Annotated in this window: 65 protein-coding genes and 1 tRNA gene (1 of these 66 cut by a window edge); 62 read left to right on the top strand and 4 right to left on the bottom strand. The window is 48.0% G+C overall.

Going from position 1 to position 57097, the window contains the following annotated elements:
* From DWX68_RS02020 to DWX68_RS02005, 4 genes are all read left to right on the top strand, one after another.
* Positions 1–150, top strand: the 3' portion of a protein-coding gene (locus DWX68_RS02020) for a VanW family protein (protein ID WP_182432114.1). The gene continues 1653 nt to the left of window position 1, outside the view; 150 of the gene's 1803 nt are visible here — the last part of the coding sequence; the start codon falls outside the window, past its left edge; the stop codon is at positions 148–150.
* A gap of 346 nt (positions 151–496) precedes the next feature.
* Positions 497–4033, top strand: a complete 3537-nt coding sequence (nifJ, locus tag DWX68_RS02015; RefSeq protein WP_106999935.1) for a pyruvate:ferredoxin (flavodoxin) oxidoreductase — start codon at positions 497–499, stop codon at positions 4031–4033.
* Between the two features lie 287 nt (positions 4034–4320).
* On the top strand, positions 4321–5244 hold the full coding sequence (locus tag DWX68_RS02010) for an alpha/beta hydrolase (protein ID WP_106999934.1): 924 nt from the start codon (positions 4321–4323) through the stop codon (positions 5242–5244).
* Between the two features lie 145 nt (positions 5245–5389).
* Positions 5390–6787: a nucleobase:cation symporter-2 family protein gene (locus tag DWX68_RS02005; RefSeq protein WP_106999933.1), complete on the top strand. Its 1398-nt coding sequence runs from the start codon at positions 5390–5392 to the stop codon at positions 6785–6787.
* 146 nt (positions 6788–6933) lie between these two features.
* Here the strand turns inward: DWX68_RS02005 and DWX68_RS14590 are convergent, their stop codons facing one another.
* The gene (locus DWX68_RS14590; protein WP_182432113.1) at positions 6934–8058 is read right to left on the bottom strand and encodes an NTP transferase domain-containing protein; all 1125 of its coding nucleotides are present in this window, start codon (positions 8056–8058) and stop codon (positions 6934–6936) included.
* 148 nt (positions 8059–8206) lie between these two features.
* On the opposite strand from DWX68_RS14590, the gene DWX68_RS01995 reads away from it, so the two are divergent.
* The 7 genes from DWX68_RS01995 (at position 8207) to codY (ending at position 18516) form a co-directional block, all read left to right on the top strand.
* Positions 8207–9070: an FAD binding domain-containing protein gene (locus tag DWX68_RS01995; RefSeq protein ID WP_118628469.1), complete on the top strand. Its 864-nt coding sequence runs from the start codon at positions 8207–8209 to the stop codon at positions 9068–9070.
* 59 nt (positions 9071–9129) lie between these two features.
* Entirely contained in the window at positions 9130–9606 is a 477-nt protein-coding gene (locus DWX68_RS01990) for a 2Fe-2S iron-sulfur cluster-binding protein (protein ID WP_118491184.1), read from the top strand.
* A complete protein-coding gene (locus DWX68_RS01985; RefSeq protein WP_118468604.1) occupies positions 9603–11915 on the top strand; it encodes a molybdopterin cofactor-binding domain-containing protein in 2313 nt (770 codons plus the stop codon). Before DWX68_RS01990 ends, DWX68_RS01985 begins: the two co-directional genes overlap by 4 nt.
* Positions 11916–12341: 426 nt before the next feature.
* Positions 12342–13985, top strand: a complete 1644-nt coding sequence (locus tag DWX68_RS01980) for a YifB family Mg chelatase-like AAA ATPase (protein WP_118628468.1) — start codon at positions 12342–12344, stop codon at positions 13983–13985.
* A 278-nt stretch (positions 13986–14263) separates the two neighbouring features.
* The gene (dprA, locus tag DWX68_RS01975; RefSeq protein WP_243027471.1) at positions 14264–15496 is read left to right on the top strand and encodes a DNA-processing protein DprA; all 1233 of its coding nucleotides are present in this window, start codon (positions 14264–14266) and stop codon (positions 15494–15496) included.
* A 9-nt stretch (positions 15497–15505) separates the two neighbouring features.
* Complete coding sequence (topA, locus tag DWX68_RS01970) at positions 15506–17575, top strand: type I DNA topoisomerase (protein ID WP_117795467.1); 2070 nt, start codon at positions 15506–15508, stop codon at positions 17573–17575.
* A 143-nt stretch (positions 17576–17718) separates the two neighbouring features.
* Entirely contained in the window at positions 17719–18516 is a 798-nt protein-coding gene (codY, locus tag DWX68_RS01965) for a GTP-sensing pleiotropic transcriptional regulator CodY (protein WP_022360247.1), read from the top strand.
* Between the two features lie 244 nt (positions 18517–18760).
* Here the strand turns inward: codY and purF are convergent, their stop codons facing one another.
* Positions 18761–20185 (bottom strand): amidophosphoribosyltransferase, encoded by a 1425-nt coding sequence (purF, locus tag DWX68_RS01960; RefSeq protein WP_118628467.1) that lies wholly within the window; start codon positions 20183–20185, stop codon positions 18761–18763.
* A 174-nt stretch (positions 20186–20359) separates the two neighbouring features.
* A complete protein-coding gene (locus DWX68_RS01955; protein WP_118628466.1) occupies positions 20360–22459 on the bottom strand; it encodes a glutamine synthetase III in 2100 nt (699 codons plus the stop codon).
* 1017 nt (positions 22460–23476) lie between these two features.
* On the opposite strand from DWX68_RS01955, the gene aspS reads away from it, so the two are divergent.
* The 4 genes from aspS to gatB all read left to right on the top strand — a co-directional run bounded on the left by aspS (position 23477) and on the right by gatB (position 28132).
* Complete coding sequence (gene aspS / locus DWX68_RS01950; RefSeq protein WP_118628465.1) at positions 23477–24808, top strand: aspartate--tRNA(Asn) ligase; 1332 nt, start codon at positions 23477–23479, stop codon at positions 24806–24808.
* Positions 24809–24883: 75 nt separating this feature from the next.
* On the top strand, positions 24884–25177 hold the full coding sequence (gatC, locus tag DWX68_RS01945; protein WP_118628464.1) for an Asp-tRNA(Asn)/Glu-tRNA(Gln) amidotransferase subunit GatC: 294 nt from the start codon (positions 24884–24886) through the stop codon (positions 25175–25177).
* Positions 25178–25218: 41 nt separating this feature from the next.
* The gene (gene gatA / locus DWX68_RS01940) at positions 25219–26694 is read left to right on the top strand and encodes an Asp-tRNA(Asn)/Glu-tRNA(Gln) amidotransferase subunit GatA (RefSeq protein WP_118628463.1); all 1476 of its coding nucleotides are present in this window, start codon (positions 25219–25221) and stop codon (positions 26692–26694) included.
* Position 26695: 1 nt separating this feature from the next.
* The gene (gene gatB, locus DWX68_RS01935) at positions 26696–28132 is read left to right on the top strand and encodes an Asp-tRNA(Asn)/Glu-tRNA(Gln) amidotransferase subunit GatB (RefSeq protein ID WP_118628462.1); all 1437 of its coding nucleotides are present in this window, start codon (positions 26696–26698) and stop codon (positions 28130–28132) included.
* A 170-nt stretch (positions 28133–28302) separates the two neighbouring features.
* Here gatB and DWX68_RS01930 read toward each other — a convergent pair whose 3' ends face one another.
* Complete coding sequence (locus DWX68_RS01930) at positions 28303–29382, bottom strand: Xaa-Pro peptidase family protein (protein WP_118628461.1); 1080 nt, start codon at positions 29380–29382, stop codon at positions 28303–28305.
* A gap of 218 nt (positions 29383–29600) precedes the next feature.
* On the opposite strand from DWX68_RS01930, the gene DWX68_RS01925 reads away from it, so the two are divergent.
* From DWX68_RS01925 to DWX68_RS01710, 47 genes are all read left to right on the top strand, one after another.
* Positions 29601–30965 (top strand): MATE family efflux transporter, encoded by a 1365-nt coding sequence (locus DWX68_RS01925; protein ID WP_118628590.1) that lies wholly within the window; start codon positions 29601–29603, stop codon positions 30963–30965.
* A gap of 121 nt (positions 30966–31086) precedes the next feature.
* On the top strand, positions 31087–31428 hold the full coding sequence (ylxM, locus tag DWX68_RS01920) for a YlxM family DNA-binding protein (RefSeq protein ID WP_118482387.1): 342 nt from the start codon (positions 31087–31089) through the stop codon (positions 31426–31428).
* Positions 31429–31443: 15 nt separating this feature from the next.
* The gene (gene ffh, locus DWX68_RS01915) at positions 31444–32811 is read left to right on the top strand and encodes a signal recognition particle protein (protein WP_106999920.1); all 1368 of its coding nucleotides are present in this window, start codon (positions 31444–31446) and stop codon (positions 32809–32811) included.
* An 81-nt stretch (positions 32812–32892) separates the two neighbouring features.
* A complete protein-coding gene (rpsP, locus tag DWX68_RS01910; protein WP_106999919.1) occupies positions 32893–33132 on the top strand; it encodes a 30S ribosomal protein S16 in 240 nt (79 codons plus the stop codon).
* Between the two features lie 32 nt (positions 33133–33164).
* Positions 33165–33392 carry a KH domain-containing protein gene (locus DWX68_RS01905; RefSeq protein WP_022360235.1) on the top strand — a complete coding sequence of 76 codons (228 nt, stop codon included), beginning with the start codon at positions 33165–33167 and terminating at the stop codon, positions 33390–33392.
* A 203-nt stretch (positions 33393–33595) separates the two neighbouring features.
* Positions 33596–34108, top strand: a complete 513-nt coding sequence (rimM, locus tag DWX68_RS01900) for a ribosome maturation factor RimM (protein WP_106999918.1) — start codon at positions 33596–33598, stop codon at positions 34106–34108.
* 65 nt (positions 34109–34173) lie between these two features.
* A complete protein-coding gene (gene trmD / locus DWX68_RS01895; RefSeq protein ID WP_118491442.1) occupies positions 34174–34932 on the top strand; it encodes a tRNA (guanosine(37)-N1)-methyltransferase TrmD in 759 nt (252 codons plus the stop codon).
* 169 nt (positions 34933–35101) lie between these two features.
* The gene (locus tag DWX68_RS01890; RefSeq protein WP_118628460.1) at positions 35102–35296 is read left to right on the top strand and encodes a helix-turn-helix domain-containing protein; all 195 of its coding nucleotides are present in this window, start codon (positions 35102–35104) and stop codon (positions 35294–35296) included.
* A 28-nt stretch (positions 35297–35324) separates the two neighbouring features.
* Positions 35325–35714, top strand: a complete 390-nt coding sequence (locus DWX68_RS01885) for a hypothetical protein (protein WP_118628459.1) — start codon at positions 35325–35327, stop codon at positions 35712–35714.
* A 19-nt stretch (positions 35715–35733) separates the two neighbouring features.
* Positions 35734–35807: transfer RNA gene (locus tag DWX68_RS01880), tRNA-Ile, on the top strand.
* A 235-nt stretch (positions 35808–36042) separates the two neighbouring features.
* Positions 36043–36393, top strand: coding sequence for a hypothetical protein (locus DWX68_RS01875; protein WP_182432112.1), 351 nt, complete (start codon positions 36043–36045; stop codon positions 36391–36393).
* Entirely contained in the window at positions 36356–37336 is a 981-nt protein-coding gene (locus DWX68_RS01870) for a DNA cytosine methyltransferase (RefSeq protein ID WP_118628457.1), read from the top strand. Before DWX68_RS01875 ends, DWX68_RS01870 begins: the two co-directional genes overlap by 38 nt.
* A 2-nt stretch (positions 37337–37338) precedes the next feature.
* A complete protein-coding gene (locus tag DWX68_RS14585; protein ID WP_182432111.1) occupies positions 37339–37515 on the top strand; it encodes a hypothetical protein in 177 nt (58 codons plus the stop codon).
* A gap of 76 nt (positions 37516–37591) precedes the next feature.
* A complete protein-coding gene (locus DWX68_RS01865; RefSeq protein ID WP_118628456.1) occupies positions 37592–37933 on the top strand; it encodes a long-chain fatty acid--CoA ligase in 342 nt (113 codons plus the stop codon).
* Positions 37934–37945: 12 nt separating this feature from the next.
* Positions 37946–38269, top strand: coding sequence for a hypothetical protein (locus DWX68_RS01860; RefSeq protein WP_118628455.1), 324 nt, complete (start codon positions 37946–37948; stop codon positions 38267–38269).
* Entirely contained in the window at positions 38266–38994 is a 729-nt protein-coding gene (locus DWX68_RS01855; RefSeq protein WP_118628454.1) for a single-stranded DNA-binding protein, read from the top strand. The genes DWX68_RS01860 and DWX68_RS01855 overlap by 4 nt, the downstream gene beginning before the upstream one ends.
* Positions 38984–39238, top strand: a complete 255-nt coding sequence (locus DWX68_RS01850) for a toxin PIN (RefSeq protein WP_118628453.1) — start codon at positions 38984–38986, stop codon at positions 39236–39238. Before DWX68_RS01855 ends, DWX68_RS01850 begins: the two co-directional genes overlap by 11 nt.
* A complete protein-coding gene (locus tag DWX68_RS01845) occupies positions 39228–39542 on the top strand; it encodes a hypothetical protein (protein WP_118628452.1) in 315 nt (104 codons plus the stop codon). The genes DWX68_RS01850 and DWX68_RS01845 overlap by 11 nt, the downstream gene beginning before the upstream one ends.
* Before the next feature lie 2 nt (positions 39543–39544).
* Positions 39545–40072, top strand: coding sequence for a hypothetical protein (locus tag DWX68_RS01840; RefSeq protein WP_118628451.1), 528 nt, complete (start codon positions 39545–39547; stop codon positions 40070–40072).
* Between the two features lie 171 nt (positions 40073–40243).
* Positions 40244–41011, top strand: a complete 768-nt coding sequence (locus DWX68_RS01835) for a hypothetical protein (protein WP_118627670.1) — start codon at positions 40244–40246, stop codon at positions 41009–41011.
* A 1-nt stretch (position 41012) separates the two neighbouring features.
* The gene (locus tag DWX68_RS01830) at positions 41013–41186 is read left to right on the top strand and encodes a hypothetical protein (RefSeq protein WP_002591252.1); all 174 of its coding nucleotides are present in this window, start codon (positions 41013–41015) and stop codon (positions 41184–41186) included.
* Entirely contained in the window at positions 41170–41415 is a 246-nt protein-coding gene (locus DWX68_RS01825; protein WP_002591253.1) for a hypothetical protein, read from the top strand. The genes DWX68_RS01830 and DWX68_RS01825 overlap by 17 nt, the downstream gene beginning before the upstream one ends.
* Positions 41402–41812, top strand: coding sequence for a VRR-NUC domain-containing protein (locus DWX68_RS01820; RefSeq protein WP_002591254.1), 411 nt, complete (start codon positions 41402–41404; stop codon positions 41810–41812). The genes DWX68_RS01825 and DWX68_RS01820 overlap by 14 nt, the downstream gene beginning before the upstream one ends.
* Before the next feature lie 27 nt (positions 41813–41839).
* The gene (locus DWX68_RS01815) at positions 41840–42643 is read left to right on the top strand and encodes a ParA family protein (RefSeq protein WP_002591255.1); all 804 of its coding nucleotides are present in this window, start codon (positions 41840–41842) and stop codon (positions 42641–42643) included.
* Between the two features lie 208 nt (positions 42644–42851).
* On the top strand, positions 42852–44120 hold the full coding sequence (locus DWX68_RS01810; RefSeq protein ID WP_118628589.1) for a DUF3850 domain-containing protein: 1269 nt from the start codon (positions 42852–42854) through the stop codon (positions 44118–44120).
* Entirely contained in the window at positions 44113–44346 is a 234-nt protein-coding gene (locus tag DWX68_RS01805; RefSeq protein WP_002591257.1) for a hypothetical protein, read from the top strand. Before DWX68_RS01810 ends, DWX68_RS01805 begins: the two co-directional genes overlap by 8 nt.
* A gap of 4 nt (positions 44347–44350) precedes the next feature.
* Positions 44351–44506, top strand: a complete 156-nt coding sequence (locus DWX68_RS14580; RefSeq protein WP_182432125.1) for a hypothetical protein — start codon at positions 44351–44353, stop codon at positions 44504–44506.
* 96 nt (positions 44507–44602) lie between these two features.
* Positions 44603–44782, top strand: a complete 180-nt coding sequence (locus DWX68_RS14820; RefSeq protein WP_243027458.1) for a hypothetical protein — start codon at positions 44603–44605, stop codon at positions 44780–44782.
* Between the two features lie 80 nt (positions 44783–44862).
* Positions 44863–45258, top strand: a complete 396-nt coding sequence (locus DWX68_RS01795; protein ID WP_118628450.1) for a single-stranded DNA-binding protein — start codon at positions 44863–44865, stop codon at positions 45256–45258.
* Positions 45259–45278: 20 nt separating this feature from the next.
* A complete protein-coding gene (locus tag DWX68_RS01790) occupies positions 45279–45857 on the top strand; it encodes a hypothetical protein (RefSeq protein ID WP_118628449.1) in 579 nt (192 codons plus the stop codon).
* Between the two features lie 181 nt (positions 45858–46038).
* On the top strand, positions 46039–46338 hold the full coding sequence (locus DWX68_RS01785) for an HNH endonuclease signature motif containing protein (protein ID WP_002591264.1): 300 nt from the start codon (positions 46039–46041) through the stop codon (positions 46336–46338).
* A 105-nt stretch (positions 46339–46443) separates the two neighbouring features.
* Positions 46444–46797 (top strand): hypothetical protein, encoded by a 354-nt coding sequence (locus DWX68_RS01780; RefSeq protein WP_154253358.1) that lies wholly within the window; start codon positions 46444–46446, stop codon positions 46795–46797.
* Positions 46798–46803: 6 nt separating this feature from the next.
* Positions 46804–48459: a terminase large subunit gene (locus DWX68_RS01775; protein ID WP_002591266.1), complete on the top strand. Its 1656-nt coding sequence runs from the start codon at positions 46804–46806 to the stop codon at positions 48457–48459.
* A 17-nt stretch (positions 48460–48476) separates the two neighbouring features.
* Positions 48477–49727, top strand: a complete 1251-nt coding sequence (locus DWX68_RS01770) for a phage portal protein (RefSeq protein WP_118019556.1) — start codon at positions 48477–48479, stop codon at positions 49725–49727.
* On the top strand, positions 49717–50316 hold the full coding sequence (locus DWX68_RS01765) for an HK97 family phage prohead protease (protein WP_118019557.1): 600 nt from the start codon (positions 49717–49719) through the stop codon (positions 50314–50316). Before DWX68_RS01770 ends, DWX68_RS01765 begins: the two co-directional genes overlap by 11 nt.
* A 29-nt stretch (positions 50317–50345) precedes the next feature.
* Complete coding sequence (locus DWX68_RS01760; RefSeq protein WP_118628448.1) at positions 50346–51578, top strand: phage major capsid protein; 1233 nt, start codon at positions 50346–50348, stop codon at positions 51576–51578.
* Positions 51579–51594: 16 nt separating this feature from the next.
* The gene (locus tag DWX68_RS01755; RefSeq protein WP_118628447.1) at positions 51595–52080 is read left to right on the top strand and encodes a hypothetical protein; all 486 of its coding nucleotides are present in this window, start codon (positions 51595–51597) and stop codon (positions 52078–52080) included.
* A 17-nt stretch (positions 52081–52097) separates the two neighbouring features.
* Positions 52098–52448 (top strand): DNA-packaging protein, encoded by a 351-nt coding sequence (locus tag DWX68_RS01750; protein WP_118628446.1) that lies wholly within the window; start codon positions 52098–52100, stop codon positions 52446–52448.
* A gap of 14 nt (positions 52449–52462) precedes the next feature.
* Complete coding sequence (locus DWX68_RS01745) at positions 52463–53179, top strand: hypothetical protein (RefSeq protein WP_118628445.1); 717 nt, start codon at positions 52463–52465, stop codon at positions 53177–53179.
* Positions 53180–53192: 13 nt separating this feature from the next.
* A complete protein-coding gene (locus DWX68_RS01740; RefSeq protein ID WP_003023341.1) occupies positions 53193–53420 on the top strand; it encodes a hypothetical protein in 228 nt (75 codons plus the stop codon).
* Between the two features lie 13 nt (positions 53421–53433).
* Entirely contained in the window at positions 53434–53757 is a 324-nt protein-coding gene (locus DWX68_RS01735) for a hypothetical protein (RefSeq protein ID WP_009297820.1), read from the top strand.
* 2 nt (positions 53758–53759) lie between these two features.
* Complete coding sequence (locus DWX68_RS01730; protein WP_118019561.1) at positions 53760–54191, top strand: HK97-gp10 family putative phage morphogenesis protein; 432 nt, start codon at positions 53760–53762, stop codon at positions 54189–54191.
* On the top strand, positions 54188–54514 hold the full coding sequence (locus DWX68_RS01725; RefSeq protein WP_118628444.1) for a hypothetical protein: 327 nt from the start codon (positions 54188–54190) through the stop codon (positions 54512–54514). Before DWX68_RS01730 ends, DWX68_RS01725 begins: the two co-directional genes overlap by 4 nt.
* A gap of 7 nt (positions 54515–54521) precedes the next feature.
* A complete protein-coding gene (locus DWX68_RS01720) occupies positions 54522–55085 on the top strand; it encodes a major tail protein (protein ID WP_118628443.1) in 564 nt (187 codons plus the stop codon).
* 48 nt (positions 55086–55133) lie between these two features.
* Positions 55134–55520, top strand: a complete 387-nt coding sequence (locus DWX68_RS01715) for a hypothetical protein (RefSeq protein ID WP_118628442.1) — start codon at positions 55134–55136, stop codon at positions 55518–55520.
* A 32-nt stretch (positions 55521–55552) separates the two neighbouring features.
* Entirely contained in the window at positions 55553–55723 is a 171-nt protein-coding gene (locus tag DWX68_RS14575; protein WP_182432124.1) for a hypothetical protein, read from the top strand.
* A 3-nt stretch (positions 55724–55726) separates the two neighbouring features.
* A complete protein-coding gene (locus tag DWX68_RS01710) occupies positions 55727–57049 on the top strand; it encodes a hypothetical protein (RefSeq protein WP_118628441.1) in 1323 nt (440 codons plus the stop codon).
* The last annotated feature ends 48 nt before the right edge of the window (positions 57050–57097 follow it).

Genomic DNA, 57097 nt, shown 5'->3' with positions numbered 1-57097 from the left:
ACAACCACAGCGGCACCGTCCAGCCCTGACGGCGAGACAAAAGCTCCGACCACGACAGCGGCGGCATCCAACGAAGGACCACAGGAGACAACTCCAGAGCCAGAGGAAACGAACCCGGTTGTGGAAGCAAATGGACCTGGAAGCAATTAAAATCAAGGCAAAACTAAGGTGAAATATAGAAAGTGCTGTAAGATAGATTGCAAAAATGAATGATAAAAGGGCATTCAAGCGGCATTTGAATGAAAAGCACCGCTGGATGGAGAGTCTTTCTTCATCTGGCGGCGCTTTTTTTCATATTTTATGGTTTTATCGACTATCTGAAAAAACAGTAGACAGCTTTTTTGTAATTGTTCGAAAAATAATACCGGATATAAATCAAATTTATTTGCATTTTGACGAGAATTTGTTATAATATTATCAGGTAAATTTCCAGGACAATCTATTTGGGGAGATTTATTACTGAATACATTCACTATCAATAGGAGGAATATTCATTATGGCAAGAAAGATGAAAACCATGGATGGAAACCACGCAGCAGCGCATGCTTCTTACGCATACACCGACGTGGCAGCTATCTATCCGATTACCCCTTCTTCTCCGATGGCTGAGGCTACCGATGAATGGGCAACAGACGGAAGAACCAATATTTTCGGCCACACAGTTCAGATTACAGAGATGCAGTCTGAGGCAGGTGCAGCAGGTGCAGTACACGGATCTCTGGCAGCAGGTGCGCTGACAACCACGTACACCGCTTCCCAGGGTCTGCTTCTGATGATCCCGAACTTATACAAAATTGCAGGTGAGCAGCTCCCGGGCGTATTTAATGTTTCGGCTCGTGCACTGGCCAGCCATGCGTTATCCATCTTTGGTGACCATTCTGATATTTATGCGTGCCGTCAGACAGGCTGCGCGATGCTGTGTGAATCCAGCGTACAGGAAGTTATGGATTTAACCCCGGTTGCACATCTGGCATCCATCAAGGGCAAGATTCCATTCATTAACTTCTTTGATGGTTTCCGTACATCCCATGAGATTCAGAAGATCGAGACCTGGGATTATGAAGATCTGAAAGATATGGCAGATATGGATGCAATCGATGCATTCCGTAAGAATGCACTGAATCCGAACCACCCGTGTCAGCGCGGTTCTGCTCAGAACCCGGATATCTTCTTCCAGGTAAGAGAGGCTTGCAACCCGTACTACGATGCACTTCCGGCGATTGTTCAGGAATACATGGACAAGGTCAATGAGAAGATTGGCACAGACTACAAGCTGTTCAACTACTATGGCGCTCCGGATGCAGAGCACGTTATCATCGCAATGGGTTCTGTCAACGATACCATCGAGGAGACGATCGATTACCTCGTAGCAGCTGGAAAGAAAGTCGGCGTTGTAAAGGTTCGCCTGTACCGTCCGTTCGTAGCCAGCGCACTGGTAGACGCTATTCCGGATACAGTTAAGCAGATTTCCGTATTAGACCGCACCAAAGAGCCAGGTTCCCTTGGCGAGCCGCTTTACCTTGATGTAGTAGCAGCATTAAAGGGTACAAAATTCGATCAGACTCCGATCTTCACAGGTCGTTACGGACTTGGTTCCAAGGATACTACACCGGCTCAGATCGTAGCTGTATATGAGAATACAACCAAGAAACAGTTCACCATCGGTATCGTAGATGATGTTACCAATCTCTCCCTGGAGCTTGGCGCACCGCTTGTTACCACTCCGGAAGGAACTGTAAACTGTAAATTCTGGGGTCTTGGTGCCGACGGTACTGTAGGTGCAAACAAGAACTCCATCAAGATCATCGGCGATAACACCGATATGTACGCACAGGCTTACTTCGATTATGACTCCAAGAAATCTGGTGGTGTTACAATGTCCCACCTTCGTTTCGGTCATAAACCGATCAAATCCACCTACCTGATCCACAAGGCAAACTTTGTTGCCTGTCACAATCCAGCTTACATCCGTAAGTACAACATGGTTCAGGAACTGGTTGACGGCGGTACATTCCTGTTAAACTGCCCGTGGAACATGGAAGAGCTGGAGCAGCACTTACCGGGACAGGTTAAGAAGTTCATCGCTGACCACAAGATTAAATTCTACACCATCGACGGTGTTAAACTGGGTATCGAGACCGGTATGGGTCCGACCCGTATCAATACCATCCTTCAGTCCGCATTCTTCAAGCTGGCAAATATTATTCCGGAGGAGAGAGCGATCGAACTGATGAAGGCTGCTGCAAAGGCAACCTACGGTCGTAAGGGCGAAGATGTTGTTAAGAAAAACTGGGCTGCTATCGATGCAGGCGCTCAGAACGTTGTAGAGATTCAGGTTCCGGAAAGCTGGAAGAACGGCGAGGACGAGGGACTTGAGATGACTCACGCAACCGAGGGAAGAGCAGACGTTGTTAAGTTTGTCAACACCGTTCAGGCTGCTGTCAATGCTCAGGAGGGTAACAACCTGCCGGTATCTGCATTTACCGATTATGTAGATGGTACAACTCCGTCTGGTTCCGCTGCATACGAGAAACGTGGTATCGCAGTCAATGTACCGGTTTGGAATCCGGACAACTGTATCCAGTGTAACTTCTGTTCTTATGTGTGCCCGCACGCAGTTATCCGCCCGATCGCGATGACCGAGGAAGAGGCTGCTGCCGCTCCGGAAGGAACAAAGACACTGCCGCTTACAGGTATGCCGCAGTACAAGTTCGTGATGACTATTTCTTCCTTGGATTGTACCGGATGTGGTTCCTGTGCAAATGTCTGCCCGGGCAAGAAGGGTGAGAAAGCACTTACGATGGTAAGTCTTGACAAGAATCTGGAGGCTCAGAAGGGTTATGACTACGGTCAGACACTTCCGATCAAACAGGATGTCATTGATAAATATAAAGAGACAACCGTTAAGGGAAGCCAGTTCAAACAGCCGTTACTTGAGTTCTCCGGCGCTTGTGCAGGATGCGGCGAGACTCCGTACGCAAAACTGATTACTCAGCTGTTCGGCGATCGTATGTACATTGCCAACGCAACCGGATGCTCTTCTATCTGGGGCAACTCTTCACCGTCCACACCTTACACCATGAACAAGGCTGGCAAGGGTCCGGCTTGGGACAACTCCCTGTTCGAGGACAACGCAGAGTTCGGTTATGGTATGCTTCTGGCTCAGAACGCAATCCGTGACGGCTTAAAGGGTAAGGTTGAGGCTGTGATGGCGGCAGAACAGGCGACCGATGAAGTGAAAGCAGCTTGCAAAGAGTGGCTGGATACTTACGGAATCGGTGCATTGAACGGCGCAGCTACCGACAAGCTGGTAGAGGCTCTGGACGGCATCGACTGCCCGAACTGCAAGGATATTGTGAAGAACAAAGACTTCCTCGCTAAGAAATCCCAGTGGGTATTCGGTGGCGACGGTTGGGCTTACGATATCGGTTTCGGCGGTGTTGACCACGTACTTGCTTCCGGCAAGGATATCAACATCATGGTATATGATACCGAGGTTTACTCCAACACAGGCGGACAGTCCTCTAAGGCAACTCCGACCGGTGCAGTTGCACAGTTTGCAGCAGGTGGTAAAGATGTGAAGAAGAAAGATCTTGCTTCCATCGCTATGAGCTACGGCTATGTATACGTTGCCCAGATCTCCATGGGTGCTGATTATGCTCAGACTGTTAAGGCAATCGCTGAGGCAGAGGCATATCCGGGTCCGTCCTTAGTCATTGCTTATGCTCCGTGTATCAACCACGGTATCAAGAAAGGTATGGACAAGGCTCAGACCGAGGAGAAACTGGCGGTAGAGTGCGGTTACTGGCACAACTTCCGTTACAATCCGGCTGCAGAGGACAAGAAGTTCACTCTGGACAGCAAGGCACCGACAGGTGACTACCAGGCATTCTTAAAGGGTGAGGTTCGTTACGCATCTCTGGCTCTGAAGAATCCGGATAGAGCCGGCGCGCTGGATGCAAAGAACGAGGAAGAGGCAAAGGCTAGATACCAGTACCTGAACAAGCTCGTTACTCTGTATACAAACAACTAATGAATCACTGATTCATGAATATATGACATACGATATATAAAACGTATGACTGCAGAAGCTCCGTCGAAAGATGGAGCTTTTGTTGTGTAATAGGGAATTCCCTATTACACAACAAGGCACATTCTTTTTTAGGGGGGAAAATTGTATAATAGAGTGTTTTTGTGGTATCCTGTATATGAAAAGGATCTGAAAATTATATGCTTCAATAAAACAGGAAAATAAAAAATATTTCAGGCAATGTTGAGAGAGATAATTCGATATAGCATTTAGAAAGCGGGGAAATCAGGATGGCACAGGGCAAAGATTTTTATATTCCATTTCAGGATGGGAGCGGCAGAATCCATGGCATCTGCTGGGAGCCGGAGGAAACACCGTGGGCGGTCATTCAGGTGGCGCACGGTATGATCGAGCACATTGGCAGATACGAAGAATTTGCACAGGCGATGAACCGGGCGGGGATTGCGGTCATCGGGCACGATCATCCGGGACATGGACGGACAGCAAAACCAGGGGAATTGGGCGAGTTCGCGGAGAAAAATGGTGTCCGCCGCGTGAACGGTGCGATGGCGCAGGTGGCACGTTTTGCGAAACACAAGTTTCAGGGCATTCCGCATATTCTTCTGGGGCACAGCATGGGTTCGTTTTTTGGACGCCGTTTTATCACGCATTATGGAGAATGGCTGGACGGCGCAATTTTCATGGGAACCGGAAGCCAGCCGGAACCACTTTTGTGGCTGGGCGGAACCGTCGTGGCAGCGGCAGCGTGGCTGGAAGGAAGAAATGGACGAAATGAGCGGTTGCACCAGCTGGTTCTTGGAAGCTATAACCGCTATTTTGAAAAAGGAAAAACGGAACATCAATGGCTGTCGCGCGTGACGGAGGAGGATGAAAAATACGAGGCGGATCCATACTGCCAGTTTTTATTTACCGATGGGGCATTCGTCGATTTTTTCCAGGTCATGCTGGATTTGAAGCGGAAGAGAGGCTTTGATGGAATTCCGAAAAATCTGCCGATTCTGCTGATATCGGGAGAGGAGGACCCGGTCGGAGAAGGCGGACGCGGTGTGCGGCGCGCGATGGAAGATCTGCAAGAAACCGGATGTACCAATGTGGCGATGCAACTTTATCCGGGGGCAAGGCATGAACTGTTTCATGAGATCAACCGGGAAGAGGTATTTGGTGATATTGTGGACTGGGTAAGTAAATTATAAGTAATACTTATAACTTACTTAATGAAAAATAATATACAAATGAAAAAACAATCTTTACAGTTCATATGCTTTTTTTTATAATTGAGAATGTTTTGGAAACTGTGTAAAAAGGTAGTTTTAAATTGGGTACAGGGAGAGAAAATCTATGGAAAATGAAAAGAAATTTACGGGACCTGCCTATGAGTTTGAGGCGAAGATGCCGTTGAAACAGGCGATTCCGCTGGGACTGCAGCACGTGCTTGCGATGTTTGTCGGTAACCTGACACCACTTCTGATCATCACAGGCGCCTGTGGTATCACGGGCGGAAACGATCTGGCACAGCTGCAGATCGAGCTTCTGCAGAATGCGATGTTGGTGGCGGGACTGATCACGCTGCTGCAGTTATTTTCGGTTGGTCCGGTCGGCGGCAAGGTTCCGATTATCATGGGAACCAGCTCTGGTTTCATCGGTGTATTCAACAGCGTGGCGGCTACGATGGGCGGCGGTATTTTAGCGTACGGCGCCATTATGGGTGCTTCGATCATCGGCGGTCTGTTCGAGAGTGTGCTTGGATGCTTCTTAAAGCCGCTTCGCCGATTTTTCCCGTCGGTCGTAACAGGTACGGTCGTTCTTTCGATTGGTCTGTCATTGATCGGGGTCGGCGTCAATTCCTTCGGCGGCGGCAGCTCGGCGCAGGACTTTGGTTCCATGGAAAATATGCTGCTTGCTATTTTTGTCCTGATTGTGATTCTGGCAGTGAAGCACGGAACGAAGGGATATTTAAGTTCCTCCTCGATTCTGGTCGGAATTATTGCCGGTTATGCTGTAGCATTCATCATGGGTCTGGTGCTTCCGCACACGGGCATTGCAGCGGACGGAACCGAATATACCAAAGCATGGGTATTAAACTGGGATAAGGTAGCACAGGCGAGCTGGATCAGCATTCCGCCGATCGTCCCGGTTAAAATTGTCTTTGATATGCGCGCAATTTTGCCGGTTCTTATCATGTTTATTGTAACCGCTGTTGAGACGGTCGGAGATATTTCCGGTGTCGTTGAGGGCGGTATGGACCGTGAGGCGACCGATAAAGAGCTTTCCGGCGGCGTTATCTGCGATGGACTTGGTTCCAGTATTGCGGCGCTGTTCGGTGTTCTTCCGAACACTTCGTTCAGCCAGAACGTAGGTCTGGTTACAATGACAAAGGTAGTCAACCGCATGGCACTTGCAACCGGCGCGGTATTCCTGATTCTGTGCGGTCTGATTCCGAAGCTGGGTGCGATCGTTTCGATCATGCCGCAGTCGGTACTGGGAGGCGCAGCGGTTATGATGTTCTCTTCGATCGTAGTTAGCGGTATTCAGCTTATCACGAAAGAGAAGATGACTTCACGCAACCTGACCATCGTCTCTGTTGCACTGGGTGTTGGTTACGGCATGGGTGCACATGCAACCATCCTTTCCAAGATGCCGGAAGCAATTCAGCTTGTATTCGGCGGATCTGGTATCGTTCCGGCAGCTTTCATGGCGATTATCCTGAATGTGCTGCTGCCGAAGGATGAGGCGTAAGAAATAGGAAGATTAGAAAAAGGTCATAGGTACATAAAAATATAAGATCCATCTATAAAATATGGAATGTATGGCTGAAAGTGATACGTAGATTGATAAAAAGGGACTGGCATCATGCTGCATGTGTGATGTCAGTCCTTATAGTTTTATTCGATTGTTACCAGATTCTCCAGGCGTTTGAGCTCCTCCGGCGTGTCTACATCCATCAATTCCTCCGGCACTTCGGCAGTCACATACTGGACAACGTCTGGATGCTGGCGGAGAACATGGCTTCCGCCAGCTTTTTCCGGCAGATGGAGCAGTTCGTCAAAATATGCCCGGTCGAAGAGAATCGGGCTTCCGACGGTGGTTGAGACGGAAGGTTCGGGAGAAGCCGTCATTTGGATGCTGCAGAGCTGTACAATCGGTGATTTTTCTGCAATTCCTGAATTCTGAGGCAATTTTGATTTCAAAATGGAAAAATCAGAATCTGGGAAAACAGATTCAGAGTGACCTGGTGATATTCTGCATTCGAGATAGCGCCGGCATATCCGTTCCAGTGTCCGTGGACGCAGAAGCGGCTGATCGCCGAGTGCAAAGAGACAGCCTGATAAATCCGGGTGCCTTTTTAACATGTGTGTAAGTCCCAGGCAGAGCGCCTCGTTCCGATTGGGAAGTGTATGAATCAGCACCGGAATTCCCAGGGACTGACAGTAATCGTGAACCTCCCGGGAGCGCGTCACAACGAGACGATCGGCAAAGAGCGGAACAGAACCGATCACATTCAGAACCGAGTGGATGAGCGGAGCACCGTGGAACGAAGCCATGAGCTTGTTCGAGCCGAAACGTTTTCCAAGACCGGAGGCCATGATGATGCAGGCGATCCGGACATCGTTTGAATTTTGCAAACAAGTGAAAGAGGACGTTTGTGTTCCAGAAGAGAAAAAAACAGATTTCCGCCTGCAAAAAAATTCTTCATATAACTGTTTCCCACTCTCCGTACATGCATCCCGATATGCCTCATACTTAGCTAGAAACTCCCTCGCCTCCGCCGTCATCTGGCTGCCTCCGCCGCCTTTTCCGCCGGTGGTGCGGACGGTCAGTGGAAATCCAAGCGTGGCTTCGGCGGAGCGGATAATCCGAAGTGCTTTTGTATACGCCATATTCATGGACAGAGCGGCGGAGCGGAGCGATCCGGTTTCATCGATGGCATGAAGAAGCTGACGAGGACCTTCGCCAAAGAAACGATGGTTTTCGTCGTTGCAGAGGTAGGTACGGATGGATGGTTTCATAGTTTTTGTCAAATCCTCCTAATCTTTTCTGGAAAAAGGGGTCTCGTTGTATTTTAAAAATAACAACGGAATTATACCATGTTTTATGCTATAATAAAAGATGGATAATTTTGTTATTTAAGAAATAGATGAAAAAGAGGAAAAACCTATGATGACGATTCGAGAATATAAACGGGTAGAAAGCCTGGAGGAAGCCTGGGAGCTGAATCAGAAAAAAGCGAACCGGGTGATAGGCGGTATGATCTGGCTGAAGATGAGCCGGGGCAATGTAGGAACCGCGATTGATATTTCAGAGCTGGGGCTGGATCAGATAGAGGAGACAGAGGATGCGTTTGAGATTGGCGCGATGGTTACCCTGCGCCAGCTGGAAGAACATCCGGGATTGGCGGCATACACAGACGGTGCCATGCGCGAGTCGGTGCGCCATATCGTCGGCGTGCAGCTTCGGAACCTGGCGACAGTCGGAGGCAGTATCTATGGCAGATTTGGATTTTCAGATGTCCTGACGATGTTCCTGGCGATGGACACCGAAGTGGAACTTTACAAAGCTGGACGGATGCCGTTGGTGGAATTTGCAAAACAGATCGGCGGCCGGGACATTTTAGTCAAATTAATTGTCCATAAAGACAAAGCCGTATATCACTACCAGTCCGTGCGGAATACGCAGACTGATTTTCCAGTGCTGACCTGTGCAGCGGCGAAACGGGCGGATGGAGCATATCGTTTTAGCATCGGTGCGCGTCCGGGGCGTGCTGTGTTGTTCGAGGCATCAGCGGAGACAATACAGGCGCTTATAGAGGAAAAGCAAAAGGCTGAAACAAAAGCAGATGCGGATGCCGATACCAGAGAAAAGCAGGACAAGACGCAGACCGGGAAGAAAGCAGTCTGTCTTGCAAAGTGGATCCGTGATCAGGTTCAGACGTCTTCAAATATGCGCGGCAGCGCTGAATACCGGAAACATTTAACCGGTGTTCTGATAAAGCGGGCGGTGCGTGTGCTGGAAAAGTGCTAAACGAAATAGGACAATAAAATGATCGTATAACAGTATGAATATTAGGAGATTCACATATGATGCAGATAACGATTACTCTAAATGGAACGAAGATTTCCCCGGAGATTGAACCGGATACGCTTCTGATTGATCTGGTACGCAGTCAGGGCTGTTACAGTGTCAAGCGCGGCTGCGAGACGGCAAACTGCGGACTCTGTACCGTATTTCTGGATGAAAAACCAGTGCTTTCCTGTTCCGTGCTGGCGGCGCGGGCGGACGGTCACAGCGTGACGACGCTGGAAGGACTCCAGGAGGAGGCAAAAGAATTTGGCGCATTCATTGCCGATCAGGGAGCCGAACAGTGCGGCTTCTGTAATCCGGGCTTTATCATGAATGCGCTGGCGCTGTTCCGGGAAAAAGAGTTCCCGGAGGAGAATGAAATCCGCGAATATCTGGCAGGAAACCTGTGCCGCTGTTCCGGTTATGAAGGACAGCTTCGCGGCATTCTGGCATTTTTAGACTGGAAGAGAGAAAAACAGAAGGAGGCGGCAGAATGAGAGTAGTCAATACTTCTGTACGAAAAAAAGATGCGATGCAGCTGGTAACCGGACAGCCGGTTTACGTGGATGATCTGGCGCCGCAGGACTGCCTGATCGTCAAACTTCTGCGTTCCCCGTATGCGAATGCGATGGTAAAAACGATCAACACCGCGATCGCAATGAAAGTTCCGGGCATCGAGGCAATTTATACCTGGGAGGATGTGCCGCAGGATGCAAAGCGCTACACACAGGCGGGGCAGACATACCCGGAGGCGAGCCCGTATGACCGTCTCCTGATCGACCGCCATGTCCGTTTTCAGGGCGATATCGTGGCGATTGTAGCAGGAAAAGATGAAAAATGTGTCGATAAAGCACTCCGCCTGATCAAGGTACAGTATGAAGTCTTAGAGCCGGTTCTGGATTTCCATACGTCAAAGGACAACCCGATCCTGGTTCACCCAGAGGACAACTGGGAGAGTCTTGCTCCGGTCGGCGCAGACAACAAGCGCAACCTCTGCGCGCACGATGAGTGCGGCAACGGGGATGTCGAGGCGGTTTTAAAGGACTGCGACATCGTGATTGATCATGTATACCACACAAAGCCGTGCCAGCAGACGATGATGGAGACATTCCGTACCTATTGTTCGATCGATACCTACGGAAGATTAAATATTTTAAGTTCCACGCAGATCGTGTTCCACTGCCGCAGAATCGTGGCAAATGCGCTTCATATCCCGAAGTCGATGGTGCGCGTGAGCAAGCCGAGAATCGGCGGGGGGTTTGGTGCGAAGCAGACGGCGGTCTGTGAAGTCTATCCGGCATTCGTTACCTGGATGACGAAAAAACCGTCGAAGCTGATTTATAGCCGGATGGAGGCACAGACGGCGTCTTCGCCGCGCCATGAGATGGAGATGCATGTGCGTCTGGGCGCGATGAAGGACGGCACGATCCGCGGCATCGATCTTTACACATTGTCCAATACCGGTGCTTACGGCGAGCATGGACCGACAACCGTTGGACTGTCAGGACACAAATCGATCCCGTTGTATGGAAGTGTTGAAGCATTCCGCTTTATCAGCGATGTTGTCTATACGAATATCATGTCGGCAGGCGCGTACCGTGGCTATGGTGCGACACAGGGACTTTTCGCGATCGAGTCGGCGGTCAATGAGCTTGCAGACCAGATTCAGATGGATCGCTTTGAGATCCGCCTGAAAAACATGGTTAAAGAGGGCGATCTGATGCCAGCATATTATAATCAGGTTAATACAAGTTGCGCACTCGACCGTTGTGTAAAAAAAGTGCGTGAGATGATCGGCTGGGAAGACAAATATCCGGTGCGTGACATGGGCAATGGCAAGGTCCGCAGCGTCGGCATGGGTATGGCGATGCAGGGATCGGCAATCACGGCGATGGATGTCGGAAGTGCCCGTCTCAAAGTCAACGACGAAGGGTTCTATACATTGTCGCTCGGAGCGGCAGATATGGGAACCGGCTGTGACACGATTCTGGCGCAGATTGCGGCGGAAGTGCTGGAATGCCCAATCGACGCGATCACGGTGCTGGGCGCGGACACGGATTCATCCCCGTATGACTCAGGTTCTTATGCATCGAGTACGACCTATCTGACCGGAAAAGCGACCGAACGGTGTGCGTTGCGCCTGCGTGAGCAGATCTGTAAACTGGGTGCAGAACTTCTGGGCGTCCCGGCGGATGCAGTGGAATTTGACGGAAAAGAGGTATTCACAACCGAAAAAGCCGGGGATGAGACGAAGAAGATCGCTCTGGCTGATATCGCAACGGCGTCCATGTACGGGCATGAAATTCCGCTGGAGGTAACCGAGTCGAGAACCGCCCACATTTCCCCGCCTCCGTTTATGGCAGGTGCGGTTGAGCTTGAGATTGATATGGAGACAGGCGAAACCAGCGTTATTAATTATGCGGCAGCGGTAGACTGCGGTACACCGATCAATCCGAATCTGTCCCGCCTGCAGGTTGAGGGCGGTCTGATGCAGGGAATCGGCATGGCGCTGACGGAAAATATTACCCGCAATGCACAGGGGGGTGTGCGTGAAAATTCCCTGATGCAGTATAAGATTCCGACCCGGATTGACTATGGACATTTAAACGTCGAATTTGAGAGCAGTTATGAGCCATCTGGTCCGTTCGGAGCGAAGTCGATCGGTGAGATCGTTATCAACACGCCGCTTCCGGCAATTGCCGATGCAGTGTACAATGCAGTCGGAAAACGATTTTATGAGCTTCCGATCACGCCGGAGCAGATTGCACGCGCGGCGGCAGAGAAGCTGGGAGAAGATTTTATTTAAAGAGATAGATTAAAAACAAAAAGCTGCAGCAGAATGTTATAAGTTAGCATTTTGCGGCAGCGTTTTGTTTTTTTTGTGCGCACAAGCAATTAATTAGTGTCATAGTTTTAAGCTGTTTTGGCTTGCATTCTGCCGCAGGTCTATATATAATGAAAGAGTGAATATCTATTTTAGGTCTGGTAAATCTGATTTCATGATTCAAATCTATTTATTTTAATTTCAAATCAAATTCAAGTAGAATCTCTTTTATCTCAGTTGAGAAGACCCCACCTCTTTTGGGTGATATCAATTTCAGAGAAGATAAGATTGTTATAATATATTTTTAATTCTAAAAATTCAAAATATCATTAAAAGTATCCAAATTTTAAGCCTGTATGATATGAAAAATACAAGGCAAGGTAAAAAATCAATAATAGGGGGAAATATATGTTCAGTAAAATAAACAGTTTCAGCACCCGCGGCATCGATGGCTACCGGATCACGGTGGAGGTTGATGTGAGCAACGGATTGCCGAGTTTTGTCATGGTGGGCTACCTGGCGGAGGAGGTGCGGGAGGCGCAGGAGCGCGTTCGGACCGCACTTCGGAATGCGGGGTTTTGCCTGCCGCCTAAGCGGATCACGGTCAATTTATCGCCAGCCGGGGTGCGGAAAGAGGGAACGGGGTGTGATCTGGCGATCGCGGCAGGAATTTTGAGGTGCTTGTGGGAACAGGGTGAAAAGGCAAAAATAAGAAAGACGGATGAAACCTGCCCGGAAATGGATGGGGTGGAAGATGAGGAGAACAATTCTGCACCGGATTGGGACCAATGGGCGTTTATCGGTGAACTGGGTTTGGACGGCAGCATCAAGCCGTTGACCGGTGTTCTCTCGATGGTCTATGAAGCGCGCCGCTGCGGAATGAAACGGGTTTTTCTATCCGAAGAGAATGTACAGGAGGGACGGGCTGTGGATGGAATCGAGATCGTCGGAGTCCGGGATGTGAAAGCGCTGACGGCTTGCCTGCAGCATCCGGAACAGATTCACGGACAATGGTTCACACCAGATCTGTTTCAGGCGGGACAGGAAGAATTTGACGTCGATTTTGATGAGATCGTCGGACTTCCGCTGGTGCGGCAGGCAACCGAGGCGGCAGCAGCGGGGCGTCACAACATTCTCTATATCGGACCGGCTGGAACGGGAAAAACGATGGCAGCTCGGCGTATTCCGACAATTTTGCCGCCGCTTACGCTGGAGGAAAGCATTGAAGTTTCGAAGATATACAGTATCTGCGGTCTCCTGAATCCAGACACACCGCTGGTTTTGCAGCGTCCGTTCCGCAGCCCGCATCACAGCACGACCGCCCAGGCGATGGCGGGCGGAGGACGAAATCCGAAGCCCGGGGAGATCTCACTCGCCAGTTATGGAACCCTTTTTTTAGATGAGTTAACGGAGTTTCAGCCGAAAATTTTGGATTTGCTGCGTCAGCCGATGGAGGAAGGAAGCATCACGGTTTCCCGTCTCAACCAGACGGTTGTATTTCCGGCAAAAACGATGATTGCGGCGGCGATGAATCCCTGCAAATGCGGTTTTTTCCCAGATTTGGGAAAATGCCGTTGTACTCCAACCCAGATCCGCCGGTATCTGAACCGCGTTTCGGGACCATTTTTAGATCGAATCGATATTGGGGTGGAAGTACCGCGGCAGGATTTGGGGATGATGGCTGCAGAGAAGAGTATAGATGAGGGGAGTTTTCCACAGACAGAGCAGAGGAATTCCTCCGCTGTCATGCGCGCCCGCGTCATGGAGGCGCGCGCTCGACAGGAAAAGAGGTTTGCAGACGAATCGATCTCCTACAATAGCCAGATGACCCGCCGCCAGATCGAAGAGTATTGCCGTCTATCCGGGGAAGATGCGGTATTTCTGGAGAAGGTCGAACGGCAGCAGGGAATCAGTGCCAGGGGACACGGAAAGATTTTAAAAGTAGCGCGCACACTTGCCGATCTGGATGGACAGGCGGAGATCGGGCGGACGCAGTTGGCGGAGGCGATTGGATTCCGGAGTTTTGAAAAAAAATATTGGGGGAGTCTCTGAAAAGAAGCATGTCTAAAAGATCGAAAGAATAAAAAGTTTAACAAGGGTTGTAATTGTTATATCAGATGTGAGATGACTCCCACCTCTTCAGATGGCGAGAAGCAAATTAGTATCAGTGGTGGGAGCCAATCCCCCATCTGATATAGCCTCCGGCAGGATTGCTTAAGATGCGCAAAAGAAGTATGTCATGCTTTGCATGACGCGCATCTCGCAGCAAGAATGCCGAGGCATTCTTGAAGGTAAAAGGCAGTCGATCTGACATATATAGGGGGAAAGATATGGAAATAGGAAAAGAAGAGAGCAATGTACAGAATGCTCAGCTTTCTATGCAGGAACTATATAGAAAAACACCGGAACCGCCGCATAAAAATGTGCCTCTGACAGAAAATATGCAGTATTCCGACCGTGAGCGCATCCATGCCTACTGGCTATCGCGAGTGGATGGAATCGGCGCGGTGACGGCGGCTAAATTATATGAATCGTGCGGCAGTTTTGAGGGAATCTATGAGCGGGTTTTATATAATAGGAAGAAACTGGATCCGTTTATATGTTCCTTTCTCGGAAAGGCTGTGAAAAAGGGGCTGGAGGAAGCGGTTCTGCTCTTCAAACAGCGCGTGGAAGAATACGATAGGCTGGAGGAGCAGGGGGTACGTTTCATTCTGTGCGGTGAGGCGGCATATCCGAAGCGCCTGATGCATATCTATGATAAACCGATGTGGCTGTTTGTGCGTGGAATGCTTCCAGAAGATGCGAAACCATCCGCGGCAGTCATCGGGGCGCGCAGCTGTACGCCGTATGGACGACAGGAGGCAGAGTATTTCGGTCGGATTCTGGCAGAAAATGGCGTGCAGGTAGTGAGCGGCATGGCGCTGGGGATCGATCAGGCGGGGCATAAGGGCGCGATGGATGGCGGCGGACTGACGTATGCCGTGATGGGCTGTGGGATTGACACCTGTTATCCGCCATCCGGCATCCGACTGCATGCGCGCATCCGTGAACAAGGCGGCATATTGTCAGAATATGGACCGGGTGTACCGCCGACGGCATCCCATTTTCCAATCCGGAACCGGATCATCAGCGGACTTTCCGACCTGGTGCTGGTCGTGGAAGCACGAAAAAGAAGCGGCTCCCTGATTACGGCGGATCTGGCGCTGGAGCAGGGAAAAGAGGTATTTGCGCTGCCGGGACGGCGCATCGATCCGCTCAGTGAGGGCTGCAACCGGCTGATTGCACAGGGAGCGGGGATCGTGACGAAACCGGAGGATGTGTTGGATTTCTTCCATATAAAATGTAAAAATTCTTGTAAAAAAACAATAAAATCAGTAAATGCACTTGCCAAGTCGGAAAAAATGGTGTATAGTTGCCTAGATTCACAACCGAAACATCTGGAAGCGGTCATGAAAAGCTGTGGGGTGACAGCAGGGGAATGTATGACTGCGCTTTTAAATCTGGAAATGCAGGGATTGATCCTGCAGCCAATGAATCAATATTACGTTAGGAAGATTGTATAGAGGTCTGTTATGGCAAAAAATCTGGTTATTGTAGAGTCTCCGGCGAAAGTCAAGACAATTAAAAAATTTTTGGGTTCCAACTATGAGGTGGACGCCTCCGGCGGTCATGTGCGCGACCTCCCTAAGAGTACGCTGGGAGTGGACGTAGAGCATGGATATGAGCCGAAGTATATCACCATCCGGGGAAAGGGCGATGTGTTGGCGCGTCTGCGGAAAGAGGTTAAAAAAGCAGATAAGATTTATCTCGCAACTGACCCGGACCGCGAGGGAGAGGCGATCTCCTGGCACCTGATGAAAGCATTAAAGCTGGATGAACAGAAAGATAAAAAGGTTTACCGTATCAGTTTCAATGAGATTACAAAAAACGCCGTCAAGGCATCTTTAAAAGAGCCGCGTGCCATCGATGAAAATCTGGTGGATGCACAGCAGGCGAGACGTATGCTCGACCGTATGGTGGGTTACCTCATCAGCCCGCTTCTCTGGGCGAAGGTCAAGAGAGGACTCAGCGCCGGTCGTGTGCAGTCGGTCGCGCTGCGTATGATCTGCGACCGTGAGGAAGAGATCAATGCGTTTATACCGGAAGAATACTGGACGCTGGATGCAAAGCTCCACGTACATGGCTCCAGAAAGAAGCTGACCGCCCATTATTACGGCGATAAGGACGGCAGGAAGGCAATTCACAGCAAAGAGGAAGTGGAGGCGCTTATGAAGCGTCTGGAGGGCTGTGAGTACGAAGTGCGAGATGTGAAGCTGGGCGAGCGCGTGAAGAAGGCGCCGATCCCGTTTACGACCAGTACGCTGCAGCAGGAGGCATCCAAGACGCTGAATTTCTCAACGCAGAAGACGATGCGCCTTGCCCAGCAGCTCTATGAGGGCGTGGATATCAAGGGACGCGGTACAATCGGTCTGATCACCTACCTGCGTACCGATTCCACCCGCATCGCGGCAGAGGCAGATGAGGCGGCGAGAAGTTATATCGGCGACCAGTTTGGGGCAAGTTACGTGTCCGAGGCGCCGGCGGCGGCAAAATCAGACGCCAAGATCCAGGACGCACACGAGGCGATCCGTCCGACCGACATTACACTGACGCCGGTACAGGTAAAAGAACAGCTTTCCAGAGACCAGTTCCGTCTGTACCAGCTTATCTGGAAGCGCTTCACGGCGAGCCGGATGCGCCCGGCGGTTTACGAGACAACCTCCGTCAAGGTAGCAGCCGGAGAGGAGCTTTTCACCCTGTCGGCGTCCAAAATCAAATTTGACGGCTTCATGTCCGTCTATTCACAGGACGAGGATAAGGAGACCGACGGCGTTCTGAACGAGTCGCTGGAAGCAGGCATGAAGCTGGATTTAAACCAGTTAGAACCGGCACAGCATTTTACACAGCCACCGGCACATTATACAGAGGCGTCGCTCGTCAAGGCGCTGGAAGAGCAGGGCATCGGACGGCCAAGTACCTATGCACCGACCATCACGACAATCATCGCGCGCCGCTATGTAGCGAAGGAAAATAAGAACCTCTATGTGACGGAGCTTGGCGAGGTAGTCAACCGGATGATGAAGAAGGCGTTCCCATCCATCGTTGATTTGCAGTTTACGGCAAATATGGAGTACCTGCTCGACAGCATCGGGGACGGCACGATCGGCTGGAAGACCGTTATCGAAAACTTTTACCCGGATCTTGACAAGGCGGTTAAAGAAGCGGAGAAGACGCTTGAGAGCGTCAAGATTGCTGACGAGGTGACGGATGTGATCTGTGACCAGTGCGGGCGCAACATGGTAATTAAGTATGGTCCGCACGGCAAATTCCTTGCCTGCCCTGGATTCCCAGACTGTAAAAACACGAAGCCGTATCTGGAAAAGATCGGCGTGAAGTGCCCGAAATGCGGTGGTGAGATTGTCATCCGTAAATCGAAAAAGGGCAGAAGATATTACGGCTGCGAAAATAACCCGGACTGCGATTTTATGACCTGGCAGAAACCGTCAAAAGAAATGTGTCCGAAATGTGGACATATTATGCTCGAAAAGGGAAATAAGCTTCTTTGTTCTAACGAAGCCTGCGGTTTTGTAAAAAACTCATAAAAACTCTTGAAATAGATATTAATTATTAAAAAAAATGAAAAATACAGAAAAACTCTTGCTATTATACGAAAATCGTGTTACAATTCTTACAGGTTAGGATCGAATTCTAATTTACGATAAAGGCAAAGGAGGTAACTGGTAAAATGAGCGTTCAATTACTGGACAAAACTAGAAAAATTAATAAGTTATTGCACAACAACCATTCTCATAAGGTTGTGTTCAATGACATTTGTGAAGTCCTCAGTGACATACTGGAATCCAATATTCTCGTAATCAGCAAGAAAGGTAAAGTACTCGGAGTTGCGATTCATGAGGGTGTGGATGAGATCGAAGAGTTGATCAAGGATCAGGTCGGCGGTTTTGTTGACCGTATGTTGAATGAACGCCTTTTAAGCGTTTTGTCAACGAAGGAAAATGTCAACCTTGCCACATTGGGATTCGCCGAGGAGAACGTGAAGAAGTATCAGGCGATCATCACGCCTATTGATATATCCGGTGAGAGACTGGGTACTCTGTTCATCTACAAATCAGATGCACAGTACGACATCGACGATATCATCCTGAGTGAGTACGGAACCACTGTTGTCGGACTTGAGATGATGCGTTCTGTCAACGAGGAGAATGCAGAGGAGACAAGAAAGATCCAGATCGTTAAATCAGCGATCAGCACCTTGTCCTTCTCCGAACTGGAAGCAATTACCCACATCTTCGATGAGCTGGAAGGCAACGAGGGCATTCTGGTAGCCAGCAAGATTGCAGACAGAGTCGGCATTACCCGTTCCGTTATCGTCAATGCACTCCGCAAGTTTGAGAGTGCAGGCGTTATAGAGTCCCGTTCGTCCGGTATGAAGGGAACCTACATTAAGGTTCTGAACGATGTTGTATTTGATGAGTTGAAAGCGTTAAAAGCGCAGAACAACCGTCCGTCATCCAATGTATAAAAACATATAAGACATTTTAAACAAAAACAAAAGTTTTGACAAAACGTGAAAAAGTGTGAGGGATAAAAAAGGACTCGGTGAGAGCCCTTTTTTATGTAATAGGAAATTCCTTGGAATTCCCTATTACACAAAAAGGCACTAACGTGCCAATGATGCGCACTCGCGCGAAGCAGAAACATGTCGCAAGCGACCGCGCTCGGCGCGAGAATGTGCCAAGGCACATTCTTTTTTATTTGCACAATATTTATTCTAATGCATCCTTAATCTCCCCATCCGGCACATCCATCGGATAGTTTCCGGTGAAGCATGCCGTACAGAGCGGAAGTCCGCCTGCCATCTCCTCGAGATCTTCAACCGGCATATATCCAAGCGAATCCGCACCGATCTCCCGGCAGATTTCTTCGACGGAATGGCTGCTGGCGATGAGCTGTTTATTGGAGGGGACATCGGTACCGAAATAGCAGGGGAAGAGGAATGGCGGAGAGCTGACGCGCACATGGACTTCCTTCGCCCCGGCTTTTTTGAGCATGCGGATCAGGTTTTTCATCGTCGTACCGCGCACGATAGAGTCATCGACGAGGACAATGCGTTTTCCCCTGACAGCCGGTTCCAGAATATTAAGCTTGATACGGACGCTATTTTCGCGTTCTTCCTGGGTCGGTTTGATGAAGGTTCTGCCGACATAGCTATTTTTATGGAAAATAATCTCATATGGAATGCCGGATGCCTTCGCATATCCCATCGCGGCGGTCAGACCGGAATCCGGTACACCGGCGACGAGGTCGGCATCGGCAGGGAAGGAACGTGCGAGAGCAGCGCCGCCGCGCAGCCTTGCCTCATAGACGCTCACATTATCGATGTGGCTGTCGAGGCGGGCAAAATAGATGTATTCGAAAACGCAGTGCGCCCGTTTTTCCTGCTGCAGGCTTTTATCAGAAAAAACGCCGTCGCGGGTGATGGTCACGATCTCACCCGGTTCGATATTACGGATAAATTCGCCGCCGACCGAGGTGATGGCACAGCTTTCCGATGCCATGATCCAGACATTTCCCTTTTTGCCGAGGCAGAGAGGACGCAGACCAAATGGGTCACGAACACCGATCAGCTTGCGCGGGCTGGAGATAATCAGGGCATAAGCGCCACGTGTTTTTGCCGCGGTCCGTTTGATTGCCTCTTCAGCGGTCGGGGCAGCCAGACGTTCTCTGGCGATGTGGAACGCGATTACCTCTGAATCCATCGTCGTCTGGAAGATTGCGCCGGTTTCTTCAAGCTGGCGGCGCATCTCAAACGCATTTACCAGGTTTCCGTTGTGCGCTAGACAGAGTGTTCCCTTAAAATACTTAAGTACCAGTGGCTGTGTGTTTTCGATGGTAGAAGAACCGGTTGTGGAGTAGCGGACATGACCAACTCCCAGATTGCCGCCGAGGCGTTTTAACGTCTCCTCATGAAATACCTCATTGACAAGTCCCAGCCCTTTGTAGCAGTTGACAACGCCCTTTGGACCGTTCGTGTCACAGACTGCGATGCCGCATGACTCCTGACCGCGGTGCTGGAGTGCGCTGAGTCCGTAGTACATATCTCTGGCAACATCGCCGCCCTCCAGGTCAAACATTCCAAATACGCCGCATTCCTCACGAAGCCCGGTTTCGTATGTGAGTGACTCCCTCATGATATAAACCTCCTTTGTATTCAAGATACCTGAATGATAAGAAAATAACAGGGATAACAACCCAAAATTGACTGCAAAATATCAGTATAAAAGACAATATACCAATATTTTGCAGCCAAATCATAACACATTTTTCTCGATTTTTCAATCAAGTCATAATATTGACATGTCAGATTATACGGAGAACAGAAGTTCATCGTAAGTCGGATACGGCAGGAAGGAATCCGGAATCAGGGCTTCTGCGGTATCAACGCTGCTTCTCAAGTCATCCATCTTGGCAAGAATCGTATAGTGGAAATATGCAACCTTCTCGATATTATCTTCCATGGATTCTGCCGCTTTTTCAGCCTCTGCCAGTGCTTCGGTTTTCTCGGAAATCTCGGTGTAGAGACCGGACAGCTTCTCAAGCAGTTTGCTCTCGGCGCTGATCGGTGCGTCCGGCAGGATTGCCTTTGTCTTTGCGGCGGTTTCAGCCAGCTCCTTGCAGTAGGAGAGGACGGACGGCAGGAAGGTCTTCTTCATCATCGAAAGCATCGTCTTTGCCTCGATGTTGATGGTCTTGATGTAGTTCTCTTCCTTGATTTCGTAGCGGGAGAAGAGTTCCTCCTTGGTGTAGATGCCGTGTTTCAGGAACAGTTCTACGTTTTTCTCAGCAATCAGGCGCGGAAATGCCTCTGCGCAGCTCGGCAGGTCGAAGAGTCCGCGTTTGTGAGCTTCCTCTACCCATTCGCTGGTGTAACCGTTGCCGTTGAATACGATGTGACGGTGATCACGCAGCACTTCCTTTAAGAGCAGATGGATTTCTGCCTCCAGAGCCTTGCCTGAAAGACCTTCCAGACGGTCTGCAAATTCGCCTAAAACTTCAGCTACGGCTGTATTGATGACAATGTTCGGTTCCGATACAGAGAGAGCGGAACCTGGCATACGGAACTCGAATTTATTGCCGGTAAAGGCAAACGGAGAAGTACGGTTGCGATCGGTTGTATCTTTGATAAAGTGCGGCAGAACCTTTGCGCCCGGCTTCATGGTCTGGACTTCTTTTGCCTCAGACTCGAGATCTTTTTCCACAATATCGAGAACTGCTTCCAGATCATCTCCGATAAACATAGACACGATAGCTGGCGGTGCCTCGTTGCCGCCCAGACGGTGGTCATTTCCAGCAGTTGCAACTGATACGCGGAGCAGATCGCCGTAGACATCGACTGCCTTGATCGTTGCGAACAGGAAGAGAAGGAACTGTAAGTTCTTTGCCGGATCGCGGTCCGGATCAAGAAGGTTTTCGCCGGTGTTGGTCGATAAAGACCAGTTGTTGTGTTTACCGCTTCCGTTTATGCCCTCAAATGGTTTCTCATGGAGCAGGCACACAAGACCATGTTTCTCTGCCACACGTTTCATGATTTCCATAGTGAGCTGGTTGTTGTCAACTGCCACATTGGTAGTCGTGTAGATGGTGGCAAGTTCATGCTGCGCCGGAGCTACCTCGTTGTGTTTGGTTTTTGCCGGAATACCGAGCTTCCAGAGCTCTTCATCCAGTTCTTTCATGAAAGCGGAAACTCTCGGACGGAGAGCGCCGAAATAGTGGTCATCCATTTCCTGACCCTTCGGAGCTGGTGCGCCAAACAGAGTTCTTCCGCAGAACTTCAAATCGTTTCTCTTATTAAACAGCTTTTTATCAACCAGGAAATACTCCTGTTCCGGACCAACGGTGGAGACAACGCGGGTCACATCTTCATTTCCGAAGAGCTTCAGGACACGCAGCGCCTCGCGGTTGATGGTTTCCATCGAACGCAGAAGAGGGGTTTTGGTATCAAGTGCCTCGCCGCTGTAGGAACAGAATGCGGTCGGGATGCAGAGTGTATCGTCTTTAATAAATGCCGGGGAGGTTGGATCCCAGGCTGTATAACCTCTTGCCTCAAAGGTGGCACGAAGTCCGCCGGATGGGAAACTGGATGCATCCGGTTCGCCCTTTACCAGCTCTTTGCCGGAGAAATCCATGATAACTTCGCCATTGCCAACCGGGTTGATGAAACTGTCGTGCTTCTCAGCAGTGATGCCGGTCATCGGCTGGAACCAGTGTGTGAAGTGAGTTGCACCATTTTCAACGGCCCATTCCTTCATTGCAACTGCGACTGCATTTGCAATGTCGAGATCCAGATGACTGCCATTTTCAATCGTTTTGCGGAGTGCCTTATAAACATCTCGCGGCAATTTGCTTTTCATGACTTTGTCGTTGAATACAAGACTTCCATACAGTTCAGGGATGTTTTTTTTCATAACTCATGTCTCCTTTCAGGTTTTATGTCTGCGATTTTGTGATGATTAAATCCACGTAAGATGAATGTGCTCTGACACATTCTCACGCCGGGCGCGGTCGCTTGCGACAGCTTACATCTTCGCGCGAGTGCGTATCATTGGCACGTTAGTGCCTTTTGGTGTAATAAGGAATTCCAAGGAATTTCCTATTACATAAAGAAAAGGGCACCTCGATCATCTCGAAGCGCCCTTGCTTTTATGTGTAGTAGTATACACGAAAAATTCTGAATGTCAATACAATTTGCACACGAATTTTGAAAAAATGTTTCAAGGGAGGATATTGTACAAGATTTCTTCTATTTAAGTCGAACATCTGTGAGACTTGGCGCGTGATACTGGTCAGCGAAGCTGACATATTCCATACAGAATTACTGCGTGAAAAAAAATTAAAAAACCTCTTTACAAACTCAGAAAAATAGTTTATAGTTTGAACATAAAAAATTGAATCCAACGGGGTGGGCAAGGATGCCATGATAATCATGGTATTCGTGCCCACTTTTTTAAAAGGCAAAGATGGAGACTCTGTTTCGAAGAATCCGACAGAAAGACGCGGTCACCGGCTGAGAGCCGTGTCAGGAGGGAGCGGGACAATAGGGAACACTCCGGAGCCGGATGACTGAGAGCAACGCTGGACACCCCGCCAGCCGCCGCAGGTAGGTCATCACGTGACTGCGCGTTAAGCAGCGAAAGAGTAAAAAGAAAAACAATCGTTTCTTTTTAAATGCGGGTGGTACCGCGGGAATATCCCGTCCCGGAATGATGTGAGTGAACGTCATTCCGGGACTTTTTGTGTAATAGGAAATTCCTTGGAATCCCCTATTACACAAAAAGGCACTAACGTGCCAATGATGCGCACTCGCGCGAAGATGTAGTTTGTCGCAAGTGACCGCGCTCGGCGCGAGAATGTGCCAAGGCACATTCTTTTTCATTATTCCCGTCCCGGACATATCAAAAAGCAGAGAAAGAGAGGAAACAGCGATGGAATTTATGACAGGTAAAAAGGAAAAAGAAGTGCTGGATCTGGCAGCCGTGTTTGCAGACGGTATGGATGGACGGGAAGTAAAGGTAAACGGCGCGATCATGAGTGTCCGCAACATGGGCGATATCGCATTTGTGATTCTCCGGAAACGTGACGGCGTGCTGCAGACTGTCTATGAAAAAGGTGTGACCGACGCGGATTTTGCTGAATTAAGAGAAGAAACATTCGTAGAAGTTTCCGGTGTCCTCCGAAAAGAAGAGCGGGCGCCGAGAGGCATGGAACTTCGTTTAAAGAGTGTTCGGATCCTCTCGAAATCGGAAGAACCGATGCCGATTGCCGTATCAAAATGGAAAATGAGCGCATCTCTGGAAGCCAAACTGGATATGCGTTCTCTGACACTCCGCAACCTGCGGGAGCGCGCACGTTTCAGAATCCAGGAAGGAATCGCACGGGCATTCCGGGAGTACCTGCATGGAGAAGGATTTACGGAAATTCATTCCCCAAAGATCGGAGCAAAAGGAGCCGAGGGCGGAGCAAACGTCTTTAAACTCGATTATTTTCACCGCCCGGCGGTGTTAGCGCAGAGTCCGCAGTTTTACAAACAGATGATGGTCGGCGTGTTTGACCGTGTGATGGAGGTTGGTCCGGTGTTCCGTGCGGAGAAGCATAACACGAAACGTCATTTAAACGAATATACCGGACTGGATTTTGAGATGGGATATATCGATGATTTTACCGATATCATGGCGATGGAAACCGGATTTCTTCAGCATATGGTGGAAATTTTAAAGAAGGAATATTCCACGGAGCTGGAAATCCTTAAAGTCAAACTTCCGGAAGTAGAGAAGATTCCGGCAGTGACCTTTACCGAGGCGAAACGCCTTGCCTCCGAAAAATATGGAACCCAGATCAAAAACCCATACGATCTGGAGCCGGAGGAAGAACACCTGATTGGACGCTACTTTAAAGAAGAGTACGGCGCCGATTTCGTGTTTGTCACCCATTATCCATCCAAGAAGCGTCCATTCTATGCGATGGATGACCCGACAGATCCGAAAGTAACACTCAGCTTTGACCTTTTATTCCGTGGACTGGAAGTCACAACCGGCGGACAGCGTATCCACAGCTACACCGAGTTGATGGAGAAGATTGAAAAACGCGGTATGGATACCGAGGGAATGGAACAGTATTTAAGCACCTTCAAACACGGTATGCCGCCTCACGGCGGACTCGGTATCGGTCTGGAACGTATGACGATGCAGCTGCTTGAAGAGGAGAATGTCCGTGAGGTTTCGCTCTTCCCGAGAGATATGAGCCGTCTGGTACCGTAACGTGACAGGACGCAATTTCCTATGAAACAAAGAGCTTGTCCATAACACATATTATAATAGGAAGGAACAGAACTTATGGCAGTGAAAATAGACGATGAAATGATTGATTATGTTGGTATTTTAGCAAAGCTTTCCCTTTCCCCGGAGGAAAAAGAGGCAGCGAAAAGCGACATGAGCCGGATGCTTGAGTATATCGATATGCTGAATCAGCTTGACACTTCGGAGGTAGAACCGATGTCGCATGTCTTTGACATTCACAATGTGTTCCGCGAAGATTTCGTGGAAAATGGAGATGAATCAGATGCGATGCTTTCGAATGCACCAGAGCAGAAAGAAAAACAGTACAAGGTGCCGAGGACAGTGGAGTAAAAAGAATTAGAGATATAAGCAGCGATATGGAGGAAATCAGGATGGGAATTTCAGAATTAACAGCGCTGGAGCTGGGAAAAGAAATTAAAGAAAAACGAATCTCCGTCCGGGAGGCGGTACAGGCATCTCTGGAACAGATTCATAAATATGAAGATATAGTTCATGCTTATGTAACGCTGACCGAGGAGGCAGCACTGGCACAGGCGGATGAGATCCAGAAACAGATTGACGATGGCATCCTGACCGGACCGCTGGCGGGCGTTCCAATGGCGATCAAGGATAATATTTGTACAGAGGGAATTGAGACAACGTGCAGTTCCAAAATTTTAAGGGGATTTGTACCTCCGTACTCAGCGGAGGCAGCGCTAAACCTCAAAAAAGCCGGTGCGATCCTGCTTGGCAAGACAAATATGGATGAATTTGCGATGGGAAGTACGACCGAGACATCCTGGTTTGGACCGACGAAAAACCCGTGGAATACAGAGCATGTACCGGGCGGATCTTCCGGTGGCTCGTGTGCGGCTGTCGCAGCGGGAGAGACCTTTTTTGCTCTTGGTTCAGATACGGGCGGTTCCATCCGCCAGCCAAGTTCCTTCTGCGGCGTGACCGGCATCAAACCGACCTATGGAACGGTTTCCCGGTATGGTCTGATCGCCTATGGTTCCTCGCTGGATCAGATTGGACCGATTGCGAAAGATACCGCAGACTGCGCGGCAATTCTGGAGACGATCGCTTCCTATGATAAAAAGGACAGCACCTCTGTCAAGCGGGAGGCGTACAATTTTACCGCTGCCCTGACCGGAGAGGTAAAAGGGATGAAGATCGGAATCCCGTCCGATTATCTGGGCGAAGGACTCGATGAAGATGTAAAAAAAGCCGTTCTGGCGGCAGCTGAGGCGTTAAAAGAACGCGGGGCAGAAGTGGAGTTTTTTGATTTAGGCATGGTTGAGTATGCGATTCCAGCATATTACGTCATTGCATCGGCGGAGGCAAGCTCCAACCTGTCCCGGTTTGACGGTGTGAAGTACGGTTACCGCACACCGGAATATGAAGATTTACATGAAATGTATAAAAAGAGCCGTTCCGAGGGCTTTGGACCAGAGGTAAAACGCCGTATCATGCTCGGTTCGTTCGTTTTGAGTTCCGGCTACTACGATGCATATTATCTGAAAGCACTCCGCACAAAAGCATTGATTAAACAGGCATTTGACAAGGCGTTTGAGAAATACGATGTCATTCTGGGACCGGCAGCGCCGTCCACGGCACCGCTGCTGGGCGACAGCCTTTCCGATCCGATGAAGATGTATCTGGGCGATATTTATACTGTTTCGGTCAACCTGGCAGGTCTTCCGGGCATTTCAGTTCCGTGCGGGCTGGATTCGAAGGGACTTCCGATCGGGCTTCAGATGATCGCAGACTGCTTCCAGGAAAAAAAGCTGTTTGGCGCGGCATCTGCATACGAAAAGGCGAGAGGTGCATGGAAGCTTCCGGTTATGACAGACAAGGAGGGCAGATAAGATGAAGAAAGAATATGAGACAGTCATCGGCTTGGAGGTACACGTAGAGCTGGCGACGAAAACCAAGATTTTCTGCGGCTGCTCCACCGAATTTGGAGCAAAACCAAATACTCATACCTGCCCGGTTTGTACCGGTATGCCGGGTTCTCTGCCGGTTTTAAATAAGAAGGTCGTTGAATACGCGATGTCTGTCGGTCTGGCGGCAAACTGTGGTATCAACCAGTTCTGTAAATTTGACCGGAAAAACTATTTTTATCCGGACAATCCGCAAAACTACCAGATTTCCCAGCTGTATCTCCCGATCTGCCACGACGGTTATATCCCGATCGATACGCCTGCCGGTGAAAAGAAAATTCGTATTCATGAAATTCACATGGAGGAAGATGCCGGAAAGCTGATCCACGACGAGTGGGAAGACTGCTCGCTGGTTGATTACAACCGAAGCGGCGTGCCGTTGATCGAGATCGTTTCTGAGCCGGATATGCGGAGTTCTGATGAGGTTATTGCCTACCTCGAACGCCTGCGCCTGCTGGTACAGTATCTGGGCGCATCCGATTGTAAGTTACAGGAAGGTTCGATGCGTGCCGATGTCAACTTATCGGTCCGTGAGGTGGGAAGTGAGACATTTGGTACGAGAACCGAGATGAAGAACTTGAACTCTTTCAAGGCGATTGCCCGTGCGATCGACGGCGAGCGCGCCCGCCAGATTGAGCTGCTGGAAGAGGGCAGGAAGGTCATCCAGGAGACGAGACGCTGGGATGACAACAAGGAATACTCCTATGCGATGCGTTCTAAAGAGGATGCGAAAGATTACCGTTATTTCCCGGATCCGGATCTTCCGCCGGTCTGCATCAGCGATGAATGGCTGGAATCCGTCCGTGCCGCCCTGCCGGAATTGCAGCCGGAAAAAATGGCACGTTACCAGAGTGAATATGGTCTGTCTGAATATGACAGCCGCATTCTGACTGAGTCTAAGAAGATGGCGGATATGTTTGAAAAGACCACTACCATCTGCCAGAAACCGAAGAAAGCGGCAAACTGGCTAATCGGCGAGGCAAGCCGCCTGCTCAAGGAAAAAGGACAGGACGCTGAAAGCCTGTGGTTCTCCCCGATGCATCTGGCACAGCTCATCGATCTGGTCGATGCCGGAACGATCAATAACAACACGGCAAAAGAAGTATTTACAGCTGTTTTCGAGCAAGATGTCGATCCGTCCGCCTATGTCGATGCACACGGACTTGGCATGGTCAATGACGACAGTGCCCTGGAACAGGCAGTTTCCGATGTGCTCGCCGCAAACCCGAAGACGGTGGAAGAGTACAAGAGTGGAAAGACAAAGGTACTTGGATTTCTGGTTGGTCAGGTGATGAAAGCGATGAAGGGCAAGGCAAATCCGGGTAAAGTGAATGAAATGATGACGGAGAAGCTGAACGCGTAAAAACGCCTTTTTATAAATGAAAATTATAATTAGCTTTTAAAGAAAAGTAAAAAGAAACTGTCTACAGATGCTGGATTTCTGGATGATTCGTGATTTGTAATCGGAATTACCAGAAATACCATCTGTAACAGTTTCTTTTTTATAATTATGTTATAAATGATGCGATGTGATTACTCTACAATATCCAGCTCCTTGCTGAAGGAGTTCAGAATCTCGCATCCGTCCTCAGTAATCAGCACCAGATCCTCGATTCTCACACCAACTTCGCCTTCTACATAAATACCTGGTTCGATGGAGAAGATATTGCCAACCTCAGCGACCTTGGTGTTCGCAGAAGAAACATCGCCGTACTCATGTACTTCCAGACCGATGAAATGTCCCAGCCGATGGGTAAAGTTCGGACCATATCCGGCATCCTCGATGATCTGGCGGGCAGCTTTATCGACTTCGCAGAGCGGAACGCCCGGTTTCAAAATTGCTTCTGCGGCAGCATTTGCACGGCGGACGGTCTCATAAATAGCGCGGTGCTTCTCAGATGGTACTTTTTTATAGAAGAAAGTACGTGTCATATCGGCACAATAGCCATCCTTCCTGCATCCAACATCAAACAGGACGGTGTCGCCTTCTTTTAGAACCGTGTTGTCCGGACCGTGGTGTCCAAGCGCGCAGTTTGCACCGAAGCCAACCAGTGGTTCAAAGGAATATCCGTCTGCACCGAGACTCTTATAAATATCTAACATCTTGGAAGCGATCTCTTCCTCAGTTACGCCCTCATGGATCAGACCTCGGAACTGTGCCATCGCCTTATCGTTGATTGCGGAAACCGCACGCATTTTTTCACGTTCTTCGTCATCCTTGCACGCACGGACCTCATCGACGCAGATGGAGCTGACCTTGTAGGAGGAAGCGCCCGAATGATCGATGACCGGAATCAGGAAACGGGCAGCAAATGTTTTATCAATACCGAGCGGTTTGCCTGCCTCAACACAGTCGCACAGAGGAGTCAGGTAATCGTCTGTATCCGAGAAGCGGAATTTCTCTACGCCCAGATCTTCCGGAACGGTAAAGAGGTTATTGATAAAGATCTTATTCTTGCCGGACTGGTTAATGTAAAGTGCCAGCAGACGTTCACCCGGATCAATAAAACGACCCGTCAGATAATAGATCGCATAAGGATCGGAAATAATCATCTGCTCGAGTCCCTCTGTTTCCATTTTCTTCAAAACGTTCTCAAGTCGCTGTGTGTTCATCATGATGTCCTCCTTATAAGTAAAGTGGCTGTAACTGTGAAGATGCCAGACAGTTTACGCCGTAAATTATCTACCCTTATTATAAAACGCGCCGGGAAAAAGTCAACGATTAAAAGAACGCTTGAAAAGCGCATGGAAAGGGGGTAGAATAGTATCAACTGACCAGCCTTCGAAAAATGAAAGGACTTTTATTTTTAAGATACGAAAGGATGAAAAACATGGCGAAATCCTATGAAATGGATATGTGCAATGGTCCGATTCTCGGAAAGGTACTTACATACTCCATTCCGCTGATGCTTTCCGGTGTGCTTCAGCTTCTTTTCAATGCGGCAGATGTGATCGTGGTGGGGCGTTTTGCAGGCAGCCAGTCTCTGGCTGCAGTCGGCTCGACCAGTTCCCTTATTAATCTTCTCATTAACGTCTTTATCGGTCTGTCGATCGGCGCGAACGTCCTGGTAGCGCGCTATTATGGTGCGAAGAATGACCGTGACATGAGCGAGACAATCCATACGGCGATCACGGTCAGCCTGATAAGCGGGCTGTTTCTGGTCTTTTTGGGTTTGTTTACCTCACGTTTCTGGCTGGAACTGATGGGGACGCCGGACGATGTCATCGATAAATCGACGATCTACATGCGGATTTATTTTGCCGGTATGCCGGCAACGATGGTGTACAATTTCGGAAGTGCAATCCTGCGCGCGATCGGCGATACGAAACGTCCGCTGTATTTCCTGACCGTGGCGGGTGTTATCAATGCGGCACTGAACGTATTCTTTGTTACCCAGCTCCAGATGGATGTAGCAGGTGTCGCGCTGGCAACCGTGATTTCCCAGTGTATTTCCGCATTTCTGGTTATCCGCTGCCTGATGCGTTCAGATGGCGCGATGAAGCTGTCGCTTTCCAAGCTGGAAGTCAACCGGAGAAAACTTCTTCTTATTATAAAGGTAGGCCTTCCGGCTGGTATTCAGGGAGCAATTTTTGCGATCTCCAACGTACTGATTCAGTCGTCTGTCAATTCCTTCGGTTCGATCGCGATGGCAGGCAACACGGCATCGCAGAATATCGAGGGATTTGTGTATACCTCGATGAATGCGCTGTACCAGACCAATTTAAGCTTTACGAGCCAGAATATCGGAGCGGAGAAATATACGCGGATCAAAAAGATCCTTGCCACCTGCCAGGGCGTCGTTGTGACAGTAGGACTGGTGCTTGGATTTGCAGCATACCTCGGCGGTCCGTGGCTGTTGCAGATATATTCAGAAGACGCCGACGTTATTTCCTATGGACTGCTCCGGATGTCGATCATCTGTACGACGTATTTCCTGTGCGGCGTGATGGATACGATGGTCGGAAGCATCCGCGGACTTGGGTATTCGATCCTGCCGACGCTAGTCTCTCTGACCGGCGCCTGCGGACTGCGAGTGATTTGGATCTTTACCATATTTGCAGCGCAGCGGTCGCTGGCGATCCTGTATCTGTCGTACCCAATCTCCTGGGCGGTCACTGCGACGGCACATATGATCTGCTTCTGGCGGGCGGCGAAGAAGATGCCGAAGGAAGATGGCCATCCGGTGCGGGGATAGAATTTGAAAAACATAAACAGAACGTCATTAAAAAATAATTCGATTGATAATCTGATTGGTGTAAAGAAAAAATACTTGACACCAATTAGATTATCGTGTATGATAACACAGGTGATGAGGAATGGAAAAAATTGTTGAACAGGGTCTTTTGTATGATTTCTACGGAGAACTCCTGACAAAGCATCAGCAAAGTGTATATGAGGATGTGGTATTTAACGATCTGTCCCTCAGCGAGATTGCAGACGAACAGGGCATTACCCGTCAGGGTGTGCATGATCTGATCCGGCGCTGTGACCGTACACTTCTTGGTTATGAGGAAAAGCTTGGACTGATTGCCAAATTCCAGAAAACCAAGGAAAAAGTAACTGAGATTCATCGGTTGACGGAAGAATTCAGCCAGACACAGAATCAAGCGCTGATTGAGGCAATCGGGCGAATCTCAAACGAGATATTGGATTTATAATGCAGGAGGTTTTTGATGGCATTTGAAAGCTTGGCAGACAAACTGCAGAATGTGTTTAAAAACCTGACAGGCAAGGGACGACTCAGCGAGAGCGACGTAAAAGCCGGACTCAAAGAAGTCAAGATGGCCCTTCTGGAAGCGGATGTAAGCTTCAAGGTAGTAAAACAGTTTATCAATTCTGTACAGGAGCGGGCGATTGGAACCGATGTTTTAAATGGTCTGAATCCAGGACAGATGGTAATAAAGATTGTCAACGACGAGCTGGTCAAGCTGATGGGCTCCGAAATGACAGAGATTGCGTTAAAACCGGGCAATGAGATTACCGTCATCATGATGGCAGGTCTCCAGGGTGCTGGTAAGACGACCACGACGGCAAAGATTGCCGGAAAGCTCAAGGCAAAGGGAAAAAATCCATTGCTGGTAGCATGTGATGTCTACCGACCGGCGGCAATCGAACAGCTGCAGAAAAATGGTGAAAAACAGGGTGTTCCCGTATTTGCGATGGGAACGAACCACAAACCGGTCAATATCGCAAAGGCAGCGCTTGAGCACGCGGCGAAAAATGGCAACAATGTGGTTATCATCGATACAGCCGGTCGTCTCCACATCGATGAAGCGATGATGGATGAGCTGGTTGAGATCAAAGAGAATGTGGATGTTTATCAGACACTTCTCGTTGTAGATGCCATGACTGGTCAGGATGCAGTCAATGTAGCGAGCATGTTTAACGACAAAATCGGCATTGACGGTGTGGTTCTGACAAAGATGGATGGCGATACGCGAGGCGGTGCGGCTCTTTCTATCAAGGCGGTAACCGGAAAACCGATTCTCTATGTCGGTATGGGCGAGAAACTTTCCGATTTGGAACAGTTTTACCCGGACCGTATGGCTTCCCGGATCTTGGGCATGGGCGATGTTCTTTCCATCATCGACAAAGCATCTGCTGTGATCGACGAGGAGAAGGCAAAAGAACTCGGCCGCAAGATTAAGAAGGCAGAATTTGATTACAACGACTTCCTCGATCAGATGAACCAGATCAAGAAGATGGGCGGCATGGCGAGCATCATGAGCATGATGCCGGGCATGGGACAGCTTAAAGGTCTGGATTTAGATGAGAATGAGAAGACGATGGGACGCGTGGAGGCGATCATCCTCTCGATGACAGCCGAAGAGCGGCGCAACCCGGATCTGATGAATCCGTCCCGCAAGAAACGAATCGCACAGGGCGCAGGCGTGGATATCGCAGAAGTCAACCGCCTGGTAAAACAGTTCGGAGATATGAAAAAGCTGATGAAACAGCTTCCGGGCATGGCAGGCGGCGGAAAACGCAAGGGTCTTGGCGGACTCGGCGGTATGCTTGGCAAGATGAAGCTGCCGTTTTAAACAAGTGTTAGTAGATGCAGTGTGCATTAGCTATATTTTATAATTCAAGGAAATAAGGAAAATTTCAGGAGGTAATTTAAAATGGTAAAGATGAGATTAAGAAGAATGGGTCAGAAGAAAGCTCCTTTCTATAGAATCGTTGTTGCAGATTCCAGATCCCCGAGAGATGGCAGATTCATCGAGGAGATCGGTATCTACGATCCGAACACAGAGCCGAGCACTCTGAAATTCGATGAGGAAGCTGCTAAGAAATGGTTAGCAACAGGCGCTCAGCCGACAGAGACTGTTGGTAAACTCTTAAAGATCGCTGGTATCCAGTAAATCAAGCATACTGACCTGTGAGGTGCAAAGGTATGAAAGAATTAGTAGAAGTTATCGCGAAAGCACTGGTTGAGAACCCGGACGAGGTAGTGGTTACAGAATCGGTCAAAGACGATGAGACTGTAATCGAGCTTTCCGTTGCACCGGCCGATATGGGTAAGGTAATTGGAAAACAGGGTCGTATCGCGAAAGCGATTCGCTCGGTTGTCAAGGCGGCTTCATCCAAGGAAGACAAGAAAGTTATTGTAGAGATTCAGTAATACAGACGAAGCTGAAAAGCCGGCTGCCTGAAAGGGTGTCCGGCTTTTTTATTTCATAGGAAATTGCGTCCTATGAAATAAAAAACGCTCCGCGAGGATGCGCACTCGCGCGAAGCAGAAACATGTCGCAAGCGACCGCGCTCGGCGCGAGAATGTGCCAAGGCACATTCTTTTTCATGTATTTTATACAGGAGGATTACAGAATGGTTGATTATCTGAGAGTTGGTGTAATTACATCCCCGCATGGCCTGCGCGGAGATGTGAAAGTATTTCCTACCACCGATGATGTGAATCGTTTTAAAAAATTAAAAAAAGCGTATATCGACACTGGAAAAGAAAAAATGCCGGTGACCGTGGAACAGGTGCGTTTTTTCAAAAATATGGTCATTCTTAAATTTAAAGAGATGAATCGGATTGAGGACTGCGAGCCGTTTCGTAATAAGGATATTCTGATCACCCGCGATCAGGCGGTGAAACTGAATCCAGATGAGAATTTCATTGCCGATCTGATTGGTCTGAAAGTGCTGACGGACGAAGGCGAGGAGTTCGGTACGGTGAAAGATATCCTTCAGACAGCGGCTAACGACGTGTATGTGATCGAAGGACCTGAGGGCAAAGAATACCTTTTCCCATCCATCAAGGAATGCATCCTGAATGTGGATCTGGAGGCTGGCACTGTAACGGTTCATATCATGGACGGTCTGCTGGATCTGTAAATGGAATGAAAATCCTAAAATGAAAGTACCGTTGTGAAAGTGCTGTATAAATATAGGAGAAACGGATGAATTTTCATATTCTGACCCTGTTTCCGGAGATGGTAATGGGGGGACTGAACACAAGTATTACGGGGCGTGCGATTGACAAAGGGCTGATCTCGGTTGAGGCGGTCAATATCCGCGATTATTCGAAGGACAAACACCATCATGTAGACGATGCGCCCTATGGCGGCGGCGCCGGTATGGTGATGCAGCCGGAACCGATTTACGATGCATATGAAGACCTGGCGGCGCGCACCGGGAAACGTCCGCGCGTGATCTATCTGACTCCGCAGGGGCAGGTTTTCAACCAGAAAATCGCGGAAGAACTGGCGAAAGAAGAGGATCTGGTGTTCCTCTGCGGGCATTATGAGGGGATCGATGAGCGCGCGTTAGAGCTGGTTGTGACCGACTATCTCTCCATCGGCGATTATGTCCTGACGGGCGGTGAGCTTCCGGCGATGGTTATGATCGACTGCATTTCCCGTCTGGTGCCTGGTGTGTTAAATAATGACGTATCCGCGGAATTTGAGTCATTTCACGACAATCTGCTGGAATATCCACAGTACACCCGCCCGGTTGTATTTATGGATAAGGCGGTCCCGGACGTACTTCTGACCGGGCATCACAAAAATATCGAGACTTGGCGCCGTCAGAAATCGATCGAACGGACGCTGGAACGCCGCCCGGACCTTTTAAAGGATGCGGTTCTGGATAAGAAAGAGAAGAAATATCTGGAAGAGCTGATTCGTCAGAAAGAGGAAAAAGAAATAAAAAAATTCTAAAAAAGAGAGATAAGTTTTAGAATGAAAATCGACAAGAGGTTATAAAGCCTCTGCCGATTTTCTTTTTTTATAGGAAACAGCAGAAAAGAAGAGCGTGCAGAGCGTAAAAACTCTGACACGCTTATTTTTTTACCATAAAAGCAAATGAGGACGGAAAGGAGCATAGAACATGGCGAAACGAAAGTACAAGCGTCTGCATTACGAGGACAGGCAGACCATAGAGGCTATGAGTAAGCAGGGCAGCAGTGTAAGCGATATTGCAGAGGTGCTGGGAACACATAGGGACACAATTTATAGAGAGTTCAAACGCTGCAACGCCACACTGAAAACGTACACAGCGGCAGCAGGGCAGCAGGCATTATAAACCAGCAAAAACGAAAGAAAGGGAAAACATGAAAGCAGTAGATTTTAACAAATTACAAGTAGGGGATTTAATACAAGTACCACGTACACAGTTTGCGCCTATGCGCTGGGGCTGGAATGGCTGGTTATTCAGCGAGGCGGTAGTAATAAGAAAAGGCATAGGAAGAAAAAGTAAAAAGAATGTAGTTACGGTGGAAATGATGATACCGACAGAAAGAAACAACTACAAAACGGCTAAAGATACATTTTATGCAGATTGTGTTTTTGCGACACCAGCAATAAATAACGCAAAAAACATTTTGAAGAAATACGGAATAGTGGACGCAGAGGACTTTTACAAATTCATTGAGCGGGACGACGTAACGGGCTGCGATTGGATAAGGTTTTTAATAGAAAAAGGATTTTTATTTAATGAGTAGGCGGCAGCAGCCGCCACGAGTGCCGTTAGTTCAGTTGGTTAGAGCAGCCGCCTCATAAGCGGCAAGTCGTGGGTTCAAGTCCCACACGGCGCATTGTGTAGCAGGCATGGCGAGCCTGCAACAGAGGGCAGCAGGCGAATAGCTGCAATCTGGATACCGTGAAAAAATAGCGGCGGTCATACCAGCCAGAAAGTATGTAGACGTTTAACAGGTTTTCAGCGGCTTTTTAATGCGAAAAGCAGCCCACACGGTAAATAGAAACGCCAGAGCAGGAGAGCGGCACAAATGGAAAGACAGAGAGCGCCGCCGAAAGGAAGAGAGGCAAAGAATGGCAGCAGAGGCATTGATATTAGAGGACGCATACCAGAGAGGCTATACAGATGCTGTGGAAGATATGCGCAAAAAAAAGAGACAGCGGCAGCAGTGGGAACAGGAAAAGAAAGCCCGCCGCTGGTATTTCATTAAACAGAAAGCCTGCGGGCTTGCAATGCTTGCAATTACCGTGCTGGCAGTATGGGCGACAGAGGGCGACATAACAATAGCATTTATTACAGTACCGCTGGGGCTTACGTGCCTTATCAGTAAGGAAATGCTGATTATGAATGATTATTATTTTACGACAAAAGAGAGGAAAAAGAACCATGATACAGATTTTAGAATTGTTCGGCGGGATAGGTAGCCCACGTTGCGCATTGCGCAATATCGGCATACCAGTAAAAGCCATTGATTATGTAGAGATAGACGAAAAGGCAGTACGTTCTTATAACGCAATGTTTGCGGACGAACTGCCATATAAAACGCAGAGCGTTGTAGGCTGGAATTTAAAACCAGATATTTTAATACACGGTAGCCCTTGCCAAGATTTTAGCATAGCAGGACACCAAGGAAAAGCGACGGCAGAGGCAGGACGGATAAACAGAGGCAAGGGAGCAGACAAAGGTAGCGGGACACGTTCAAGCCTTATGTGGGAAACAATTCATATTATAGAACAGATGGGAGAATGGAAACCAAAGTACGTAATATGGGAGAATGTCAAAAATGTATTAAGCCGCTATATGCGGGTAAATTTCAACTTGTATTTATCAGAAATGGAACGGCTGGGATATAGCAGCAATTTTGAAATACTGGACGCAAGAGAGTTTGGTTTACCGCAAGCAAGGGAAAGAGTTTTTACAGTATCTGTACTGGGAAAAGAAAAATTTTCTTTTGATGATTTGATAAAAACGCCCATGAAAGATATAAACGACTTTCTGCTACCAGATGCGCCGCCAGTGTATGACGTAACACAGCCAAGCGTTTTAGAGGCAATCGGAAAGAAAGGAATACGACGGGCAACGGTAATAGAGGATTGTGCTTTTACAATTACCGCAAGGCAGGACAGAACGCCAGCACAGGTAATAGACATGGGCGGCGGGCGCTACAGATACCTTACAGAGCGTGAGTGCTGGCGCTTGCAAGGCTATACAGATGCAGACTATGAGGCGGCGGCAGCAGTGCATAAAAGAGTAGGGCGTTACACAATGCCACTGTATAAGCAGGCAGGCAACAGCATACCAGTACCGATTTTTGAGAGTATGTTTAGAAAAATACTACTGGGAGAAACGGCAGAAAGTGAGGTATAAGCATGTATACATTCAAAAACGGAAAAAGCCAACATATAGGCGCAAATATCCAGAAAAGCATAAAAATTGATAAGGAAACGCAGGAGATTATAGAAAGCGTAAAAGGGCGTAGTTTTTCTGATAAGGTGCGCAATATGGCAGAGGAATATTTAAGGTTGAAAACAAAAGTATTACCTTAACACGTACAAAAGTATTACCTATTCAGGAATAAGTAATACTTTTTGCGACAGAAAAGAGAAGAAAGAGAGGCAATTTATGAGTGAGGTTTACATACGCAGCCAGAATAAAGAAAAGCTGTATAGACTGGGCGGTAATTACGCCTGCGTAGAGTATGGAGAGTACGAGGACATAAAGAAAAAGAGAGGCGGCGCAGAGGCAGACAAAAAGCGCCACGTAATTTGCATAAGTGATGGGTGTTTAGAGGAAATCGGAGAGTATGCCACAAAAGAGCGCTGCTTAGAGGTTCTGGACGAGATACAGAAAGCGTGCGTAAGCTATCTGTTTACGGCTGGCGGTGCAGCTATAGTAAGGGGCGGCATGGACGTACAGCCGTTTGCAGCAGTAATACCGAGGCTGTACGAAATGCCGGAGAAATAGGAGAGGCAGACAGTGACAGTAGAGGAATTTATAGGCACGCTGGAGAGTTCAGACCGCCTGCGCATTATCGAGGGAAAAGCAGAGGTTTACGTAGGGTATCTGGCAGCGTTCAAACCGTTTGCAGACCATGAGATAAGCGAGGAATACCGAAAATACAGAGAGCATGAGGTAAAGAAGTTTAGGGCAGTGCCGGAGATAACGCACAAACGCTGGAAAGAGCTGGGGCTTATGAAACCATTAGAGCCAGACCAGACAGCACAGTATAAGTTTAGTGATTTGCAGATGTCACTTTACTACACCATATACATACAGGAAAGGAAAGGACAGGAAGTATGACAAAGAAAAAGCCGGATTTTTTACGGGATTTAGATACTGCAATCATGGACGAGCTTACAGGTGGCGGTATCAAGGAAAATGCAGCGGGACTGGTAGGAACGCTTACACAGATTAAGGAAATTAAACAGCTATGCGGGCTGCCGTTTTGTGGTTATATGGCAAAGCTGGAAACAGTAAGACCAAGCGGCGTGCCGGACGAGGTAACGGTAGTATTTGCAGAGGACGTACCATACAAGGCTTGCAACGGTATAGAATTTGACGTTATGCAGGAATTTGTAGAGGGCAGCAGGCTTTTACTGACAGGCAAGGCGCAGACACTTAAGGACTTCCAGAGCGGTAGACTGCTGGTATATATTCTGGCAGATTTTGTGGCGGTATCAGAAAAGGCAGTAGAGCAGGACGAGGTAGCAATAAGAGGCGTTATAGCGAATAAACCAACACACAGAGAAACGCCAAGAGGCAAGCGTATTACTGATATTACGGTAAAAGTAAGAAATGAGCTTACAGGCGGCAGCTGCTATTTACCGTGCATCTGCTGGCAGGAACAGGCAGACGAGGCGGCGCAGTGGCAGCAGGGCGACACTGTAGAGCTGCTGGGACGGTATCAGAGCCGCCAGTATGAAAAGGTACTTGATGCAGCCACAGGAGAAAGAGAACAGCGTACAGCTTATGAGGTATCGGTACGGCTGATTAGAAGAAAGGAAGAGGCAGAAAATGAGCGTTGAACGCATTGGTAAGGGCTATGTAAAAATCTGCGTGAGTGAGGAAGAGTTAGAGAACAGCATAGCTGGGCTTAGTCAGCTAAAACCTATTTTGCAAACGCAAGTAATGAAAGGGAATGGAAGAAACACAAAGCAGGGGCTTACTGACGCAGCGGAGCTGGGAAAACATTTTGATACGGCGATAGATGCAATGACTATGCTTTTGGCTGGGTTTAAGGAAGAAAGCGAGGTACAGAATGAAGAGTAAAACAATTTTAGGAGCAGACGGCGTAACAAAAATGCGGCAGATTACAGTAGGGATACACGGAAAAGGTGGCGAGACAGGCATAAAGGCAATAATGCTGCTTACAGCTTTGATAAATGATTTAAAGCAGTGCAAGACACCGCAGGAAGTATACGACGGATATTTACAAATTACGGGGTACTGCAAATGCTGCGTGGATTGTGATTTTATTGAAGAAAAAGACGCAGACGAGCTGATGCATTTAGCGGCATATCTGGCAGGGAATGAACAGGCACGGACAGAGGCACAACAGAAAGCGGGTAATTAGGTATGAAAAAAGTTTATATATGCAGCCCATACAGGGCGAAAGACGGCGCAGAGCTGGACAGAAACATAGATTATGCGCAGCAGCTGACACGGCAGGCATTAGAGGCAGGCTTAGCACCCATTACGCCGCATTTATATATGACGCAGTGCATGGACGATAAAAAGCCGGAAGAGCGGGCAAGGGGCATGGCTGCTGGGCTTGCGCTGCTGAAAGGCTGCGATTTTGTTATTGCGGGCGTGAAATACGGCATAACAGAGGGAATGGACAGAGAAATACATACAGCAAATACGCTGGGAATTGTGGTTATAGATGCGAGCCAGATTAAAGCATATATGCGATATGAGGAAAAGCGGCAGGAGCGGGCAGCGAGCGACTACGCAAAGCTGCATGAGTGCAAGCATTGTTACGAGCGTAGATTATGTAGCCTTATGGGGTATGAGAACTGCTGTACCGCCAACACTTGCACAGCTGCATATAGACGGGCTTATGAGTATGCCTTAAGCCGCATAAGAGAGCGGCAGGAAACATGAAAAAATAAAAGCGCCTACGGTGGGGAAACACCATAGGCGCTAAGCTATACAGCTTTGAAATACTATAAAAATTATAAGCTATGTATGGCGCAAAGTCAAGAAATTTAACGGGCAGGCAGCCCGTTTTAACACTTGATAAAAGTATTAACGAACCGACAGAGAGGTAGATATATGCCATACGTAGAGAGGGTAACAAAAGCGGGAAATACGATAGAGATAGAGAGGTACTTTACCAGCAGATACAAAAAGAAAGGTATCAGCAGAGGGGATAAGGTAAAGCCAACAAAAGAAGAGCAGGAAAAAGTAAACACCAGACAGGCAGAGAGAAAGTTAAGGATACTCATAAATGCAAACTATGGCTATGGGGACTACCATTTAGTGCTTGACTATATCCGCAGGAAAGGAGAGCCGGACAGAACGCCGGAGCAGATGCGGCAGGACATAGACGTATTTTTGAGGGAGTGCAGAAAGGAGTACAGAAAAGCAGGGTTAGAGTTCAAATACATACACGTTATGGAGATAGGCAAGAAAGGTGCGAGGCATCACCACCTTGTAGTAAATAAAATTGACACAGAGATTTTACAGCGCTGCTGGTATAAGGCATACGAGGGGCATAACAGAGTAAAGGTATTCCCTCTGGACGACAGCGGCAACTATGCAGAACTGGCAAGCTATTTAATCAAGTACACAGGAACGCACAAAAAGGGTACTGACGGAGCATTACAGGGTAAGCGCTGGAATTGCAGCAAGAATTTAGTAAGACCAGAGCCAGAGTATCACATAATTTCAGACCGTGAGTATTTCAAGAAAGAGCCAAAGGCAATAAAGGGCTATTACGTGGACAAGAACAGCGTGAGCATGGGAGTACATAGCCCAGAGTATTACGGCTACGGGTATTTAAGATACACCTTAGTAAAAATAGCAGATAGGGGGGGCTGAAATGCAGATAATCAAGGGCATTGCCATTGCAGCAGTGTTGATAATAGCCGGACTGCTGGCGCTGATTGTGGCAGCATATCTGGTATTTAGAATTGCGGCGGCTATTTTTGAGCAGCAGGAGAGCTGGAAAGACAGCGGCAGCAGAAAGGGCAGAAAACATGATAGAAAAAATTAAATACTGGTTATTCCAGAAAGGCAAGGACTGTAAGCGCTGCTGCCTGCGGTGCAGACATTACGATATATGCCGCTGGGACGTACTGGGAAATGTGGGACTACAAAGCGAGAAAACAATAACGCTTTTGGCGATAGAGAACAGCAAGCCGCATAAGGACGGGCTGCTTTTCAGAATTTGCCAGTATGTAGAATTTAAGCAGAAAGCGAGGCGAGAAAATGAGAAACTTTAGACTGGACGACGAAAGCGGGCATCAAGAGGCATTATTTAGCTGGGCTGCATACAGAACAGGGCTTATGCCGGAACTGCAATATATGTATCACGTGCCAAACGGCGGCAAACGTGATAAAGCAACAGCAGCGGTGCTTAAGAGGCAGGGCGTAAAGGCTGGCGTGCCGGATATTATGCTACCAGCTGCAAGGGCTGGGTATCATGGGCTTTACATAGAGCTTAAGGCAGGCGAGAACACGACGACCAAGAAACAGAAAGAGTGGTTAGAGTATCTGCGGCAGCAGGGCTATTATACCGCCGTCTGCTACGGCTGGCAGCCAGCAGCGCAGCTGATAGAGCAGTATTTATTACATTCAGACGAGCTTATAAAAGAGCAGGAAACAGTAACCATGCGTTAGAGGCGACGCAGGAAAGAGAGGCAAAGAATGAAAACAATAAGCATTTTGAATTTAAAGGGCGGCGTAGCCAAGACCTTTACAGCGGCAAACATGGCGTATGAGCTTTACAGGCGAGGTTATAAGGTGCTGCTGATTGACAACGATAAGCAGGGAAACTTAAGCAAGGCGTACAGCAGATATGATGCAGAGAACGTAGCACCAGCCACAAGGCTACTGGCTGGGGATTGGGAAAACGCAGACGAGCTGATACAGCATACAGAGTATGAGGGTATCGACATTGTAACGGCGAATATGTCACTATTTGGGGCTACATGGAATTTAACCAAAGAGGACAGCGAAAACCAGATAGAGAGATACAAAGCGCTGGTAACAGCGAAAGTGCTGGGGTTCGGGTATGCAAAATTTGACTACATAGAAACAGAGCGGGCGTATGATTACTGCATCATTGATAACCCGCCGGATATTGGGCTTAATGTTGTAAATGCGCTGGCAATCACGGACGAGGTAATAGTACCCGTAAAGGTGGACGAGGACGCTTTAGAGGGGCTGGACATTGTGACAGAGCAGATAGAGGACGCAAAGGCATTTAACCCAGCATTAAAGCTGGCAGGCGTACTGATTACGTCATACCAGAACACAGACGGCGAGGCAGCAGGCGTAGAATGGCTGGAACAAAAGACAGATTTTAATATTTTGGGTATTATTCGGTATTCCAAGAAAGTAGCAGAAAATACTTTCATGCGTAAGCCGATTTATGAGTATAGCCCATGCTGCGGAGCGGCGCAGGGGTACAAGAAATTTGTAACAGCGTATACAGGGAAAGCGAGGTAGCAAGCGTGGCACATAAAGAGAGATTATGCGTTTACTGGCATTGCCGCAGGACTGGCGGTACGGAGTGCTGGAACTGGGGCAGTAAATTTGCAGGGAAGAAATGTCCGCAAAGCGACGCTTGCGAGCATTGGAGAACGTGCGAAATGTGCAACGGAGTAATGGGACAGTGCAAGAAAAAACAAAGGATTGTGAAAGCGAGGTAGAGAATATGGCAAAGTTTGGCATTAACGACATTCTGAACGCAAAGACGAAAGCAGCAGGGCAGCAGGCACAGACAGAGGGATACAAAGAGATTTATTTAAGCCCTTACGAGGTAAAGGCAGCGCAGGAGAATACGCACCAGAAATTAGAGAACATAGAAGAGCTGGCAGACAGCTTTTTACACGTAGGACAGGAACAGCCTACAGTATTGGCGAGAGTAAACGGGGAATACCGTATAATCGACGGACACAGACGTAATGCGGCAAATATTTTGAACTTAGAGCGGGGGCATAAGGAGTATGAGAAAGTGCTTTACCGCTTTATGGATATGAGCGAGGCAATGTATGAGCTGCGCTTATTGGCTGGCAACGGATTTACGCAGGAGCTTACAGCTTATGAAAAAACCAGATTAGTAGAGCGTACAAAAGCGGCGCTTATCAGAGCCAAGGAAGAGGACGGCTTAGAGATACAAGGCAAAATGCGTGATTTAGTGGCGGCTATGATAAACGAAAGCAGCACAAACGTAGCCAGAATGGACGCAATCAACAACAACGCAACGCCGGAGATTAAAGAGCAGCTGAAAGAGGGAAATTTAGGTATCACTGCTGCATACGAGGTAGCAAAGCTGGACGAGGACGAGCAGAAAGAAATAGCGAAAAAAGCAGCAGCGGGCAAAAATGTGAGGGCAAAGGAAATAGCGGAAAAGGTAGCAGAGAAAAAGGCAGGGGACGATTACGAAACACCGCACCCAGAAAGCATAACGTCTTTGTGCTATTCCTGCCAGAAATACAAGGACTGCAACGTAAAAACGGGAACGTGCCAGAAATGCGACCAGTACATAAACAAGGCAGAGGCTGAAAAGACGGACGAACAGCGGTACAGCGAAGAGCAGGACGCTATAGACCGCCAGACAAAGAAGAAATTGCAGGAGCGGGCAGACGCAGAAAAAATGGAGCATCTGCCAAGCGAGGGAAACACAGAGCATAAGCAGCATGAGATAAAAATAGTGGCATCTTATTACGAGGACGTAGTAAGCGGGAAAAAAGGCTTTGAGCTGCGGAAGAATGACAGAGGCTATAAACAGGGCGACAGCCTTAAAATGCTGGAATTTAAGGACGGTAAGCATACAGGGCGCACGATTGATGCAGATATTATTTATATGCTGGAAGATTATACAGGGCTTACAGAGGGCTACTGTATTCTGGGTATCAGAGTAACAGACTATACAGGTAAGGTGTCCGAAACGGACACAGAAAGCGGGGCAGAGCATGAATAGACGGCAGCGGAAAAAGAAGAAAGCACAGGTATTTACAATTATTCTGGGCTGTACGGCGTTTTGCAAGGCAGAGCAATACGAGAAGATGCGGAAAAGCGTAGAATATCAGTTACGAACAGGCAGCGTGGTTATGCTGCCTGCATACTTGCACGTAGAGGCAATTATAAAGCAGCGAGGCGGCAGAAATATTGAGATTAAGCAGGAAAACGGGGTAGTAAATGTTTGAGTATATGGACGGCATAGTAGATGCAGCGGAAGAAATTGCACAGGCAGCAGTAGACGTAGCAGTATTTGTGACGATATGCACAGCAAAAGCGGTGTTGATAATAACAGCGCCAGTATGGATATTGCCGTATGCGATATGGAGAAAGGGGCGTAAGCAGTGAAATACAGACAGTGGAAAAAAGAACTATAAGAAAAAGCATGGAGTAAACCCGCCGTTAGAGCTGGACAAGCGAAAAAAGCGCAGGCTTGCAAGAAAAATGGCAAGACAGATAAATAAAACCTTACCAACAGCAGCAGAAACATTGGCGGCAGCTATTAACAGCTGGGCGCAGAGTATAAAGCCAGCACTGGCGACATTATGCGAGAACGTAGCAGCGGCGTTTAGCAATATGGCAGCAGGATTGAGAGAAGAAAGCGAGGCGGTAGAAAATGACTAATATTTTACTGGGAATTATAGCACTGGAATTGCTGGCGATATTTTCAAAGCTGGACAAGCTGGAAGAGAGGGGCAGAGAGAATGAATAATGTATCACTTACAGGGCGGCTTACAAGAGAGCCAGAGCTTAGATATGGCGGGCAGGACAATAGCACAGCTATTACCCGCTTTACGCTTGCGGTAGACGACGGGAAAGACACAGATTTTATAAATATTAAGTGTTTCGGACGCACTGCGGAATGGGCGCAGAAATGGTTAAGCAAGGGAAGTAAAGCAGAGGTAACAGGAAAGATTAAAACAGGCAGCTACGAAAGCCAGAGAACAGGCGGCAAGGTATATTACACAGAGGTTGTGGCAAACAGCGTGGGATTTGGAGAGAGCAAAGCAGAGACAGAGGCGAGAGGGCAGCAACTGCCGGAGAGTGACGGGTTTATGAATATCCCAGAGGGAGCAGACGAAGAGCTACCGTTTAATTAACAGAAAGCGAGGTACAGAACATGGAGCAGGAAGAAACAAAGACAACAGCGGCGGCAGGGGTAGAAATGCCGCCAGCGGCTGAAAGCTGGGTACAGCTGCACGAAAGCGAATTAACGGAGCTGATGCAGAAACAGGCAAAGGCTGCAATAACGGAACTGAAAAGACAGGAAAAGCAGGAACGGAAGAAAGAGAAATACCACAATACTTTTACGCTTATGAAATGTTACCGTGATGCGGTTTTTCATATCGAGAACGCCATAAGCGACGGGCAGCAGTTAGAGCTTAAGGGAATGACGGACGAGCAGCAGCGTACATACTTAGAGAGTATCAGACGCACACGCTTTAAGACATTGATAATGACAGCACATATAGACAAGGCAGTAGAAGAGATAGAGCGTCGCAGAGAGGCAGCAGGCAGAGGCGTAGAGTACAAGGCTTTTGAAATGTATTTCATGCAGGGTATGGACTATGCGGAAATTGCAGAGGAACTGGACACAGGAAAGAACACACCGAGGCGCTGGGTAACAGGCATCATAAACGAGCTGTCAGTATTGTTATGGGGAATTGACGAAGAGAGAACAGCTGGCGTGGTAAAGTAATGGTAAAAACGTGGTGTTTACATGGGAAAACAAAAGAGATACAATGGTAGCATGAAATGAGTAGGCGATAGCTTAAGCCATGTGCGGCAGCAGTTGCCTACTCTTTTTCTATTCATTCTTTAGCCTCCACCCAGCGCATGAAACTTAGGGCGCTGGGGAATGAAGAAAGAGAGGGGACAGTATGAAAGCATGGGCTAAGAGTTTTTATTTATCAGCGGCATGGGAAAAAACCAGAGCCGCTTATTTAATGTCACAAGATTATATTTGTGAACGCTGCGGGCAGCCCGCAAAGATAGTGCATCATAAGCGCTGGCTTAACAGAGAGAACATAAACGACATAAGCGTTACGTTATGCTGGGATAACTTAGAGGCGTTGTGCCAAGACTGCCACAACAAGGAACACCACAAACAGGAGAGACATAAGCGGTATCGGTTCGACGAGAATGGCGGCATACTCCCCCCATATCAGAAAAATAATTAAAGGGGGCGAATACCGAGGGGGATACCCTAAAATTACCCTACGGGCGTGCGCACGGGTGGTGTAGGGGGTGTGGTGCGGCGCAGGAATGGAAAGCGGGGTAAAGGAATGGCAACAAAGAAAGAGAAAACCAAAGAACAGAGGATAAAGACCGAAAAGACCAGACTTAAGGGTATTTTCAAGGACTTAGACGAAAACAAAAGAAAATTAGTAACGCCGCTGATAGAAAAGGCTGCATTTATGAGCGTTGAGCTGGACGACTTGCAGGCGAAACTTGAAAAAGACGGCTGGACGAGTGAGTACCAGAACGGGCAGAACCAGTGGGGGACAAAGAAAAGCCCAGAGGCAGAAACTTACATAGCGCTTAGTAAGAACTATGCAGCAGTGATTAAGCAGCTTACGGAATTAGTACCAGCTGCGAAACGAAAGACAAGCAGGCTGGCAGCTTTGCGGGAAGAGTAAGCAATATTGCCGCCTTATCGAAACTATATCTATGAGTACCACGCAAAGATTACAAGCGGCGAAATCATAGCGGGAAAATGGATAAAGAAAATATACGAAATCATTATAAACGGGCTGCAAAAGCAGGAGTATTTTTTTAATGCAAAGGCTGCAAATAAGGCTATACGGTTCATAGAGAACTTTTGCCACCACAGCAAGGGGCGTAATGATTTAATCAAGTTGGAGCTATGGCAGAAAGCCATAGTTTCTGTTATTTTTGGCATACAAGACGCAGAAAAAATACGTATTTTCCGTGAAATTTTTATTGTAATTGGCAGAAAAAACGGAAAAAGTTTATTTGCATCTGCGATTATTGCATATATGGCGTACTTAGAGCCGGAGTATGGACAAGAAATATACTGTTTAGCGCCGAAATTAGACCAAGCGGCGCTGGTGTATGACGGATTTTATCAAATGGTACAGGCAGAGGACGAGTTAGCGGAGCTGGCAAAGAAACGGCGCAGCGATATTTATATTGCGGAGAGCAACACGGTAATAAAACCGATTGCTTTTAACGCCAAGAAGTCAGACGGATTTAACCCGCAGCTTGTGGTATGTGATGAAATGGCAGCATGGAGCGGGGACGCTGGACTAAAGCAGTATGAGGTTATGAAATCCGCTTTAGGCGCACGTACTCAACCTATGATATTGAGCATAAGCACTGCCGGATATATCAACGACAGTATTTATGATGAACTAATGAAACGTAGCACAAGTTTCTTAAAAGGAAACAGCAAAGAGCGCAGGCTATTACCATTCCTTTACATGATTGATGATGTGGAGAAGTGGAACGACATAGACGAACTGAAAAAGGCTAACCCTAACATGGGTGTATCCGTAAAAGAAAGTTTCTTTATGGACGAGATAGCCGTAGCAGAGGGCAGCTTAAGTAAAAAAGCAGAGTTCCTTACAAAGTATTGCAATATTAAGCAGAACAGCTCTATTGCATGGCTGGAATATCAGACAGTAGAGAACGCCGGAGTAGAAAAGACCTTAGAGGACTTTAGGGACTGCTACGCAGTGGGCGGTATTGACTTAAGCCAGACAACGGACTTAACGGCAGCAAGTGTGGTTATTCAGAAAGACGGCACGCTGTATGCGTTTACGCAGTTCTTTATGCCACGGGGCAGGCTGGAATACTTACAGGCTACGGACGGTGTGCCGTATGACATATTTGTTAAAAAGGGGCTGATAACCTTAAGCGGCGAGAATTACGTAGACTACCACGACGTTTACGGCTGGTTTACTATGCTGCTGGAAGATTACGGCATACGACCTTTGAAAATCGGCTACGACAGATACAGCGCCCAGTACCTTATTACCGATATGGCAAATTATGGCTTTCACATGGACGACGTTTACCAAGGCGAAAACCTTACACCAGTTATACGGGAGTTTGAGGGCATCATAAAAGACGGCGATTTTAAGATTGCCGACAACAATTTACTAAAGACACATTTCTTAAATGTTGCGCTTAAGCACAACATGGAAACAAGAAAATTCAGACCTATAAAAATCGAGCAGCGGGCGCATATCGACGGCTTTGTATCTGTCATAGATGCAATGACCGTGCGGCAGAAATACTGGGAAGAGTGCGGCGAGCTGCTTAAAAATGCCGCATAGAAAGGAGTGTAAACGGCATGAAATTTTTAGACTATCTTTTCCATGGCAAAGAATTAAAAGCCATAGGTAATTATTTCAAAATGCTGAACGGATACAGCCCGACGTTTACCAGCTTTAGCGGCGGCGTGTATGAAATGGATTTAACCAGAACGGCTATAAATAATTTTGCTACACATTGCAGCAAACTAAAGCCGGAGATAGAGGGCAGCGCCCTTAAATCGCTGGAAAAGACATTGCAGCATAAACCCAACTACTTCATGGATACAACAAAATTTATAAAGCGTCTGGCAACGTATGTAGCGGTGGAACACACCGCTTTTATTATACCTATCGAGGACGAATACGGGCGCTTATGTGGCTGGTATCCGCTGCGGGCTGAACGCTGCGAGGTGGTAGAGAGTGAGGGGCAATTATATTTACGGTATCTGTTTGCAAATGGCAGCTATGGCGCTATTGAGTTTGAGCGTGTAGGCATTATGACAGACTTTGAATATAAAGACGACCTTTTCGGAGAGGACAACAGCACACTTGCACCAACTATGCAGCTGATACATACGCAGAATGAGGGAATTATAAACGCTGTAAAAAATTCTGCAAATATCCGTTTTCTGGCAAAGGTGGCAAATATGCTGAAACCAGAGGATATAAAGAAAGAGCGGAAACGCTTTACAGAGGATAACTTAAGCGCTGACAACGATAGCGGCATGATTATTTATGATAACAAGTTTAGTGAACTGAAACAGGTAGAAAGCAAACCGTATACACCAAACGCATTGCAGATGCAGCACATACAGGAAAATGTATGTACGCATTTTGGTACAAATATGGATATTCTGCAAAATAAATTCGATGAAAATACGTGGAACGCTTACTACGAGGGGAAAATAGAACCGTTTGCAATACAGCTATCGCTTGTTATGACAAATATGAGCTTTACAGAGAGAGAAAGAGCCTGCGGCAATGCTATTTTCTTTTCTGCAAACCGCCTACAATACGCCAGCAACGCCACAAAGTTAAGCGTAAGCACACAGCTTTTTGACCGTGCGTTACTGAACAGAAACGGCGTAATGGATATATGGAACATGGCACACGTTGAGGACGGGGAAAAGTATTATATCCGAAAGGAATATACAGAGGTAAGCGAGCTGCACAAAGGAAGTGAGCAGCCAGTTATCATACAGCAAGTACAACAGCAGACAGAACCAGCAGCAGGAGAAGAGCCGCAGAACGGACAGGAAGAGAAAGAGGGTGTAAATAATGCCAGTTAAGAAAGAGCGGGAATATAGAACGCTGGTAGCGCCTCTGGTAGCGCAGAGTTCCGGCGAAAAGCGTATACAGTCGGAGTGCTACGTAGAGGGCTACGCCACTACATTTAATGCGCCATACCTTTTATATGAGTTTGAGGACGGCACAAAGATTTACGAAAGAATAGATGCACACGCATTAGACAGCGCAGACATGAGCGACGTTATTATGCAGTACGACCATGAGGGCAGAGTATTTGCCAGACAGTCAAATAATACGCTGATTTTAGAGCCGGACGTAAAGGGGCTTTTTGTGGCAGCAGACTTAAGCCGGACAGACTTAGCCCGTGGGCTGTATCAGGACATAAGCGCAGGAATGATTACTAAAATGTCATGGGCGTTTACAGTGGCAGAGGAAAGTTACGACAGAGAAACACATACAAGAACAATTTTGAAAATCAAAAAGGTTTATGATGTATCAGCCGTGAGTATTCCGGCAAATAACGATACTGAAATAAGCGCCCGTGCTTTTGCGAGTAGGAGTTACGAGCGGGAGCGGCAGGAGTTGCTTAAGAGGCGGGCAGCAATACTAAAGATTAAGGCGAGCTTATAAAAACCAAAACAAAAAGGAGAACACAGACTATGAGATTAAAGGAAATTGAGGCAAGATTAGCCGAAATCAAAGAAGAGCTTAACACCAGAGCGGCAGAGCTTACAGACGAGGAAATTACAAAACTGGAAACAGAGGTAACAGACTTACAGGAAGAGCGTACCGCTTTACTGACAGCGGCAGAGAAACGTAAAAAGCTGCTTGAAAGAATTGCAGCAGGAGAGCCGACAGGTGGAGCGGGAGCAGATACCACGCTGCTTAGAAATTTCAAGGGAGCAGGCGGCGCAGGAGCAGGAGAACCAGAGGACAAATACGACACTACGGCATACAGAAAAGCGTTTATGAATTATGTATGCAGAGGCGTTGCTATTCCGGCAGAGTACAGAGCAGCTGAAACCACCACCACAGCAGACAGCGGCGCTGTAATTCCGACAACTATTATGAATGAAATTATCCAGAAACTGGAAAGCTACGGCAGCATTTATGCAAAGGTGCGTAAGATTAACGTACAGGGCGGCGTTTCCATTCCGATTGCAGACTTAAAGCCTACTGCACACTGGATTACAGAGGAAAAGAGCAGCGACGACCAGAAAGCATCTGCTAAAAATTCCGTAACTTTCAATTATTACGGTTTGGAGTGCAAAATTTCCCAGAGCATTTTAGCAAATGTAGTAACATTGAAAATGTTTACTGATTTGTTCGTACCTATGGCAACAGAGGCAATGGTAAAGGCTATCGAAATTGCCATTTTCAACGGTACAGGCGAGGGGCAGCCGCTGGGCGTTCTGAAAGACAGCAGGGTAACAGCTGTAATTACTCTGACACCGGAAGAGTATGCAAGCTGGAACGGCTGGCACAAGGTAAAAGGCAAAATGAAAAAGGCGTACAGAAACGGCAGCTTTGTTATGAACCAGTCCACTTTTGATACTGGCATTGACGGCATGGAAGATAAGAACGGGCAGCCTATCGGACGCACAAACTACGGCGTGAACGGAGAGGAAACATACCGTTTTATGGGTAAGAATGTGGAAACTGTAGAGGACGACGTTTTACCGAGCTGGGACGACGCAAACGAGGGCGACGTAATCGCAGTATTTATGAATTTCTCTGATTACGTTATCAATACCAACATGGAAATGCAGGTAGTGAAATGGACAGACCACGACAACAACAAGATTAAGAATAAGTGCTTAATGGTAGTGGACGGCAAAGTAGCTGACGCTGCGGGCATTATCTTAGTTAAAAAGGGTGTAACAGCAGTGTAAGAAAGCGAGGCAGAGCATGAAAGGATACTTAGACGCAAAAGAGCTGGAAAGCTATAAGAAAGAGGATTTGCAGGAACTGGCAAAGCAGCTGGGCGTAGATGCAGAGGGAACAAAGAAAGAAATTGCTGCACGCTGCGCAGCCGTCGAGGTAGACATACCAGACGACAACGAGCTTACGGAAGAGGACAAAAAAGCGGTAGCCGAGGCATCAGCGAAAGCCGAAGAGGAAAAGGCAGCAGCAGAGGCGGCAGCCAAAGCCGAAGAGGAAAAGGCAGCGACAGAGGCGGCAGCTAAAGCCGAAGAGGAAAAGGCAGCAGCAGAGGCGGCAGCTAAAGCCGAGGAAGAAAAGAAAGCAGCAAGGCTGGTAAAAGTGAAAGTAAAGCGCCGTTTCCGTGATATGGAATTAAACCAGATTAAGGATACTGGGGACGTTTACACCGTAAGCAGAGAACGTGCAGCAGTTCTGGAAGAGGCAGGCGTAGCAGCAGTAATGGCAGAGTAAGAAAGAGGGTGCAGGCTATGGCAGCAGATACCACAACATTAACAGAGAAGATGCGGGCGGCGCTGCGTATAAGCAGCACCAGTGAGAAAATCACAGAAGAAATAAACGACTGTATAGCCGCCTGCAAAATGGATTTGCAGGACGTAGGCGTAAAGAAACTGGACGAAACAGACGCACTGATTATTAGGGCAATTACCTTATACTGCAAGGCAGAGTTTGGCTATTCCGATAAATCAGAGCAGTTTTGGAAGTCTTACGAGTGCTTGAAAACTCATTTAAGCCTATCCAGCGAATACACAGGCGGCGAAACGCCGGACAATATAGACGGCGAGGTAAACGAGGACGATATTAAGAACTTATTCGGATAGGAGAAACAGACAGAATGGCGATTAAAAGAGTAACTTATAATACGCTGTCTTATCTGGTAGCGGAAATTAAAGACCGCTACGCAGAGAAAAGCGCCATAGGAGCGCTGGGGGGGGGGCTTGATAAGGTAGCGGTAGAAAATCTGGCAGACGATTTGAAAAACCTTATAAACGGCAAGGCAAATGCAGCCACCACGCTTGCGGGTTATGGCATCACAGACGGAATGACAGCGACGGAGATAGCAAGCGCTATTTCCACGGCGATTGCCGGAACAGACCATTTAAGCCGTGTAATGGTAGACAGCACGGCAGATATTGACGTAGCGGCAGACGGCGCAGAAAAGAAAATCTACATGGTAAAGAATACCGACGGAGAGGCGGGAAATCTTTACAGTGAGTACATGGTAATTGACGGAAAGCTGGAAAAGGTAGGCGACTGGAAAGTGGACTTAAGCAGCTATGCAAAGACTGCGGAAGTAACGGCAGCCATTGCAAATGCGCTGAAAGCATACGCCAAGACCGCAGACGTTACTAAGGCAATCAATGCAGCAGTAGCGGGACTTATCCAACTGGACGACTTAAGCGTAGCGCCTACGGGGGCAGGCAATGTAGTAACAGGGCTTGCGTATGACAACAAGACAGGAAAATTTACAGTAACCAAAGGACTTACTGCACTTACAGAGGCAGACTTTACAGAGATTACGCAGCAGGAAGTAAAAGCCATGTTTGCGTAAGTGAGGTGCTGGTATGAGGTGGTTTAGCCTTGCCAGCTTAAAGGCGCTGGTATCAGAGATAACAGCCAGAGAAAACAGCAATATGCAGGCTGTAAATGATACGTTTTCAGAAGTCTACGACAATATGGAAACGCTGGACGGGCGCATAGATGCTTTAGAGCATAAAACCGACGCTGCATATCTGGGTAACTGTTATTGCGGTAGCGTCTATTTGGGCTATGTGTCCGAAACGGACACCTAAAGGAGTGGTAAAAATGGACTGGATAGACGAGATAACGCTAATAAGCGAGGTAAGCGGAGAAAACAGGGTAAATAAAAACGGCTTTGCAGTAAAGCCGGAAGAAAGCGCCCGCACTGTATTCTGTAATAAAAAATCAGTAGGGTACAGTGAATATTTTAAGAGCCAGCAGACAGGAAAGCTGGTAGAGGCAAAGTACGAGGTACACAAGGCAGATTATGGCGGCGAGGACGTAGTAGAAGTAAACGGGCGGCGCTATTTTGTACTTAAGACCTACGATACAGGGACAGACACCATAGAGCTTACGCTTACAGATTTACGCCACAGAAACGAGGTGTAAGCATGGGAGAATTTAATACAGTCGGGCTGGAAGATATTATAGACGCTTTCGGCAGGAGAGAAACCGCCACGGTTGAGGCAGTACCGAAAATGCTTAAGGCTGGCGCAGATGTGCTGATAGAGGCACAGAAAGCAGAGGCACAGGCAATGGGACTGAACGAAACGGGCGGTTTTATCAATTCCATAAAAGCTACGGACGTAAAGGGCGACGATACGGAGAAATACGTAGAGATATACCCGCAGGGACGGGCAGGGCATGGAAACGACAGGAAAGGCGATAAAAGCAAAGTGCGCTATGCAACAATCGGCTTTGTGGCAGAATACGGGACAAGCAGCCAGCAGGCACGCCCGTATATGACAACGGCAAACGCCAAGGCGCACGAAAAGGTAGTAGAGGCGCAGCACAGTATATGGGAGAGTGAAACGGGCAAATGAGCATACAGGAGATTTTAGAAAGCGCAGGGCTGCCAGCCCAGAGGGGCGTATACACTGGACGGGATAAGCCGGACGCATACTATACGTTTCTGCGGCTGCTGGGTACGTCTGCGGTAAATGCAGACGACAAAGAGAAAGAGCGCAGGGAAATGTATAGAGTTACGCTTTTCCATAAGGGCGATTTTGAGGCGCAGCTTGATAAGACAAAAGAGGTATTGATAGCAGCAGGCGTTTATATCAACAGCATAGATGCAGAAAGCTACGAAACAGAAACGGGGTACTGGTTAGTGCCTATCACAGTCGAGATTTTGAAAGAGGAGTGATTAAACAATGACACTGGGACTGAAAGATTTATATTATGCCGTATGCACAGAGGCAGACGGCGTAGAAAGCTACGGAGCGCCTAAGAAAATGGCAGAGGCAATGACAGCCGATTTATCCGTAAAGACCGCAGACGGCAGTTTATATGCAGACGATACGTTAAGCGAGAGCGTCACGGAGTTTGCAAGCGGCACGCTTAAGCTGGGAATTAAAGACCTTACGCCGGAAGTGCTGGCAGAGCTGCTGGGGCAGGAAGTGGACGAGAACAGCGTAGTATGGGCTGGAAAAGAGGACGAGCCGCCGTATGTTGCGGTAGGGTTCAGAGCAAAGAAAACGGGCGGCAAATACCGCTATGTATGGCTGCTTAAAGCAAAATTCAAAGTACCGTCTGAAAAGTATGAAACTAAGGGCGAGAGCATCAAGTTTAATACGCCGGACATTGAGGCAGATTTTACAGCCAGAAAGAAAGATAACCGCTGGAAAGCAGACTTTGTGGGAACAGAGGACAGCAAGGCGGCGAAATCGTGGTTTACAGCAGTACCAGAACCGACAGGAACAATGCAGACAATCTAAAAGAGAAAGGAGAAAGGCGTAGCGCAGGCTGCGCCTTAATTTTATAGCATGAGCGCAATTAAAGACGGACGTATGCCCGTAGAACTGAACGGCAAGACCTATTATTTACTGTTTTCCTTAAACGCACTGGACGAGATGCAGGACAGATTTGGGGGCTACGACAAACTGGACAAGGCTTTTGACCAGAGTAACCCGAATATGATTAAAGATTTACGCTGGTTGCTTACCCTTATTATCAACGAGGGCATGGAAGAGGGAGAAACACCGCTTACAGAATTACAGGTAGGTAAGTTAATTCATATCGGCAATCTGCCGCAGATTAAGGACGCTATTTTCGCTGCTTTTGTATATTCCACAAATGGCGGCGAGGAAAAAGAGGCAGCAGACGAAGAAACAGCAGAAGAGGGAAACAGAGTAGCCGTGCAGGACGAATAGACACCGCACGGCTGCTTTATATAGCAATGGTTATGCTGCATTATCCAGAAAGTGAGGCATGGAAAAAGACACCTTACCAGATAATTAAATTATTTGGCTATCACAAGGAGTATAACCCGCACATTTTCGGACAGGAAAGCAGCACGCCAGCACAGGCAGCAGAGGGCATGGACGACATAGACATAGCGTTAGGGGGCTTGTAAATCATGGCTGATAAAACAGACAATATTAAAACCAAACTTAGTTTTGACGGCGAGGCACAGTATAAAGCAGCCTGCAAAGAGATTAACAGCACCCTTAAGCTGCTTAACTCTGAAATGAAACTTGTAACAGCAGAATATAAGAGCAATGCAAGTAGTGCAGAGGCGCTGAAAGCCAAGCAGGAAGTATTAAAAAAGACCTACGACGAGCAAAAGAAAAAGGTAGAAGAAACAGAAAAAGCCCTTGCAAAATGCAAAGAGGCTACAGGAGAGAACAGCGAGGCAAGTAAGAAACTGGAAACACAGCTTAATTACCAGAAAACAGCACTTGCAAACACAGAAACAGAATTAGGAAAGACAGCTACAGAGCTGGACAAAGCAGAAAAAGCCGCAGACGGAATGGGAAACGAGATAGAGGACAGCGGCAAACAGGCAAAAGAGGCAACAAGTAAATTTAGTGGATTTACAGAGGTTGCAAAAAAAGTGGCGACGGCTACAGCGGCAGCAGTGGCAGCAATCGGCACAGCAGCCGTAGCAGCAGGCAAAGCACTTTACGATATGGCGAGTGATACGGCATCTGCGGGCGACCAGATAGACAAGGAAAGCCAGAAAATGCAGATAAGCGCAAGCCTATATCAGCAATTAAGCTATGCGTGCGAGAGAAGCGGCAGCAGCGTAAGCGACTTAACCAAAGGTGTTAAGAACATTACTACAGAGCTGGGAAAAACGGCAGAGGGCGCGAAAGGTGCAGGGGCAAGTTTTGAGGCTATCGGCGTATCCCTTAAGAATACGGACGGGAGCGTAAAAAGCACAGAGCAAGTGCTTTTAGAGAGCATAGACGCACTGGCGGGCATGGAAGATGAAACAAAGCGAAATGCAGCCGCACAGGATATTTTTGGTAAAAGCGCAGCAGAGCTTTTACCGTTGCTTAATTCTGGTTCAGACGGAATTAAGCAGCTTATGGACGAAACAGAAGAATACGGCATGATAATGTCAGACGAGGCAGTAGCAGCAAGCGCAGCGTTTGAGGATAGCTTAAGCCGTTTGCAGTGGACGTTTAGCGGCGTTAAAAATAGCATAACTGGGGAAATGCTGCCGTCTATAACAATGATTATGGACGGATTGAGCGACCTTATGGCAGGACAGGACGACGCAGGCGAGAAGATAAAGCAGGGCGTTACTGGAATTATCAATAATATTACGCAAATGATACCGCAGATATTGGAAGTAATAACCAATATTGCAGGGGCAGTGCTGGAAAGCGCACCCTCTATTATGCAGGCGCTGGCGCAGGGTATTATATCTGCGCTGCCTACGCTATTACCGTAAACGCTCCATACCAAGTACCCTATAAGCTAAAAGCCGCTTCCGCGGCTC

Source organism: Clostridium sp. AF20-7 (assembly GCF_003479275.1).
Taxonomy (GTDB): Bacteria; Bacillota; Clostridia; order Lachnospirales; family Lachnospiraceae; genus Otoolea; species Otoolea fessa.
This window is presented reverse-complemented; position numbering and strand designations above follow the sequence as displayed.

Bases quoted from the DNA above. Each gene is read 5' to 3' on its own strand.
- nifJ (WP_106999935.1), top strand. From the start codon at position 497: ATGGCAAGAAAGATGAAAACCATGGATGGAAACCACGCAGCAGCGCAT.
- DWX68_RS02010 (WP_106999934.1), top strand. From the start codon at position 4,321: ATGGCACAGGGCAAAGATTTTTATATTCCATTTCAGGATGGGAGCGGC.
- DWX68_RS02005 (WP_106999933.1), top strand. From the start codon at position 5,390: ATGGAAAATGAAAAGAAATTTACGGGACCTGCCTATGAGTTTGAGGCG.
- DWX68_RS14590 (WP_182432113.1), bottom strand. From the start codon at position 8,058: ATGAAACCATCCATCCGTACCTACCTCTGCAACGACGAAAACCATCGT.
- DWX68_RS01995 (WP_118628469.1), top strand. From the start codon at position 8,207: ATGATGACGATTCGAGAATATAAACGGGTAGAAAGCCTGGAGGAAGCC.
- DWX68_RS01990 (WP_118491184.1), top strand. From the start codon at position 9,130: ATGCAGATAACGATTACTCTAAATGGAACGAAGATTTCCCCGGAGATT.
- DWX68_RS01985 (WP_118468604.1), top strand. From the start codon at position 9,603: ATGAGAGTAGTCAATACTTCTGTACGAAAAAAAGATGCGATGCAGCTG.
- DWX68_RS01980 (WP_118628468.1), top strand. From the start codon at position 12,342: ATGTTCAGTAAAATAAACAGTTTCAGCACCCGCGGCATCGATGGCTAC.
- dprA (WP_243027471.1), top strand. From the start codon at position 14,264: ATGGAAATAGGAAAAGAAGAGAGCAATGTACAGAATGCTCAGCTTTCT.
- topA (WP_117795467.1), top strand. From the start codon at position 15,506: ATGGCAAAAAATCTGGTTATTGTAGAGTCTCCGGCGAAAGTCAAGACA.
- codY (WP_022360247.1), top strand. From the start codon at position 17,719: ATGAGCGTTCAATTACTGGACAAAACTAGAAAAATTAATAAGTTATTG.
- purF (WP_118628467.1), bottom strand. From the start codon at position 20,185: ATGAGGGAGTCACTCACATACGAAACCGGGCTTCGTGAGGAATGCGGC.
- DWX68_RS01955 (WP_118628466.1), bottom strand. From the start codon at position 22,459: ATGAAAAAAAACATCCCTGAACTGTATGGAAGTCTTGTATTCAACGAC.
- aspS (WP_118628465.1), top strand. From the start codon at position 23,477: ATGGAATTTATGACAGGTAAAAAGGAAAAAGAAGTGCTGGATCTGGCA.
- gatC (WP_118628464.1), top strand. From the start codon at position 24,884: ATGGCAGTGAAAATAGACGATGAAATGATTGATTATGTTGGTATTTTA.
- gatA (WP_118628463.1), top strand. From the start codon at position 25,219: ATGGGAATTTCAGAATTAACAGCGCTGGAGCTGGGAAAAGAAATTAAA.
- gatB (WP_118628462.1), top strand. From the start codon at position 26,696: ATGAAGAAAGAATATGAGACAGTCATCGGCTTGGAGGTACACGTAGAG.
- DWX68_RS01930 (WP_118628461.1), bottom strand. From the start codon at position 29,382: ATGAACACACAGCGACTTGAGAACGTTTTGAAGAAAATGGAAACAGAG.
- DWX68_RS01925 (WP_118628590.1), top strand. From the start codon at position 29,601: ATGGCGAAATCCTATGAAATGGATATGTGCAATGGTCCGATTCTCGGA.
- ylxM (WP_118482387.1), top strand. From the start codon at position 31,087: ATGGAAAAAATTGTTGAACAGGGTCTTTTGTATGATTTCTACGGAGAA.
- ffh (WP_106999920.1), top strand. From the start codon at position 31,444: ATGGCATTTGAAAGCTTGGCAGACAAACTGCAGAATGTGTTTAAAAAC.
- rpsP (WP_106999919.1), top strand. From the start codon at position 32,893: ATGGTAAAGATGAGATTAAGAAGAATGGGTCAGAAGAAAGCTCCTTTC.
- DWX68_RS01905 (WP_022360235.1), top strand. From the start codon at position 33,165: ATGAAAGAATTAGTAGAAGTTATCGCGAAAGCACTGGTTGAGAACCCG.
- rimM (WP_106999918.1), top strand. From the start codon at position 33,596: ATGGTTGATTATCTGAGAGTTGGTGTAATTACATCCCCGCATGGCCTG.
- trmD (WP_118491442.1), top strand. From the start codon at position 34,174: ATGAATTTTCATATTCTGACCCTGTTTCCGGAGATGGTAATGGGGGGA.
- DWX68_RS01890 (WP_118628460.1), top strand. From the start codon at position 35,102: ATGGCGAAACGAAAGTACAAGCGTCTGCATTACGAGGACAGGCAGACC.
- DWX68_RS01885 (WP_118628459.1), top strand. From the start codon at position 35,325: ATGAAAGCAGTAGATTTTAACAAATTACAAGTAGGGGATTTAATACAA.
- DWX68_RS01875 (WP_182432112.1), top strand. From the start codon at position 36,043: ATGGCAGCAGAGGCATTGATATTAGAGGACGCATACCAGAGAGGCTAT.
- DWX68_RS01870 (WP_118628457.1), top strand. From the start codon at position 36,356: ATGATACAGATTTTAGAATTGTTCGGCGGGATAGGTAGCCCACGTTGC.
- DWX68_RS14585 (WP_182432111.1), top strand. From the start codon at position 37,339: ATGTATACATTCAAAAACGGAAAAAGCCAACATATAGGCGCAAATATC.
- DWX68_RS01865 (WP_118628456.1), top strand. From the start codon at position 37,592: ATGAGTGAGGTTTACATACGCAGCCAGAATAAAGAAAAGCTGTATAGA.
- DWX68_RS01855 (WP_118628454.1), top strand. From the start codon at position 38,266: ATGACAAAGAAAAAGCCGGATTTTTTACGGGATTTAGATACTGCAATC.
- DWX68_RS01850 (WP_118628453.1), top strand. From the start codon at position 38,984: ATGAGCGTTGAACGCATTGGTAAGGGCTATGTAAAAATCTGCGTGAGT.
- DWX68_RS01845 (WP_118628452.1), top strand. From the start codon at position 39,228: ATGAAGAGTAAAACAATTTTAGGAGCAGACGGCGTAACAAAAATGCGG.
- DWX68_RS01840 (WP_118628451.1), top strand. From the start codon at position 39,545: ATGAAAAAAGTTTATATATGCAGCCCATACAGGGCGAAAGACGGCGCA.
- DWX68_RS01835 (WP_118627670.1), top strand. From the start codon at position 40,244: ATGCCATACGTAGAGAGGGTAACAAAAGCGGGAAATACGATAGAGATA.
- DWX68_RS01830 (WP_002591252.1), top strand. From the start codon at position 41,013: ATGCAGATAATCAAGGGCATTGCCATTGCAGCAGTGTTGATAATAGCC.
- DWX68_RS01825 (WP_002591253.1), top strand. From the start codon at position 41,170: ATGATAGAAAAAATTAAATACTGGTTATTCCAGAAAGGCAAGGACTGT.
- DWX68_RS01820 (WP_002591254.1), top strand. From the start codon at position 41,402: ATGAGAAACTTTAGACTGGACGACGAAAGCGGGCATCAAGAGGCATTA.
- DWX68_RS01815 (WP_002591255.1), top strand. From the start codon at position 41,840: ATGAAAACAATAAGCATTTTGAATTTAAAGGGCGGCGTAGCCAAGACC.
- DWX68_RS01810 (WP_118628589.1), top strand. From the start codon at position 42,852: ATGGCAAAGTTTGGCATTAACGACATTCTGAACGCAAAGACGAAAGCA.
- DWX68_RS01805 (WP_002591257.1), top strand. From the start codon at position 44,113: ATGAATAGACGGCAGCGGAAAAAGAAGAAAGCACAGGTATTTACAATT.
- DWX68_RS14580 (WP_182432125.1), top strand. From the start codon at position 44,351: ATGGACGGCATAGTAGATGCAGCGGAAGAAATTGCACAGGCAGCAGTA.
- DWX68_RS14820 (WP_243027458.1), top strand. From the start codon at position 44,603: ATGGCAAGACAGATAAATAAAACCTTACCAACAGCAGCAGAAACATTG.
- DWX68_RS01795 (WP_118628450.1), top strand. From the start codon at position 44,863: ATGAATAATGTATCACTTACAGGGCGGCTTACAAGAGAGCCAGAGCTT.
- DWX68_RS01790 (WP_118628449.1), top strand. From the start codon at position 45,279: ATGGAGCAGGAAGAAACAAAGACAACAGCGGCGGCAGGGGTAGAAATG.
- DWX68_RS01785 (WP_002591264.1), top strand. From the start codon at position 46,039: ATGAAAGCATGGGCTAAGAGTTTTTATTTATCAGCGGCATGGGAAAAA.
- DWX68_RS01780 (WP_154253358.1), top strand. From the start codon at position 46,444: ATGGCAACAAAGAAAGAGAAAACCAAAGAACAGAGGATAAAGACCGAA.
- DWX68_RS01770 (WP_118019556.1), top strand. From the start codon at position 48,477: ATGAAATTTTTAGACTATCTTTTCCATGGCAAAGAATTAAAAGCCATA.
- DWX68_RS01765 (WP_118019557.1), top strand. From the start codon at position 49,717: ATGCCAGTTAAGAAAGAGCGGGAATATAGAACGCTGGTAGCGCCTCTG.
- DWX68_RS01760 (WP_118628448.1), top strand. From the start codon at position 50,346: ATGAGATTAAAGGAAATTGAGGCAAGATTAGCCGAAATCAAAGAAGAG.
- DWX68_RS01755 (WP_118628447.1), top strand. From the start codon at position 51,595: ATGAAAGGATACTTAGACGCAAAAGAGCTGGAAAGCTATAAGAAAGAG.
- DWX68_RS01750 (WP_118628446.1), top strand. From the start codon at position 52,098: ATGGCAGCAGATACCACAACATTAACAGAGAAGATGCGGGCGGCGCTG.
- DWX68_RS01745 (WP_118628445.1), top strand. From the start codon at position 52,463: ATGGCGATTAAAAGAGTAACTTATAATACGCTGTCTTATCTGGTAGCG.
- DWX68_RS01740 (WP_003023341.1), top strand. From the start codon at position 53,193: ATGAGGTGGTTTAGCCTTGCCAGCTTAAAGGCGCTGGTATCAGAGATA.
- DWX68_RS01735 (WP_009297820.1), top strand. From the start codon at position 53,434: ATGGACTGGATAGACGAGATAACGCTAATAAGCGAGGTAAGCGGAGAA.
- DWX68_RS01730 (WP_118019561.1), top strand. From the start codon at position 53,760: ATGGGAGAATTTAATACAGTCGGGCTGGAAGATATTATAGACGCTTTC.
- DWX68_RS01725 (WP_118628444.1), top strand. From the start codon at position 54,188: ATGAGCATACAGGAGATTTTAGAAAGCGCAGGGCTGCCAGCCCAGAGG.
- DWX68_RS01720 (WP_118628443.1), top strand. From the start codon at position 54,522: ATGACACTGGGACTGAAAGATTTATATTATGCCGTATGCACAGAGGCA.
- DWX68_RS01715 (WP_118628442.1), top strand. From the start codon at position 55,134: ATGAGCGCAATTAAAGACGGACGTATGCCCGTAGAACTGAACGGCAAG.
- DWX68_RS14575 (WP_182432124.1), top strand. From the start codon at position 55,553: ATGCTGCATTATCCAGAAAGTGAGGCATGGAAAAAGACACCTTACCAG.
- DWX68_RS01710 (WP_118628441.1), top strand. From the start codon at position 55,727: ATGGCTGATAAAACAGACAATATTAAAACCAAACTTAGTTTTGACGGC.